Genomic DNA, 40,729 nt, shown 5'->3' with positions numbered 1-40,729 from the left:
TATTTAAATATTCCGGTCACCAAGGTCTGTGCCCTCACAGACCTTTAGTATAACGCCAGCTACCGGCTTTCTTTCGGTTTGTGAGGGCACAAACCGAGGAACAACTATTCTTAAACTATTCATTACCGAGTTATAATTCCCAATGCGAGCATCATGCACAAACCGAGGAACGGCTATTCTTAAACGACTATTATTTGGCACCAGGAATAGCTTCTCTTTACCAAGCAATATTTTAGCAGATAGCTTCATTATTTTAACCTTTTGGGTTTGGCAAAATCCTGGTCCATCTGGTAAGGCAGTTCCCATACTTTATCTCCTTTTTTATTCGTAAAATATAACTTCGATTCCGAGAATTTATCGGCGTCACCATCGGCCCAGAAAGCGTAAAAATCGGGATGGGCGTTTACCGGGCGGCGGGCATACGAGTGGTTACGGGGACTGTTTTGCGTAATTTGCTGTTGTTTTTGCCAGGTTTTGCCATTGTCTTTACTTACCCACAAAGCCATTTCGCCGCCAGTGCCGTACCGTTGTGGCCCTGGCTCGGTGGGGCCAATAATTTCCCAGTAATTATCTTTTATGTAAAGCGAGCCCATATCGTAATTATGCGTCGATTCGCAGACTTTCTGAAAGTTCCACTGGCCGTTTTCCCACCTTATAAGCTGCCATTCGCGCGGATCGCCTTGCGACCCCGGCTGAAAATGACGACTAACCACAGCCAATATTACGGGGTTGCCATTTTTATCAAAATTTAAATCGTTTAAATAAACCAACTTGCCTTCGGCTTCATAGTTTTTTACCAGGGCTTCGGACTGGGAGCTGCTTAGTGGAATGGTTAAGGACGCACCGCTCATCGTTCGCCAGGTTTTACCCATATCTTCGGATTGTACGGCGTAAATATTGGTGCGCTTATCTACGTTGCCGCCGGGGTGGTAATTAAACACTGATACCAGTTTGCCCTGGTGCATATTAGTGAGTTGGTAATGGCCGCCCATGCCAGCCAGTTTTTGCGCTTCAGTCCAAGTCCGGCCATCGGGGCTGGTAGCAAAATATAGTTCCCGGCCTTTGGTATACCGGGTAAACATATGTATAAAACCTTGCCCGGGTACCCACCAGGGCTGCGGGTAAGTCAGGTCGCCCTCGTACATTTTATCAAAAGCATCAATCTGGTAAGGCTGCCGGCTTTTAAATATTAGCCCTAAGCGGGAAGTATTCCGGCCGCTCACAAACACCCAGATATACCCTTTATCGTCGATGGACAAAGAAGCATTGTCGTGCGGATCGTCTACGCCCATTTTATCGTACACAATAACGGGTTTGGGTACCACGCCCTTTTGATGATCATAATATGACAGCATAATGAGCAGGTGCTTTTCGGTTTGCTGCGTGGTGCCGCCGTACACAAAAAAGGTTTTCTTTACGGCCGTGGCATAAATGGCTACCGGAATATGATTGGCCGTATAAGTACCCAAGCCACCGGAATATTTATCGCCGTGTTCCGAAAACTGCCCCAGCGTAAACCAGATGCCTTTGTAACCATTGGCTCGTTTGGTTTGCGCCGCCACCTCTCCCGAAGCCAATACCACGAAAAAACACACAACAATATAATAGTACCAGTTTTTAATCCTACCCATAATTAACTTTTACAATCTACTTCAGTATTTAACTTATTTACTTTTCTGTTCCAGCACGACACTCTCTCCGGCCATATCACCAATGGGCAACTTAACCTGAACCAAAGTACCTGCTTGCTTTCCTTTCCAGGTAGCCTGCCAGTTATTGCCAGTTCCCTCAAATCGGCCGGTAATATTTAATTCCAAGGTTTGCAGTTGGCGCGAAGGATCAGAAACCGTTAACTTTTCAATGCCGTTTTTACCCGTTTGGAGCATTACCATACAAGGGTTTTGGGCGGTAAGCGTCAGTTCTTTGGTTAACTTAATGCTGCCGGGTTGGTAAAATACTACCTGACTAATGTTAGCTTTTTTATGATGTACCGCTTGTACTGCAGGGGTATTCGCCAATATTTGTAAATTATTTTTTTTGCGGTAAGCTTCTACCTGTGCGGCCGCCAGATTTGGCACTACTATATAGGCGTAGCCCGCATTCTGGGGTTTGGCGCCGTGGTCGAGCCAGAGCTTAAATACCTCTTTTTTTACTTCGTCGGTAGTAGCCCAGGTATGGTGGTTAATTTCGTGCCAGTTGCCGGTAGCCGTATTATTTTTCAGATGCAGCGCGGTGGGTGCCAGGAAAATATAGGCAATATTATCGTGCGCCACCCAGGCAACTTTATCCAGGTTGTGCTCGCCTGATGGTAAAATTTCTTCTTTATCGCGTTTTATAATTACCTGCTGGTTAAGCAAACTTTGGTTCAGGGTGGTGGCTACGGGGTATTCGGTGTTGGCGGTAATGCCGGTTCCCAGGCAAACGTATGCATCCTGGAAGAAAAACCAGGCCTTGCGGGCTTTTAGCGGGTCGTGTACGCTGGTTAAATCAATAGCGGCGGTACCCAGGTGGCCATCGGTTACCCCACCCACAAAACTAGATTTGCCTTTTTTAGCGATTTGCTTCCAGGGCGGTAAGGTTGGTTTTTGTACCACGGTAGTGCCGGGTACTTTTTGCCAATCCCATACCGGAAAAATATTGAAATACTCCTGCCCCGTACAGTAAATAAAATTAGAACCATCGCCAAAGTGGTGGTTTTTCAGGCCTTCTTCGTTATGCGGTTCTTCCATGTTATTGCCGCGGCTGGAGTGCATCCGGACGGAAGCGAAATAATTAGGCCGCTGGTGGGTAAAATATTCAGAATGCCAGAAAAAATGGGTGCGCGCCAAATCTGGTTCTTTCTCGCCCTGCCGGATTTTAATAATATTATTTAATTCTTCGCGGCGGTAGTTTGACGCAAGAACTAAATTTTGCGCTAACTCAGCGCTGGCCGGACTAAGGGCATCTTTGCGGGAAAGCTCGCGGTTTTTGGCACCAGCATCCGGATACTTGCCGTACACCATCGACTGGCAAATGCCATCGAGAAAATAATCAACGAGCAGTTTCATGGCCGATTCGGGCAAGGTGAACTGAGTGCCGGCAATTTTAACTGCCCAATAAGCAAACGAACTGGCATAACCGGTGCCGTACGATAAGGTAGAAATAACATTATCGGTGCGGTGATGAAAGCTTAAATCGGGTTTTAGGCCGCGGCCGGTAGTAACTTTAATTTCGTCGGCCATTACCTGAACCACTCTGGCCAGCACCTGTTCATCGCGCGAAAACAAAGCTTGTTTCCCCAGCATGCCGGCTATCTGAATCAGGTCGCCGCCTGGCCGGGCCCCAAAAGCTTCCAGGCTAGCCCGGTTGGCAATTTTTAAACCTTTTTCTCGCTGCGCTAGGGTTAAATCGGTATCAAGTACCAGCAAAATATTAATCATGTGGTTGGGTGTACCCATCTCGTTCCACCACCAGTTATCGCAAATAAAATCGTGTTTTAGCCAGAAATCCAGCGCCGACGAAGCCGCTTTTTTTGCCTCCGGATTGCCATAAAACTTAGAACCCGTTTTTTTGTAAGCGCGGCTTAGCTCCAGCATGTTTTGTAAATGCTCGCTGTGCTGGAAACCCGTGCGCGATACATCCTGGTAATTAATATTAGGCCAACTACCATCCGGCTTTATGGATTTTATTAATTCGCTAATAACCGCTTCGTTTATAGCCGGTGCCATTAAGTCTGCTATAATCCGGGTACGGATCTTTTCCAGATCGGCATTGGCTTGGTAGCCAATAGTGCCGTAACTATTAGCCGTTGCAGAATTGTCTGGCAGTTGTTCTTTACCAGTAGCAGCTATTTTTATGCTGGCGGCATGGCTGTAAACCGGCAACAACAAGCCGGCACTCACCACAGCCAAAGCCAACTTTTTTCTTGCATACTTAAAATTCATGACAAATACGCATAAGGGAACTAGAACTAACTCTCCGGAAAAAACGCAGTAGTGCTTCGCCAAATTAAATGTTAGAAATTAAAAATTATGAATGTAGGATTAAAAGAGGTCTTTTTGCTGCTTTTACCCTTATTTAGTTCTAGTAATTAAATTAGACTAGCACGGGCCAAATATTACTTTTTATTATCATAAGTTAAAAGCGGCGGCATAAGCGTAGGGAAAGTCCAGGCAAAATGATGACCGGGATAATGAATTGGCCGGGCTGCTTTTACATACTCATTGTATTTGGGGTCTTTGTAAATTGGGTACATGGCTTCGAGCAAGTTACCTGGCCAAGAACCAGGTTTACCGGGGCTCGGGTTCTGAAACCACTTCCATTGGTCGGGGTGCTGGCTGTGGTAAAGCATATAATCCAGCGCGGTTTTAATAGACCGGCCATCTTCCTGGTAAGTAAACAGGTTCGTGCCATTGGCCTGATAGGCTACCCAACCTGCCGCCGTAATGGGCGCCAACGAAAAATACGTGTACCAAATGCCGTTAGCCTGCCGTTTTACTTCTTCGGGCATGTGGCCGTCGGGCGCAATTTTATGAAATAAATCGCTTTTTATTAACCGGATATTTTCGGCCACTTCGGCTTTATCGTCGAGTAAATAAGCGGTCAGAATAGAACCCATACGCCCCCAATCAGCCCAATTGTTTTTGCGGGTTCTGATTTCATCGGCCGATTTCCGATAGACATTTTTGGCCCAGGAAAAGAATATTTCCTTATCGGGTTGTTTCCACGTTTTGTAGTTGTAAAGCAGTTCGGCCGCTATAATCATAGCAGTACCGGAATAAGCCATTACCAGACTACCATCGTGGTTTGAATAAGATTTATTTTTGTGGGCCCAAGCCATTAGGAGTTCCAGCGCTTTATCGGCATACTTCTTTTTACCGCTCAACTGGTAAGCCAAAGCACAAGCGTAAGCATTAAAGGCATCGGTTTGCAAGCTTTTAGAGTTGCTTCGGTGCTTAGCTGCATCTATATAATAGCCCGGCACATTAAAATCGGCCAGGGCATGGGTTTCTGCCAACAAAGCCGAATCGGCTTCGGCCACTAATACCTGGTAGGCATTGTAAAATGGTTGTTGCTTCTGCTGAATCTTTTTCTTTACAAAATCGATTTGTTTTTGGGGATGCATGCCGCCGGGGTGCTCATACGCAAAGGCCGGTTGCATAAAACAGAGAAAAAGAAAAGCATAAAGAAAAATATGAGGCGTTCGCATACAAGCTTATTTTAAATTATTGCACCAAGGCACAAGTATTCTATTTGTTAATACCGGCATAATATCTGGAGTGGATATAGAAGAATCAACGTGATTTAAAATTATCTACCTCGATCTTTCAATAGTATTTCCCGTCATTATTTAACTGGCAACGGCGATTGCGGCCAGTGGGCCAGCGGATGAACTTTATTCGTTGCCTTCTTTTCGGCGTTTTCCGGGATTAAGTAAACGGTTAAAGCGCCTTTGGCCTGTGCGGGCATTTTGGCTTCAAAACCAACCAGGGTAGTATTGGGGTTAGGCGCATCGTAATCGCGGGGCGGCTCGGTAGACCAGGTTTTCAGGGTAATATTAGCGGGTTCCTGTACTTGTAATATCAGCTTTTTATCGTTTTGGGTTAGTTCTGCGCGGTTTTTACCGGTAATTTTCACTTGGGCCGGGGTGAGCAGGCTCCAACGTACGGTGCTTTCCTGCGGCAAGGTTTCCAGTTCGTCGCGCACCACTACGTACGCCTGGTCTACAATGGCAATGCCCCGGTTTGCCTGGCTCAGCGCACCTTTGTATACTTCGCTCATATTGGTAGTGGCACTCATAAACGCCGGTGCCTTAGAAACACCCGTAATGGGCGCTTTACCGTCTACGCGTTGCAGTTCGTTGTTAACCGTAAGGGTATTGTGCACCCGGTTGGTGTACCGGAATACTTCCCAGCGCTGCGCATTCTGGGTACGGCCAAATAATTGAACGCCTTTTGATTCGAGCGATTCGTAGTTCTGCATACCAAAATCCATGGCCCAGCGTACACCGTTGGCTTCCATTACAAAAGAACCAATATCCATGTGGGCGTGGTTTACCGAGGGCGAGCCGCCTTTAAAACCTACGTATATGGCATTTGGGTCGGTCCAGGAAGTGCGCATCAGGGCTACCGGCATGCTGCCGGCACCCGCCCAAACTTTTTCTTTTGGGGCCGGAATATTCTGGATGCTCATGCCGTTGCTCCAAATCATAATAGCCGGCAACAAGCGATCTTTTACGTGTTTGCTCGCCTCTTCTTTTTGTAAGCGGCTGCGCTCTACCCACAACACCGACGGGTCTTTCAATTTATTTGCAAACCAGAACATAGCGGGCTGTAAACCACCACCAGTACCAGCATCGGAATAGTTAAAAGAATTACCCGAAGGGCCGGTCATGTTTTGCAGGTAACCGGCGGTTTGCAGAAAACCAGGCTGGCTGTTTAAACCAAAATCCTGGCCAAAGGCTTTCTCGATGGCACTGTTAAACATTACATTAAAGCTGGTGCCGTAGCCCCAGTAACCATACCCTTCGGGGTAAGCGCCGCCCGGACTATAATCTTTCATGGGCAGTACAATGGTTTCGATGGCGCGGTTAATAATATTGCGGGCTAGTTCCGGCTGATCTTCGTAGATAGCCAGCGCTCCGTAAGCCATACCGGCATTACAAACCTGGTTCCAGTTGTGGGTAACTTTGAGCCAACTGTTGTGTTTGGGGTTGAGCGAAGGCTCTAAACCTTTTTTCAGGATAGCATCTTTTATAGCAGCTTTAGCGTTAGGTGATAAATCCTGGTGCAGCCAATCGTAACCAATGGCTACAGCCATGGTCATTTCGGCTACATCCAGAAAGTGCGAAGGATTCCAGTCGCTGAAAGCCGAGATGGCGAGCATTTCTTTTTCGGCGCGTTGTAAATATTTAGGCTGCTGGCTTAAGCGGTAAGCATACGACAGAAAGAATATGCGCCGCAAAGCTTCCCTGGATTTATCGAGTAAACGGCGGCCAATCTGAATTCTTTCTACGGGTGGCTTATCCAGTAAATTATCGCTTTCGGCCAGAATGGCCTGGTGCATTTTTTCCCAGGTTTTATCGGCTGAGATGGTTTTCCGGATGGCGGCTTCTTCGCCGGCCAACAATAACAAGCGCGGATGCGCAGGAAGTTTGGTGGTTGCTGTAACCGGACCGTTTTGAGCGGCTACCGACAAGTTGAGCAACAGCAATATGCCTAAAGTATTTAAAAAGTGGTGGTATAATTTCATTGCGTATTAATTAGTTGGTATCGTCATTCTGGTTAGAGAAGCAAGCATTTGATTACTGCGGTTGCGTAAAGCCAACACGTTTACCAGCCGCCCGCGTGGGTATTACCAGTCTGGTTTTAGCCTTGTACCCAAAGCCGCATGGGTAAAATATACCAGCTTTAAACGCTGCTTTTAAGGCATTAAAATAACTTTATCCGAACGTACCAGTTGTTGTTCGCGGTTATTGCCATTGCCAGTATATTTATTATTTTCAATTTTACCATTGCGCACGGCATAAGTTTCTACCCCGTAGCCATCGTTAAACTGCACCTGGTTGTTACTTACCGTAATATTTTCGGAGCCGCGAGATAAAAATTCGACCATTACGCCGCTTTGATCGTTCGCTTCAATTAAATTATCTTTTACCGTAATATTCTTAGATTCAGAAATAAATACGCCGTAATACGCATTGCGCGCTATTTCGCAGTTGCTAATCGTAGCGTTCTGACAATGGTCCAGGGCTAGGCCACTACCGTGCGGTGAGGTAACTAAGCGGCTATCTGTAATATTTATATCAGTACAGTGGGTTAACAACAGGTTGTGCTGCAGTTTAGGGCCCGGCACCACATTGCCGCCATTTTCATCGAAATTGCAACGGGTAATATTTACGCCTGTGGCGCCACTTATTAAAACGCCGTTGTACGTACTGTTCCGGACGGTAAGGTTAACCAGGTTAATTTTTTTCATTTGGCCTGCTCCTAAAGCCCGAAATAAGATACCACCGCGGTTGTAACCTCCCCGGTAAGAACGGGCACTGTTGGGATCGCTGGGTGGCTCCGGCTTTAACGCCGCTTCTATTACCAAATCCCGGATAGTTACTTCGTGCAGGTCGTTATTCAGGTTAACCAAAGATTCCCTTTCGCCGGAAGCTGGGTCCAGAAAAAGAATTGTACTTAATCCCTCGCCGGTCAAAGTAACTTTGCTGGGTATTTTAAGGGTAGTGGGTAAGGTATGCAATCCGGCTTTGGCCACAACCCAACGGCCGGTACCAGCCGCAGCGTTAAGCGCCTCCTGTAACGATTGCCCCGGCGAAACCAGCATAGCATTTGCCGGAATATTTAATTTATCTGTGGCACCAGCGCCGGCAATATAACCAATGGTGCTGGGCTTAGGTACGCCAATATTTACCGGCTTTGCTCCGGCAGGCTCCCGCACGGCGGTTAAAATACTCCGGTGTGCTTTAGGCCGAACCGCAACGAGCGCTTGCCGGGTGTAAGGCATCTCTACACCCTGCGCCGTATAGTGGGCATAAACGGCTTCGTAGTCGTCGCGGAGGGTTTTGGCCCGCTCCGATATCGTACCGTAACATTGGGGCTTTTGTCCGGCTAAAAAGCTGGCAGTATACTCGTAGCCCAAGGCTAACCGGTTATCGCCAACCGAGAAAAGATCAACGCCCTGTGTGTAGGCTATCTGAGCCGCGCCGGCAAATTCGCCTAAGCCTAATTGCACGTGCGCCTGGTCGCGGGTACTTTCCTGGCACTGGCCACTGGGGTAAATATATTTAAACAGGCTGCCGTTTACCGGTGCCCGCAAAAAATGGTTAACTGCATTCTGGAACATTTCACGGTTATCGGTAAAAACAGCTATGGCCATAATCGAGTGGATAATAGCTCCGTCCCAGTTGCCGTTGGCCTGCGGATAATAATATCGCATTAACGGATAATACACCGTCATCAGCATATTAGAGAAACTTTCTATCTCCCTGGGTTGCCAGCCGGCATTGGTGTAGCGCAATATTTCGGCCGCATTGCAAAGCACGTGGCCGGTCCAGGCGGCCAGGAGTTTGGCATCGTTATAATCAAAATCCCAGAGCACCGGCGACCAGGCATTAAGTATTTCGATGGCTTTACCCGCGTAAGCTTTATCCTGGGTAATGTACCAGATCAGGGCACAATTATAGGCCATATCGGCGCTCCGGGCTAAATCATCGCCGCCAATATTGGGTTTGCCGTAAGGCCCCCGCTGCACATGGGTAAAAGGTTTAGGCTTAAAACTTAAATCGGTGGCGGCTTTTAACCGCTCGAAAGCATCTTTATAGGGTTGTTGGCCCTGCTGTACCACTTTTTTCAGGTACGCCAAATCTTTACCGGTTTGGTTAATACCCGGATGAATAAATTTTTGGGCAAGTGCCCGGTTAGGTAAAAGAATAACAACGGCCAACAAGACTGCCAGTAAGGGGTATACCAAGTAGCGTTCGCGCATAGCGTCTGTTTTCTTTTTAAATAATGGATCTAAATAAAATAACATGGGTCTGCTTACCAGCAGACCCATGCCCCAAAAGTACCCGATTAAAGCGCGTATCGCTTAATACTAATTACAGCACTTCTATTGGTATTATTTACTGAGTTAACATAAATGTAAGCCCGGTACTTACCATCGGCCGTTTCCACCCAGACTCCTGATTCGGCTCTCATGTTAATCGCAAAATTAGGCGCATCGGCAAAATTTATTGCCTGGAAATCTAAATCATCAATAAATACCCCAAATTGAGCTCGTGCCAATTGCTGATCGCGCAGGGCCCAGGCTTTATTAATTTTGGTATTCCGGTTAACGCCGGCTGGCAGGGTTATACCGGGCAGATATTGCGGATCAGTAGCTGGTGCCACCAAAGCATGTGCAAACGAAGCAGGACTGGTCCGATAAAGATAAACCAGATCTATTTTACCAGCGTTGGCAGCGGCCGAGGTGGCATTATAAACGGCCATATCTTCAATAGAAATATAAGCGGCATTGTTATCACTTACAGTCAGGTCTAATTTCATATCCATTTTGGATATATTGTAAGGTCCCATAGAATACGAAACCGTTTCGCCGTTGCTGCTATTGGCGGTAAATTTAAAAGTTATGGTTTGTCCGCGAGCGGCTTCCGGAATCCGGTAAAAATAGCGCAAAGTAGCCGCCGTAGTGTCAGCGGTAAAAGAGACTTTGGTTATTTTACCTTCAGTAGTAGATGGTTCGCCTATCTTTACTGCCACATCAGCACCATTACCACCTGCGTAGTAAGAGTTATTCTCAAGATAAGTACCGGTAGCACCTTCTATAGAAGCCTCTACCTGGGCCGAAACCAGTTTACCCCTGGTTCTGGGTATAGCCATGGCATAAGCAAACTCTATATTCTGGCCTACCAGATTGGGACCTAAGCTCCGCTTGATTACATCATTCTGGAGGGCATCTTTGGTAGTAGGAATAGCATACTTTTCTTCCTCGCAGGCATTCAGGAGCAGGAGCAATGCCAGCAAAAAAGGTATATTTAAATAATATTTACGTTTCATTATTATTTCTTTTGGGTTCAATTAAGACTATTGTTGAACAGTAACATAAACCGTATAGGGCTTCCTAACTTTCCGGTTACCAGAAACTACCGTGTATACTTTAGGACTATTTAAGTCCGAGAAGTCTACTTTACCGGTAATTTTAGGGTCTAGTTTGGCATCGGTTACAAGCGAAAACTGTGGATAGAGATTTTTCAGATCGGTACCAAAAAAAACTTCTACCCTTATTGTTTGGGCAACTGTATCAATTACCGCATTCTTACTCCGAACTGTCTGAAAGTCGGAACCTAATAATTCAAAGTTACTTACATAGCATTGCCCCCGGTTAGTAATCAATAAACCATCTTCATCAATAGGGAAGTCTTCTTTACAGCCAATCCAAACAAACGGGACCAGTAAGCATATAAAAAGTGTTTTAAAATATTTTTTCATCTTAAATTCTTCTAATATTCAGATTAATTATTTACACAAACCACACCCTTACAACCATGGTGTATTCTGGGTTAAATTGGGGTTGCGGTCGCGTTCGCCAGGCGGAATTCTAAAGATATAGTTTTGCTGGTACGTCCGTTCGGGGGTATTTTGATAGTAGCGCGTCTGCTGGGCACCCCAGGTATCTATGCGCCACACACCGGCACTAGCTGGCTGTCCCCAAACTCTTTCAATGGCTCTCCATCGGCGCAGGTCAAAACCGCGATGCCCTTCGGCTACCAATTCAATAATACGCTCTTGCTCAATAGCACTGAAGAAAGCAGCTTTATCAGCTGTTTTATCAGCTTTTAAGGCCGGTAAATTACCCCGATAACGAATTTTATTTACCAAAGCAATGGCATCAGGTTGCGGACCATTTACTTCATTGGTGGCTTCGGCATACATCAGGTAAACATCGGCTAAGCGCATAACCGGGAAGGCGTAATCTCCGTCGCTGCGGCCCTGGCCGGCATAATTCCGCAGGAACTTCCGGAATACATAGCCGGAGTTACTACCATCGGTATTATAAGTGGTTAATCTTTCTCCGTTAATAGTAACGGGTTGCGCCCAGGTTCTGTAAATAAATGGTGTCCAGCCGGTAGATTTTAAAGCCGCCATGCCAATGCTCATTTCATAATCCCACATAATAGAGGCTTTCATGCGGTAATCGCGATTGGCATAACTTTGCGGATTTACGGCCGAGTTAGGAACCGTTCTAGCAGCCGCATTGGTTGATGGGTTCATGGGAACCATCGCCGGTGCAAAATCGCCGGTGGTTGTTAGCTGATAACGGTCGGCTAGTTCGTAACGCGGCGATACCCAGCACTGGGAGCCTTCGTGCGAACGGCCTGAGAAATCACGCATTAGTTCTTCGCCTTGATTAGTACCGGGTCCGCCGTGGGTAAAGTACATAATCATTTCGGGATCGCCGTTGGCCACTGGGGTAAACAGATAATAGTAGTTGGGCAGAACCTCGGCCTTACCCAAGACATCAATACTGCCGGGTTCACCATTGCGGAAGAGGTTTAAACCAAAACCTTCTATTACTTGCTTAAAATCGGCGGCTGCGGCCGTAAAGGCGGTCGTAGCAGCGGCAGCATTGGGAATAAAAGTATCTAACTCGGGCCAGCCATTTTTATTCCAGCTACCCCAATACAGTTGTAATTTACCCCGGAACGCTAAAGCAGCTGGTTTAGCCGCCCGGCCTAATTCCGTAGATTTTACTGGTAGTTTTTCGTAAGCATAGGTAAAATCGGCCATAATAGAGTCTTTTACCTGCGCCATGGGCATACGGGTAATATCTGCTACCTGGGCATTAGAAGTAATTACACTATTAATATAGGGTACATCGCCCCACATAGAAATAAGCCGGAAATAAACCATTCCGCGTAATAAACGGGCTTCGCCAACAATTCTTTCCAGGTTTGGCACAGAAGCCGGGCTGGCAGTAGCCATTAATTTCCGGGTATTTTGGATAACGTAATTGGCCCGGTGCACGCCACCATACAGGTGCCGGTAATATTTATCAAAATCATCACCGTAACCAGTTGGATCGTAATTAGCGCCTTGATAAGCGTCACCCAGGCGCAAGTTGCCATTGGTAGCGCTGGTTCCCCGCACCCGGGTATACTCGCCGTGGCCTTCGAAATAGTAATCACGGTCGAATAAAGGCCGAATACCGGCATAAGCGCCGTATAGAGCAAAAGTGGCATCATCTTCCGTTTTCCAGAAGGCAGCCGTACCTAATTCGGTAGTAGGCTGTTGATCAAGTAAGTCATCTTGACAAGCGCTTACGAAAACCATTAACCCCGCCAGAATTGGTATAAACAGTTTTTTTGAATTTATTCTTAAATTACTCATAAATAAAATGTTTTTATAAACTTAGGTTAACACCTAGTGAATAAGATTTTACAATTGGGTACATGTCGTTTCGGTCGGCACCTTTTTCGGGATCAAGGCCCCGGAAATTAGTAAAGGTTGCCAGATTCTCGGCCGAGCCAAAAATTCGCAGACTGGTTACACCAACTCTATTTAAGATTGTAGCTGGGATGGTGTAGCCTAATTGCAGGTTTTTAACCCGGATAAAACTCATATCATCTAACCAGAAGGTTGATTCTTCCCGGTTAGCATTCCCAGACAAACGGGGCCATTCTCCGGTCCGGTTTTCCAGGTTCCAGGGGTTATTCCAATGTTGCCAGGTAGAGGCATAACGTTGGGTACCAAAGTTTACGTTGTTGTAGTTATTCAACCAGAAATCTTTACGGCCAGCCGAACCCTGGAATAAAGCGAGTAAATCAAAGCCTTTATAAGAAGCATTGGCATTTAACGAGAAGTTAGTAGAAGGCCGCAACCGTTGTACATTGGGGTAAGCTTTTCTGTCGTTACCGTCAATCCGACCATCGCCGTTTAAGTCTTTGCGTAAAATATCGCCCGGCGAGGCGCCTTGGGGAGTGGCATTATAAATGTCTTGCCAGGTTTGAGCTATACCCATATCCTCGTAAGAGTAAATAAAGCCATAAGGCATGTTTACAAATACTTGGTTGTTATCATTGTTTGTGCCCCGCCCAACAAATTCATTCCATTTTTCCAGAACATTTCTATTGTAAGAAGCATTCAGGTTAAGACCATATCTTACTTGTCTGAAAGTATCGGACCAGTTTAAATTAGCTTCTACCCCCCGGTTACGGAGGTTACCAATATTTCTACGCGGTGGCGGAGAGTAAGCGCCGGATAGGTGAATGGAAAATTCAGAAGGCCGAATCATACCCGTAGTTAAACGGTCGTAATAGTCCAATTCGGCGCTTAACCGGTTGTCCAGGAAGCCTAAGTCCAGACCCACGTTAAACACATTGGTTGACTCCCAGGACAAATCCGGGTTGATCATTTTGCTGTACACAAACCCTTTTACAATATTACCCCCAATCATATAATTATTATTGGCAAGTACTTCTTTTTGTTGGTAGCGGCCTACGCCCGAATTATTACCCAACCCGCCGTACGACATGCGCAGCTTACCGTTACTTAAGAAACGACTGGTAAAAGTTTTTATAAAACTCTCTTCTACAAAACGCCAACCCAGGGCTACAGATGGGAAGAAACCAAATTGAGAACCAGCTACGAATTTAGAAGAACCATCGTACCGGAAGTTAGCTTCTAACAGGTATTTATCAAAAGCGGTATAATTTAACCGGCCAATATAAGAACGTAATCCTTCCGTATCAACCCCACCAGAGGCCGAAACCATGCCGGGTAAGGTAAGGGCAGCATCTACTTCATGCAAGGTAGGATATAACCGATCCGACCGGCCACTTCCTTGGTAACGTTCATTCCAGTACTCTTCGCTATAAACTGCCAGGAGGCCAAGCTCATGGTTGGTGCCAAACTTTTTATTGTATGTTAACCGCCCGGTAAACATGGTTTTGTAGTCCATCTCGGTTCGGTTACTAATACCGGCATTGGCCCCTACATAAACCCGGCTACCAAAAGCTCCCTGCTGAAAATTATAAGCCTGGTTAGGCATATTGGCATTGTACTGGAACTGATTGCGATAATTTAAGAAATAATCTACCCGGGCCGTTAACCCCTCAATCGGTGACCAATCGGCGAAAATATTACCATTGGCTTCATGTCGGTTCTGGCGGGTAAGGTTATTTACATATACCGTATAGGGGTTATAGGCCTGAGGGTCTTCGCCGTAGGCCATAACCCCACCAAAATATCCGGTAACAGGATCGTAAGGTAAAATACCGGCAATGGCATACTGCATATCGTAGCCGGCCGTGTTGGTACCTTCACTATCGGTAAAGCCTTGTTCTAAGGCATAAGCAAGTTTAGAGGTATTGCCGGTAAGTTTAATACCCACGTTTATATTATTCCGAACCTTGTAATCGTAATTTACCCGAGCGTTGTATTGCTTATAATCGTTGTTAATCTGTAAGCCTTTTTGATCTACTATGCCCACAGAAATGTAGAAATTAGATAAATCATTACCGCCGGAGGCCGATAAATTTTGCCGGCTAATAACGCCGTTCCGCATAATAACATCCCACCAATCGGTATTCGGGTATTTTACCGGGTCGATCATGCCCAAAGCCATCCACTGATCGATGGTGCCGTTCCGGAAGTTAAAATTGGCTGGAAGAGTACCAACCGCCTGGGCCCGTTGGTGCAGCGTTAAAGCCCGGGGATAATCCGACATAAAATCATAGGACCGGATAGGCGTTTCCATGGCATTGGTGCTGGTAAAGTTAATGGTGGCTTTTTTCTTGCCTTTACCGGATTTGGTAGTAATTAATATTACCCCGTTAGCCGCCCGGGAGCCGTAAACTGCGGCTGAAGCAGCATCCTTTAACACCGAAATCGTTTCCACATCGTTCATGTCAATGCGGTTGATATCAATATCGGGCATGCCGTCAACTACCACTAAGGGGGCGCTGTTACCATTAACAGAACCTATACCCCGGATAACCAAAGCCGCACCATTTCTACCGGCCATACCCGAAGACTGAACCGCCGCCAAACCGGGTACTAAACCCGACATGGCCGACGAAACGTTAGGCACCGCCCGGCTAGACACCTGGTTATCAATGGTTATAGAAGATACGGCTCCGGTTACGTTGGCTTTTTTCTGGGTACCATAACCTACTACCACTACTTCTTCCAGAGTTTTGGCATCAACCTGTAGAGTAATGTTAAAAGTGGTTTGACCGCCGGTTAAAGGCACCTCGCGGGTAACGTAACCAATATAAGAAAATACCAGGGTACCGGAAGCTTCGGGTATGCTTAAGGAATAGGTACCATCGGCGCCGGTAGCAGTACCATTGGTAGTACCTTTTACAACTACCGTAACCCCGGGCAGGGGGTCGCCTTTGTCGTCGGTAACTTTACCGCGAATATCAATTACCGGAAGTACAGAAGCTGCTACATGAGCCGACGGGGCACTTACCGTACTGGCGTAGTAGGCACCAGAGGTAACAGCCGTAGCCGGGCTTGTTGGGTTTTGGGCTGCTCCCGAGAGGTAAAGGCAAACCAAGGCTGTAGCCAGACCAAATTTGCCTAGTCGGGGCGTAATTGTTTTGTGCATAGATTAATCGGTTAGGGTGAATAATTTACTAATATAATTTTTGGCGTATACCCATTATATAGTTGGTCGATAATGTTCGCGTACGGAGTAGGTTCTAAGCAAAAAATCTTTATTCTGTATAAGAGATAAATAAAAACCAGCAGTAAGCCAGGAAGATTTTATTGCTATGTGGAGAAAATCAAAATCAGGTACTCAACTCATTTTAGTTTGTAAGCTTATTTAATCTAAAAATTAAGAAAATCTATTTTGTTTTATCTTAAAACTAAAGCCCGAAAAGACCCTAATTTAACTATACATGTATAGCAAAGCTTTAGCTTTACTTTTTATCAAATCTAAAAAACAGTTGTTCTTTAGCCCAGTACAAGTACTTAGTATTTAAAGCTACTTTCTTGGCAAGTTAAACTATTTACTTAAAAATAAAAATCTTGAATATAATTATTAAAAGAAAAACCAGTCAAATCAAGTATTAAATATTTAATAAAATCCTGAAAAATTTATTACATTTTTAGATAAGGCAACTTAACTCAAAATCAAATACAAAGTGGTAACGTTATTATATATAACATTTGTAATTTTTACATTTCCACAGGATAGTTGTTAAGGTACGGCGTAAAATCTGAAATAGGTTACTAAACTTATAAATAGCTAAAATCAAACAAGTAAAAGCAACACTTTAAATTCTGATGCTCTGTTTGCGCAAAAGCCAGTATATATTAAGCGTAAATCGTTCTGCTTTTTCTTTCCGAATAGCTAACACAAACAACTCATAAACAAATATTTATATAAAAAATCCTAGTTCCTGGCAAGTAAGCAACCAGATAAGGCAGGCGTATTATGCTATACCATATAAGAAAATACCCGACAACCTGCTATTTATTACTTATGGTATTGTTGCCGGTTATTTTGCAAATAATTGAAGAAATAACCGGCAGACACTTATTTGAAGGATTAATGACCAATTGGCAATTCATACAAAAGAAACTTACTTAGGTAAAGTTAAGCCAGTTTTGGCTCCCAGCCTGGTTCGTATTCCCGGCGCCAAAGTGCCATGGCCTCCTGGTCGTTCATGATATGCCCATTCTTTTGGTCACAATTTAAAACCCGGCCCGTACGTTGAGCAATATTGCCTAACTGGCAAAGCAATACACTTTTATGTCCGATTTCAATATCGCCATTCGGGCGCTTGCCAGTTCTGATACAATCCAGGAAATTATTAATATGAAAAGCATCTAACCGGTCGCCGGGGCCAGCCGGATCGATGGTGTTGGTTTTAACCTCGTCCTGCACCTGTTTTACTATTTTGTTATTCAGGTCATAAACCGCATACCCATTATCGCCGGTAGTTACCACTGTACCCTTTTCGCCGTAAAAAATGGCACCCCGGCCACTGCCTTCAATGGGATAATTGTTGCAACTGCGCCCCTCCCAGGTTATTGAAATATTACCCGGAAAATCAAGCGTAATTACCTGCGTATCGGGTGTTTCCCAATCGTCCTGGTAGGCATAGCGGCCACCGCCGGAAGTTACCCGGGTCGGATATTCTACGCCTAAGCCCCAACGCATAACGTCTATTTCGTGGGTTCCATTATTTAAAGCTTCGCCGGTACCCCAGTTCCAGAACCAATGCCAGTTGTAATGAATAATATTATCCTGGTATGGTCGGCGGGGAGCCGGGCCTTGCCACAATTCATAATCTAAATTGGCCGGTACGGGTACTTGTTTGCCTTTGCCAATGGGTTTGCGGTTATTGGTGTACCAACCTTTGGCAAAATACGCTCTGCCAATAACACCGGCCTTTAGCTCTTGCATGCACTCTATTATTTTGGGCCAGGAACGACGCTGATTGCCCATTTGCACCACCCGGTTGTACTTGCGGGCGGCCTCTACCAATAGCTCGCCTTCATACGGGTTATGGCTGCAAGGTTTTTCTACGTACACGTGCTTACCAGCCTGGCAAGCCAGAATAGCTGCCGGCGCGTGCCAGTGATCCGGCATGGCAATATAGACCCCATCAAGCGATTTGTCGTTCAGAATAGCTCGGAAATCTTTAACGCCTTTGGGTTTCTTTTTGGCAATATCGGCTATGCCGGTTACAGTTTTAGCCATGGCATTTGCATCTACATCGCACACGTAGGTTACTTCGCAATTGGTTTGTTTCGCAAAATTTTTAGCCATGCCGTTACCCCGGCCATTTACTCCTATGGCGGCCACTCTAACCCGATCGTTGGCGCCTATTATACTGGCGTAACTTTTGGCACTCCAACCCAAGGTTAAACCAACAGTACTTAAGCCGGCCTTTTTTATAAAGTCCCGCCGAGATTTTTCGTTTTCGTAGTTCATATTATTTTTAATATTTTGTGGTGGTTGATTATTTATTTGCTCGGAAATATCCTTAACCGGCACTTTATTTACATGTGTACGCAGACCTGCCGGGTTATTCTTTGTTATTGAGAACGTGTTTTGATTAAAGCCATTTTCCGGCTCCTGATTCTAATATACAAATTTTATAGCTTTTTATAACTACTCACTTAAGGCTGATTTGATAAAACTACTTATTAAGTAACTAATGCAGCAGTAAGTAACCAAACAAACTGCTGTTTAAAAGGCAACGTTGCCGTAGCGATATCAACCTAAGATCTCATTAAAGTAGTACCAGCCGTATTTATACCAAATAAAAAGCCCGGCCGGAAAGTTATTATAGACATAACAACTTTCCGGCCGGGCTTTTTACTTGAGCTAAAGGATGAAAACTCTTATTTGTTTACCGGGCCAATACTTTCATGGTGCCTTGCATTACGTAAAAATGACCCGGCACAGAGCATTCGTAAGTATATTCGCCGGGTTTATCAGGGGCTGTAAAGTAAATGGTCTCGGAGGTGTTGGATTGTAATAATTTGGTATGGTATAGCACTTTATCGGTGTTGGGTATATAATCTTTCTGCTGACCTTCCAGGCCAAGTTTCATGGCCAGTTCGCCCACCTGAATGGCTGTTCCCGGCAATACCACCACAAAATTGTGCAGCATGTCGTCGTCGTTAATAAATACTACTTTTACTTTGCTACCGGCTTTTACCTGAAATTGAGCGGGATCAAATTTTAAGCCCGGTTTGGTACCCATATTGATGGTATAATCGGCAGTACCGTTCCAGGCGGCTGGCATTTCGGTTATATGTTTGGCCGCATTGCGGGTAGTTGCCGCGCCAGCAGTAGTAGTTTTAGGCGCAGGGGTACGGGTAGCCGCTGAAGTAGCTTTTTTTGCTGTTGCCATCATGGCGGCATGGTCGTGACCAGCCGCCGAAGCGGTAATATTTAACTTTTCGCCGTCGGGCAAATTGTTCAGGGTGTAATAACCTACATGGTGTAATAAATTCTGGCCAGAAGCTGCTTTAACACCTTCGGCGGTAATTTCGTGGATATACCCCAGGCGCAACGCATCTACCACTAACCGAGCCTTTAACCCATCTTCCGAAACCACTACTGCCCGAATAGGACAAGGCGCATTGTTGATAACCGGGCTACCGTAATTGGCGTGGTACTTATAATTAAAGCCGGTTACTTTGTACGAAGCCGGATTTGCTGCTACCGTTTTATTTACCGGCATGGTAAATTCAATCTCGAAACCATCGGGCATGGCCCGTACCGTTTTCATTTCGAAAGGAGTTTGACCGGTCCAGACGAGGCGCTGCAAGCTAAACAATTCTTTACCCGTAGAAGACCAACCCCGGCTGGTCATGCCCACAAACATAGAGCCATCATTGCCCCACACCTGCCGCAAAATACCCGACGAAAAACCTTCGCGGAACGGAAATACCACACCCTGGTATTCGCCTTTTATTTTTTCTAAATCCACGCGCATTATTTTACTCTGACCCTGGTCGCCGACAAATAATTGGTTCTGGAACGGACCAAACTTGCCCTTGGTATTGTCGGTGAGTAAGCCGGAAGTAGAAATTCCCAAAATGCCGTGCGGCAACCAAACGGCCGGGGCTTTTAATTCCGGCACCCGCCTGGCTACATCGTACAAAGGCTCACCGGTGTTGGGTACGCCTTCGGGTTTTAGTTTTAATGGCGATCCGGGTAAATCGGTCCAGCGCAAGCTTTCGGCATTACCCACAAAGTCGCCTTTTTCTACGTGCGTAATGCGGCCGGAGCCCACCCAATCGCCCTGGTTTTCGGTGTAAAAAAAATCGCCGGTTGCATTAAAACCATAACCAGCTGGTGAGCGCATACCGGCCGCAAACGGCATCATTTGCCCATCGGGAGTAATTTCCAAAGCCCAGCCGCGCCAGGGCACCAAACTAACGCCGTGTCCCAAGCTATTGCTCCAGCCCACATTAAGCGTAACCAACATATTGCCGTTGGGCAAGAAAGTAGGTCCGTAAGAATATTCGTGGTAATTACCCGATAGAGGCCAGGAATATATTTTATCGTAAGAATCGGCCTGACCGTCGCCATCATTATCCCGTAACCGGGTAAGTTCGCTGCGCTGGGTTACGTAAATATCGCCGGCTTTGTAGGCCAGGCCCAGCGGCTCGTGCAAACCGTAAGCAAACCGTTTAAAACTGGGCTTGGCATTACCCGAAATATTGGGGTTGCTAACCAGCCAAACTTCGCCGCGCCGGGTACAAATAGCTAAACTGCCATCGGGCAATGTTGCCATCCCACCCACTTCCAGTATAATATTTTCGGGTACTGGTAAAGATATCAGCTTGTAAAAATCGTCTTCTTTGGCCGGCGCCGGTTCTATTTTGGCCAGGCCTTTAGGGGCCGGAGCCGCTTGCTTGCTGCCGGTTTCGGGATTTACTTTTTTTACCTGGGCCCACGCACCAAAACCAGCCAGGTTTAACAAGCCCGCTACTAAAACAGACCGGACTATGGTATTTATACAAATATTCTTTTTCATGTGATTGTACTTCCGCAACTTAAACCTTTACCAGATTATGGCATAATTAACCGCACCAACATTGCTCTTGGCCTCTACCGGTAAAAGCATTTCCTGGGTATTCTGACCGGCACTCCGGATAAGAGGCTTTATTTTAGGGGGTAACTCTATGTAATATTCTTTGTTATTTACCGCATATAACCCGTTGGGCAATTTGGTAATATTGCTGCCAGCGGCTACCCGGCACCATATCTCTTTATTTTCCTGGCCGGGTGTTACGGTAATGGTATGCGTTAACTTGCGGCCACCATCTTCGGTGGCAAAAGCTTCGCGTACCGAGACATTACCCAAAGTATACTTAAAAACCGGCCGGCCAGCTTTGGTAACATCGTAGCCGGTATACTGGTAAGCGGCATTAGAATCGGGCCAGGCGGCGTTTTTATCGGCTAAAAAAGCAAGCGCGGGCTTACCCGGCAACGAAATGATGCTGCCCAGCGGTACCGCCAATTGGGTTTCGCCGCGACCGTGCCACATGGGTGTGGCCTCGATAAAATTACCGCGCCAGATTTGTAAAAAATTGCCGGTCTGTAAATCATAAGTATAATTGGCACCGCCCGGTTCACCCACCGATATAACATGCGTTTTCTTTTTGCCCTGATGCTCTACAAAGCCGCGGAGCATAACCGGTTCGGTGCGGGCCATTACTGTAATTGCACCTACGGGTTCTTCGGCGCGTAAAGGCGTATTAAGGGCATTGTACGCCACACCCGGCCCACCTACCGATAAGGTAATATCGTTGCTACGGGCATACCAGTACGCCGAACTTTTAAAATAAATAAGCTCCACGGGATAGTCGCCTTTGGGCAGGTTTACTTTGCCGGAAGCAATACCCGTGCGGCCCGTTACGGTTAGCACTTTATTTCCGTTAATGGTAAGTTCGCCGGCACCGTTTATCCAGTTGGGGTTGGTATCCTGGGGTATCCAGGCCAGGTTCAGGTTAAATAAATATTCGCCGGTGGTTGGTATATGAATAGTACCCAATATTTTACCGGCAAATTTATCGCGGCTGGCAGGGGCCAGATGGGCCAGCACATCTACATTCATTTCGGCGCGGGGTGCCAGTTTAGCAAAATCGCTTAAGTTCCGGATTTCCCCTTCGTACGATTGTAGTTTTAAATTCGATAAGGTCACCTGCTCGGTGCCATAAGACCGGTAAGCCAGGTTCCGAAAAGCCATTGCCCCCTGACCCGCCTGCAACATTAAAGGACCGGTTGGCTTTTCGTCGGGAAATGCGGCACCTTGGGTTGGGCCGGTTACTTCTACGTTTTCCTGCACTATTACGCCGTTTAAAACAACTTTAATTAAGCGGGCATTTTCAGTTTTCTGACTTTGCTGGTTAAACCGCGGTGCCCGGAAAACAATACTTAAATGTTGCCAAAGGCCCGGGGCTTTACTTACGTTTTGGGCGGGCGCATGGCCTTCGTAATTTTTTTGTCCTTCGGGCCGTTTATCATCGAAGCGCTGACCAATACCGCCCGCGTCGGTGGCTTTGGGGTTTTGCTCGCCCCACGAATCGGTTAACTGCACCTCGTAGCGGCCCTGCAAAAATATACCGGAATTGGCGCCCCTTTCCAGCATAAAATCCAGTTCCAGTTCTAAATCGCCGTGCTCCAGGTTGGTAAATAAATGGGCTTGTTCGCTTTTAGCTCCGGAATTTAATAGTATGCCGGTTCCCACAGTAAGTTTAGTTTTACCGGATTTTAAAGCATTGAAATAAACATCACTTACCAGTTTCCAGTTGCCCGAAGCCGGTTTAAAAGCACTTAAATCGTTTAAAGAAATATTATTGGCCGGGAAATTAGTATCCTGGCCACGCACCGGTAGCAACTGCCCGGCACCCAAAAAAAGGGTTAATATTAAAGCTACTATTCTCTTCAAAATATTAAATTTTAACTAATTGATTTTTAAATCAGGAATGGTCGTGTGACGGCCAAAAAGCATTTTTACTTATAAATAATTGCCTGGCTTAAGCTGCGGCACCAGTACAACCATAATTATCTGTGCAGCACTGCAACAGAAACCAGCACCTCTCCGCTCTTTTAGCTTTAGCTTAGGGTAAATAGTATTATTTGTGTAGTTGTTTAATTAGATACTTGCAGATTAGGCCCATGTGGTACTGGAGCAACCCAGTAGATTGCCAAAGTGGTGCATCTGGTTTTGTTTAGCTGCCAAGCCGGTGTAGCAGATAAACGCTTATAAGTGATTTAATTGTAGACATGGGTGGATGGTTAATAAATTTATGAATACCTTATTGTTTGTTTTACAATCTTCAAAAGTACTATTTTTTCTTTACTTTAAAGTGTAACAACCACACGAAAAATTACCGGCAAATAAATTTTATTTTAAGGCTACCGATAACCCTACCCATGCCTTAAGTTATTAGACTAACTATAGACCCAGCATATTCTTATCTTGGCCGCAAATAGCCTGTAATGGCACTCTATGAAAGCGCCACCTTCTCCAAAAGAAATACGCTCCGGTTATAGCTTTTACTTAGACTTGTTCCAGTAAATTTTTAGATTTTTGGTGGCCCGGCCAGCGGCAATAATATCGGGCTTACCATCGCCATTCAGATCCTGCACCTGCAAATCTTCGGTAGCCATCCCGTTTTCGTCTATCCAGTGCGATTGCCATTGGGTACCCGCTTTATCGGTAGGAATGTAGAGTTTAATACCTACTTTATTCTCGGCATTCGGATTACGCCAGCCCGCTACTACCTGATCGCGGCCCAGACCCAATAAATCGGCAGTAGCCAGGGCATGACCTTCTTTTAAATTTTCGTCTAAAGCCTGCCGGGTAGTATTTTTCCCGAGTACGTAAACCGCAACAGCCGTACCGTGCATGGGCTCAATGGTGGCCAGAAATTTCTGATTCCCGCCCAAATTACCTACCCGTACCTCGCCGGCTCCCTGCTCTACGCCGACTATTGGTGCCGCCTGGTTATTATTTTTTTTATCGCTGAAGCCCGCCAGCAAACGTACGCCTTCTTTACTTGCAATATATAAGTCGGTGCGCTGCGGCGATTTGGTTTCTACTACGTCCAGGTTATGGGTCAGGTGCATGGTATTGTCGAGGGTAACGGTGGGCCAGGCACTACGGGGATTTGCCGGCAGTTTATACGCCAAAATATTCACGCCGGCCCCTGCCCCATCTTTGTTGCCGCGGCCATGCAGCGGCACTACCACCAGGTAAGCTGCGCCTTCTGCTGATTTAACCCAGCGCATCCGGTGCACGGTAGGTTCGTGGGGTAAGGTTACAACCTCCCAGCGTTGGGTAGGGTCTTGGGGTCGGATTAAATAATGCACCGAGCCAGATTTAGACAGATCGCTGGTTTCGCCCGGGTTCCATTGCGCTCCCACGGCTACTTCAACCTTGCCATCGCCATCCAGATCGCGGGCAGTTAGGCAAACGTTATCCCGTTCCGTCAGATTTTCTACCATTACAAACCGTTTCCAGTCGCCGTTGCGGTACCACACAAATTGCTTTTTATCGGCTAGTAAAATATCCGTTTTGCCATCGCTGTCCACATCGCCCAGGGCTAATCCGTAACCAATAGAAATATTTGCATCGAGCGTTTGGGCTTCGAACCGGGGAGTTGGCTCGGCAAAGAATAACCATTTGGCTAGCAGCGGGAATAAAATAAAAATATGAATCATGGCGCTCAATTTAGGTTGATCATCTTAATATATTCTTTGGGTAATGGTGTAACTTTCTGCTGAAAACACTTATTTCGACCAAATCTGGCGCAGAAAATATGATTAAGCCGCATTAGCCTTATTAGCCTTGTAAGCTTCCCTTTTATTTCTATATTTTAGGTTCAGACTTTAAAGTAAATTATTTCCGCAGAATTCACAAACGACCAGAATACTCTCCGGCCTTACCTTGGGGTTCAATCAGATTTTTATAAATCTAACTTAAATACTTGCTCTGCTATTAATTCTTGCCTTTTATTAAGGCCGGATAACTATAAATTAATTTATTTACAACATATTTTACTTTCACTGGCAGCGATAAAATTTACTGGCCCGCCAGATTATCAGCTCTAAACGTTACCTTGAGCATTAAAATATTACCTAACCTACCGCCTGAACTTAATCTAACCTAAAACCATGCAAAAGATCAAACCATTGTTCAGCTGTTTTCTAATGCTACTTATTTGCCTGCTGGCTACCACCACCGAAGCGCAAAAAAAGAAGGGCAAATGGTACAAAGGCAACACCCACAGCCACTCATACTGGAGCGACGGCGATGATTTTCCGGAGATGATCATGGATTGGTATAAAACACATGGTTACGATTTTATTTCTTTATCGGATCATAACATCATGGCTGCGGGCGAGTTATGGAAACCCATACCGGCGCATCCGTTCCGGCAGCAGCGTTTCCGGGAATATTTAACGAAATACGGCGAAAAATGGGTAAAATATAAAACCGATTCGGCAGGGAAGATTAGCGTTAAGCTAAAAACCTTGGCCGAATACGCGCCACTGTTCGAAGAAAAAGGCAAATTTTTAATTATTCCGGCCGAAGAAATTACTGATCGGTACCAGAGCAAACCCATTCATATAAATGCCATAAATGTAAAAGAAGTAATTAAGCCCCAGGGCGGCAGCAGCGTGGCCAACGTTATGCAAAATAATTTAGATGCCGTGTACGAACAACGCAAACGCACCGGCCAGCCCATGTTCCCGCACCTGAACCATCCTAACTTTGGCTGGGCTGTTAAAATAGAAGATATGCTGGAGATAAACGGCGAACGTTTTTTTGAAGTATACAACGGGCATCCGCACGTGCATAATTACGGCGATTCGGTTACCATGGGCATGGAAGAACTCTGGGACCGGCTACTGACCCACTACTTAAAACAAGGCAAGCCCTTGCTGTACGGCCTGGCTACCGACGACTCGCATAACTACCTGGAACACAAAGTAGGTTTAAGCAACACCGGCCGCGGCTGGATAATGGTACGGGCCACAGAACTAAGCCCCGCTGCTTTAATAAGCGCCATGGAAGCCGGCGATTTTTACGCTACTACCGGCGTAGAACTAAAGGCAATTGATTATAAAAATGGCAAATTAAACGTGCAGGTAAAACCCAAGCCGGGCGTGAATTATACCATCCAATTCTGGGGCACCAACTCCGATAAAACCGGCACTGTGTTAAAAGAAGTAAAAGGCACCCAGGCTACTTATACTTTAGGCGAGAAAGATCTGTTCGTGCGCGCCAAAATAATTTCGTCGCAACTCCAGCCCAATCCTTTTCAGGAAGGTGACTTGGAAACCGCCTGGACCCAACCGGTAACCCGCCAATCTATCCAAAAAGAATAAATAATATTTTGGCTTGAATTATTTAGCCCGACTGCAGAAATTGCCTTTATTTTTTTAATTAACTTCTTAAAACAAATTAATTTACCGCTATGAACATCCGGGAAGCTTATAATAGCTGGGCCACGCAGTACGATACCAACCACAACAAAACCCGCGATTTAGAGGGGCAGGCCCTGCGCATTAATCTCAAAAATATTCTTTTTGATAAGTGTTTAGAAATTGGTTGCGGCACCGGTAAAAACACCCAATGGCTGGTACAAAAAGCAAATCAGGTTACGGCAATAGACTTATCGGAGGAAATGCTGGCCCGGGCCCGGAGCAAAGTTTTATCGGAACGGGTTTTGTTTAAGCAAGCCGATATAAACCAGCCCTGGACTTTTGGTACTGCTGAATATAATCTGGTAAGTTTTAGTTTGGTGCTGGAACATATTTTGGATTTAAATCCTGTATTCCAGGAAGCAGCAGCGGCTTTGCTACCCGGCGGCTTTCTGTACGTAGGCGAATTGCACCCGTTTAAACAATATACCGGCACCAAAGCCCGGTTCGATACTGCCACTGGCCGGCAAGAAGTAACCTGTTATACCCACCACGTATCGGATTTTGTAGAGGCAGCCAAGTACAACGGATTGATTTTAAAAAATTTGCAGGAATATTTCGACGAGGACGACCGCACCACTATTCCCCGCATTTTAACTTTGCTTTTCCAGAAATCGAACGCATGAAGAATATCTTGCTGGTAGCTGCTGGGAATAAATATTTAAGCTAATATTTTACGGGCTACCGCGGTACCACTGGCCAAAGCGGCTTCTACGGTACCCATAGCTGGTCCCAGATAAAGGGCTTCGCCGGCCAGAAACAGGGTATCCTGGATGGGCTGGTTTAAAGTCCGGACAGCCGCCGCGCCCTGTACCGTAGCGTAAGCGTAAGCGCCGCGGGCAAACGGATCGGCAGCCCAGTTAAATACCTGGCTGGCGCGTAATTGCGTATTTAAAAAAGCAGGATTAGTTTTAAATATTTCGGCTAAATCATGTAAAGCTTCCGCCACGAGTTCTGCATCGGGTGTATTCTTTAAACTAGCGGCCGCCGGGCCACCTAGCCAGGCCGTAAGCAAAGGCACCGGTTCAGGTCGCTGCGACCACCAGGCAGTAAACAAACTGCTGTCGCTAAAAAGAAAAGCCATTTGGGGTGCCTGTTCTTTTACTGCCGGGTTTTTAAACTCTTCTTCCCAAAAAGCCTCTTTAAACTCCAAAGCAATTTTAATAACGGCACCAAAGCCCAGTAAAGCCACTGCTTCTTGTATTGAGGGCAAAGCCGGCGTAAAGCTAATGGCTCCCGGGCTGCCCGGTGCGGCCTGCAACACGCCCAGCGGCACCGTTATAATTACTTGCCGGGCCCGGTAAACGGTAGTAGCTGTTACCACTTCGGCCTGCCCCCGTTCCCACCGAATTTCCTGCACCACCGCATTTAAATTAATTTTGCAACCTGCTTTTTCGCTTTCGGTGGCCAGGAAACCGATAAGCTGCCCATAACCGCCCACGGGATGGTCGGAGCCGGTGGCCCCACCGCTTTGCCATTCTTCGCGCAAGGCAAATGTGCTTACTATATGGGTATCGGCGGCATCGTACCCCTCAGCAAACCGAATAATGGCCTGACGCAAGTATTTATATTCGTCGCCGGTTAAATATTCTTCTAAAAAGTCAGCCAAGGGCATATCCTGGGGCAAGGCTTCGAGCTTTTGCAACAACACCTCAAAATCATCGAAAAACGCTTCTGACGCTTGTAATTGACCATTTTTTACCTGGTAATTTTTGCCGTCCATCTCGTAAGAAGCTATACTGGCTTCTTGTAGCAGCGCCTGCGTGAGCGGCAGCTCGCCATGAATAAATTCGGCCCCGGCCTCTACGGACTTAGAAAAATCACCACTCTCGTAAGTAAAAATACGGCCACCCAGGCGATTACGGGCCTCCAGCACCTCTACTGTCTTGCCAGCTTGGGCCAGAATGCGGGCCGCTGTCAGGCCACAGGCACCCGCGCCAATAATAATTACATCGGCTAAATAATTCATGCTATGCCTCTACGGCTTTGGCGGTGTGGCGATGAATTTTGAATGAATATTTTTTGACTGCACCGGTAGAACCCGCTTAGATTTTTAAAAATGTTTTAAAGTCTGCCCTTGCCGTATTTTTTCACCGGCAAGAAGTTGCGCCTAGGCTCAAAGATGGGCGGTGATAACACCACCCATGGCGGCCAGAAGTACTTTTGAAGAAACGCGAAACAGATTTATAGAAATATTCCTTAATGTCGTTTGCCTACCGAAAAACCAAAAGTTAAGCGCGAATCGTTCTTTTTGCGGCCGGGCTCCACTACACTTTCAAAGGTATTTTCGAAGCTCGTCCGAATATTGACCCAGGTAGTTAAAGGCAACTCCAGGGTGAGCAAAGTATTCCAGCGCAGGTTAGAAAACTTATTGAGCGATGGTTGTAAAAAAGTAATATGGTTAAACCGGATTTTATCCTGCAACAAAGAATGTTTACCCTTCAGGCGGGTAGATAAGCGGTGCGTGGTTATGGTAGCCCGCTCCCGGAAATTTGTAGATTCGTCGATAACAGCGTTGGTTAAAGACAAATTATGGTGGTCGGATTTGTATAACCGCAAGCCAATACCCACCCCGGCCAAACGCCGTAAAGTTATTCCCCGCAAGTTGCTGGTTTCAATGGTACCCATGGCAAAACCATAAAGCCGGTTTTCGCGGTAAATATCCGCTGCTAAATCTACGTATACATCCTGTTCGGCGAGTACCCGGTTTTGCCGCCCGTAAGTAAACCGCGGGTTAGTAGTAAGTGAAACCACCGGCCCCAGCGAGGCAAACTCGGCCCGCATAATTACCAAGGTCCGGTTTATATTGCCCCGGGTAAAATTGCCGTCGCCGATAAAGCGGTAATTCAGGCTATCGAATAAAACAAACTTTTTCTTAGGCGGGGCTAAAGTATCGGTTAGAGTAGGTAAAACTATTACGGTATTGGCAGAACTTACAGTATCGGGTGCTGTAACCTGAGCTGCCACGGGCTGCCCACCCAAACCAAATAAGAGAAGAATTAAGCCGGTTAAAAAATTGAGCGTAAATCTGTTCATAGCTTAAAGGTAAGCCCGCCCCGGCTATAAATCAAAATTCACGAACTGCGGCCTGCTGCCCAGCCAATATTTATGGCTGCAAAGATATATTTATAAATATCTAAATATCAAATATTTGAACATCAATAGGCAATTATTTACTGGCCGGGTTAATTGCCGCAGAATTTTAACCTGACACATTACCCGCAACAGAAATTTTAAAAAATACCGCACATCTTTGCCCGAATGACGTTATCTTTCAGACTGGTTTAGGCTTACAACGTTAAAATATTATGAACATAGGCAAAGGCTACCATTTAACTTATTGTACCAATATTCATCCCGGCGAGACTTGGGCCACTACCTTCGAAACGTTAAAAACTTACGTTTTACCCATAAAGGCCAATATTTCGCCGAACAAGCCGTTTGGCATTGGTTTGCGCTTATCGGGGGCCGTGAGCTTGGAACTGGAGCAAAACCAGAATTTATCCGAATTTAAAAACTGGCTGTACGACAACGGCTTATATGTGCACATAATTAATGGGTTTCCGTACGGCAGTTTTCATGGCACGGCGGTAAAAGACCAGGTGCACCAACCCGACTGGACCACCACCGAGCGGCTGGAGTATACCAAACGGCTGGCCCGGATTTTATCGTTTTTGTTACCCGAAGAATTAGACGGCGGCATTTCTACGTCGCCGCTGTCGTATAAACCTTGGTTAAACAACGACCCTGAAAAAACCGCAACGGTGTTCCGGCAAAGCACCCAGCATCTGGCTTTACTCGTCGAGGATTTAATGCACCGCCGGGGCCATACCGGCAAACTTATTCATATTGATATTGAACCCGAACCCGATGGCTTACTCGAAACCTCAACCGAATTTTTAAGTTATTACGATAACTGGTTGCTGCCGCAAGTAAGTAATTATTTACAAAGCCGCCTGGGCATAAGCGAAGCCAATGCCATAGAAGCCGTAAAAACCCACATCAGGTTGTGTTTTGATGTTTGCCATTTTGCTTTGGCTTACGAAGATGCCGCCGAGGTTTTTGACCACCTGGAAAAGAAAAATATTAAAGTAGGCCGGGTACAAATTAGCGCGGCGCTTAAAGCCGATTTACCCGCTGATCCGGCGGCCCGCCAGGATTTGGCCGAACAGTTTAAACAGTTTGAGGAATCTACGTACCTGCACCAGGTAGTAGTGCGCAACACCAACGGCACCCTAACCCAGTACCCCGATTTACCGCAGGCCCTCGAAAATATTAATAACCCGGAGGCCGCCGAGTGGCGCTCGCATTTTCACGTTCCGGTTTTCCTGGACCGCTACCACCAATTGCAATCTACCCAGTCCGAAATAATAAAGGTGCTGCAAATACTCGAAACCAAACCAGTTACCAAATACCTGGAAGTAGAAACTTATACCTGGGAAGTATTACCGCCGGAAATTAAGCAAGATTTAGGGGCATCTATCCAGCGCGAACTGGAGTGGGTGCTGCAAAAACTGAAGTTAACCGAGTAATTTATTGCGTAAAAAATTCGTGGGCATAAATTTATTTATCCTGATAAGAAAAAAAATTATTTGTAGCCAGACAAAAGATATTTGCTCTTTGTTTTGTACATACACCGGCTTCCGCAATAAATATTTAATTACTGATGTGCTTACTTCTTAAGAAGTAGCTAAAAATAAGAATTACCCATGCGTAAAACCATAGTTATAGATGTTGTTGGCCTTACCCAGCGCCTGATTGGCGAACATACCCCTTTCCTGAAAAAATGGTCAGAGCAGGCGCAACTGGCCCAGGTGGGCCACGTGTTGCCGGCAGTTACCTGCTCGGTGCAAGCTACCTACATGACCGGCAAATGGCCCACCGAACATGGCATTGTGGGCAACGGCTGGTATTTCCGGGATGAGTGCGAAATAAAACTCTGGCGGCAATCAAATAAACTGGTACAGGCCCCTAAAATATGGGAAGTAGCTAAAGCCCAGGACCCTACTTTTACCTTTGCCAATATTTGCTGGTGGTATGCCATGTACAGCACCGCCGACTACACTGTAACGCCGCGCCCGCAATATTTAGCTGATGGCCGCAAAATGCCCGATTGTTATACTTACCCCATGGAACTGCGCGACCACTTGCAAGCCAAGTTAGGTACTTTTCCGTTGTTTGATTACTGGGGACCCAAAACCAATATTCGGTCGAGCCGCTACATTGCCAATGCCGCCATTGAGGTAGATAAACTGCACCACCCTACTCTTACCATGGTTTATTTACCGCACCTCGATTATAACCCGCAGCGGCACGGCCCCGGCCACCCCAGCATTAACCAAGACTTAAAAGAAATAGATGCCGTGCTCGAAGACCTGATTACCTACTTCGAAAGCCAGCAGGCCCAGGTTATTCTGCTCTCGGAATACGGTATTACGCCCGTAAACCAGCCCATCCATATTAACCGGGCTTTGCGGGAGCATGGGTATATTTCGGTGCGCGAAGAGCGGGGCACCGAGCTGCTGGATGCGGGTACCTGTAAAGCTTTTGCCCTGGCCGACCACCAGGTGGCGCACGTGTACGTGAATGATTTATCTAAACTGGAAGAAGTACGGCAATTGGTAAAAAGTTTGCCAGGCGTAGAAAAAGTAATTGGCCCCGAAGAAAAAGCCGCCTACCACATAGACCACGAGCGGGCCGGGGAATTAATAGCCATTGCCGATAAAAATTCCTGGTTTACTTACTACTACTGGCTCGACGACGACCGTGCCCCCGATTTTGCCCGCGTTGTAGACATTCACAAGAAACCCGGCTACGACCCCGTAGAAATGCACACCAACCCCGATATTAAGTTCTTGGTACCAAAAGTAGGCCTGAAAGTACTAAAGAAAAAACTCGGCTTCCGGATGCTGATGGATATTATTCCGTTAGATGCCACTTTAATTAAAGGTTCGCACGGCCGTAAACCCGAAGACCCGGCCGATGGAGCCATTATTTTAACCAAAAGCGCCCAATTATTACCCGATAAAAACATAGAAGCCACGGCTGTTTTCGATGTAATAATGGCACACCTGAAAAGCTAATGGCTTATTTGCTCAATCTAAACTTTCACTAAGTATAATCTATGCTTAAGCTATTACAATGCTTCTAGTTTGTAGCCTTATAAACTAGAAGCATTGTAATGAATAAAAATTATTTAAAATAAGTACTAAGACAAAATATAGATTAAACCATCCGCACTTGTCATACTGAAAGACATCTATTGAGTTACTTGCAGTTTAGTCAGAACATTCTTTACACCATAACCGAAGTGATAAACCAAAATATATCAAACTAATTTTGTTCAGATACTTACTGGTTATAGCTTATCCGGCAGATAGCTTTGGATTAAAAAATATTTAGAATTAAGTTTAAAAAGCCGCTGGAGTGCCATGGGTGGTGTTTTCACCGCCCAACTTTGAGCCTAGGCGCAACTTCTTACCGGTGAAAACGCCCGGCAGGGGCAAACTTTAGATGTATTTAAAATACGAATCAGGTTTACTGTTTAAACAGCTTAATGGTATAGTCTAGTAACGCTGTTCCGCCGGGTTGGCCGTGGCCCGGAATAACAAGTTTTGCCTCCGGATATTTTGCTTTTAGCTTTGCAACAGTTTGGGGCCAGGCCATTGTATCGGCATCGGCTAAATTACCTTTGCCCGCTCCTACTTCTTTAATTAAGCAGCCGCCAAACATAATTTTCTCTTCCGGGAAGTACCCAATTACATTATCCGGGGTATGGCCGGCGCCTACAAATTCGGTCAGTACTTTTTTATTGCTCACCTTTAGTTCCAGCAAATCTGTAAACGCATTTTCCGGAACTATTAACTGCTTGCTACGGGCAATATTTATAGTTAAATTATTAGCGTAAGAAGGTATTTTATGCTGATGAAAAGCCGCTAAACCACCCAAACAATCTTCGTGAAAATGGGTCGGGATAATGGCTATTATTTTACATTTGAGGTTACGCCGTACCCAGTTAATTAATTCTAAAGAAGTAGCATTATCGGTGGTGGTATTAAAAATGATGGCTTCGCGGTTTTTATAAACAATCATACCGTTGCAGGCCACCTTACCAAAACTTTTGGTTTCCAAAAAAGAGGTGTGCTGGTAAACCTGCTGCCCTACTTTTTTAAGTATCAGCTTATCCGATAAAGAAACAATTTGGTTCTGGGCTGTTTTGGCGGGGCTAAACCCTAAACTTAATAAACTAATAAATAATCAGTTAAACCACCCTATCATATTTTAAATATACGCTTATTTACCAACTGTTCCGCAAGTTTTCTATTCACGAATTGTTAAGAATTTATAGGTATAATCCGTGGTTTGTAAGTCGATTGTTCTTGTCAGGCACTGATAAGGTCTCACAATTTACAACCTCTCCAGCAAGAATATCTTTATCTTCTCCTCAACCCAAAACCAACAAGCATATTAATGCAACATAAAGCCGATTCATAAGCTCTGTTATATTACTAAAGAGCTATTTTACCTTAACAGGGTTGCATTAAGTAAAATATTAATTCCTTGGCAACCTACTTGGTTATTAGCTGTTTATTGCAGGGCATAGCCAATTTATAATGACTTTTGTTTGGGCTCGTAATGCAGCACTACAATGCCGCATTCGAAAGGGGTAGCTTTTACTAAAGTAAGGTTAAGAGTAGTAGTTAGTTCTTTAAAAACAGGCAAGCCGTTGCCAATGGCCGTTGGGTTAATAAACAAATGAAATTCATCAATAAGGTCTTGCTTTATAAGCGACGACACAAAAGTTGCCCCACCGTACGCAATCATATCACCTCCGGCTTGTTCCTTCAGTTTAGTTACTTCTTCGGCTAAATTGCTTTTGGCTATAACGGTGTTTTCCCAGGCAGACTGCTCCAGGGTTTTGGTAAAAACTACTTTGGGTGTATCGGTAAATTTTTGGCCGGCTGCTACTTCCGGGTTTTCCGGATCGGCGGCCACACTGGCCCAATACGGAATAAATCCTTCGGCTAGTTTGCGCCCTAACAAAATACAATCAACCGGTTCCGTTAAATTCTGTACATATTGCTTCAAGGCATCGTCCCAATTGTAAGTCATCCAATCCATTTCGCCATGTACCCCGCCAATATAACCATCGAGGGTCATTTGTACCTGCAGCTTTAATTTTCTCATTGTAATTTAGATTTATAATGCGATTTGTACTGCCTCAAAGATAGCAGCCCGGCCCATTTTACGAAGAGTGCGTTTACGCCATTTTAAGAGGCATTTGCGACACCTTTTTTGTAAATTTAAAGAAAAGCCTTTAGAAGAAATATCCTTCTGTAGTTTGTTGCGCGGTTACTTTGTTTTATCGCTTAAAATATCTCTTTTTAGATCAGCGCAAACCCTGATCAATTAAGTTTTAGCTACGGTGCAGGGTTCTCGGCTCTTTCGTTGTCGGCGGCTGGGCCAGTTAGCCCAATATTATCACAGGGGTTAGGTCGGCTAACCTCCTGTCCTTAACTATGACAGCTATATTCTAAAAGTCAGGTAATATTTTAATGGTGTAGCCATTGTTTTATACCACATCAATCTGTTTGCAGTAAGTCATACAGGAATAAATTAAAAATATAAAAAGCGTTTAATTTCTATATCCCTCCATACAACTTTTGCCCCATCCCAATAAAATAAACTTAACTTATTACCTGTTATTTCATAATTAATATCTTCCAATCTATATTTATAAAATAAAGGCTTTACAGCCATTAAGCCAGGCAATATAGTTTTCTCTTGTCTTACTACTATTCCAAACGCTGTGGTAGCGCCGCCATTTGTCCGGTAAATGGCAACGCCATTCTTTAGTTGATGTACCTTTTTAAAACTACCATCTAAGTTATTATGCAAAGGCGGTAAAGAGGCAATTTTAAAACAGAAAACAATAAAACACAACAAGCAAACCGGAGCAACTAACAAGTACCCTAAAAGAGCAATAAACTTAATTTTTACTTTACTTAATTTTATAAAAAGTACAACACAAAGTACAATAGGTATTGCACTTGCCAGAAGAGAGAAAAAATCGTTTGCAAAATTATTTGTGAATCGCAGCACAGGAAATCGCCAGTTAATAACTACCAGCGTAAATATAATTGCAAGAAGCAAAATGTATTTATTTTGCATTGGTTGTAGTGATTAAAAAGACCCAGATATACGCACGGTCTTTGCCCTATTACTGCTTTTATATTAACTGTTAGCTGCTACAATTCTTAACTTTTAGATTAATTGATTTACTCTCTTCTTGTTTAAACCAAACAATGTTGGTAGCCGGCCTTTTCCTGTACCAATATGTTTTATATTCAGGTAGATATAATTTCCACCAGAAATCACGGCTATCCTTTGTTTTTATTTAAAAGTATATTTAAGGCTTTCTACTAATTTATTTTGTTCAGCTATTAAATGTTCTTTTAACTCTTTCTTTTTCTCATTGTCAAGCGGCTTACCAAATGCCTGTGCAAGATAGGCGTCATGGCGGGCGTTATTTTCACTTTTTACAGTGTTAAAATATTTAATAAGTCTGGGAGTGGCTTCAAAATAAAATATATCAGAATTAGGAATGCCATTCAGCGATTTATAAACTATTTTATCACAATTTAAATCTTTTAAAAGCGCAAGAATTTCTTTGTCTTTGGGCGAATTATAAAGATGTATTTTGTAAAAATTATCTTGCAGAAAGGCACCATATCTAAGAAAAACACCCGTTAAAAAGGAATATTTCTTTTCTTCTGAGTCAAAAATATTATCTTTTAAATTCCCCTTTTCGTCATAATAGCTGTGTAGTTTGTTGGCCATTGTTTCGGAAAACATTGCGTTAGCATTATTCTTTTGATTAACCAACTCCACCTTCGTTTTATAATTATCTAAGATAACTTTAGACAAATAATTAACTAATGATCCTTCATAAGGATAATATCTGTCAATTTGTTTTTTCCGATCTATGGCATAAAACCTTCCCCCATAATCGGACAAAGTTCCCAAAATAAAAAATTCCGGATTTAGTTTAATCTCAAAGTTTGTACTGTCTTGGGGTTTGCCAAACCCAGTTGAGGGCGGTTGTTGACCGAAAGATTGAATATTGATAATTGTACTAAGAAGTAGAATAATTACAAATTCCTTTTTCATTTTGATTTTCTGTTAGATTTTCGATTACTTACAACAATTAGACATACTGGATTCCTACAGGTATTTGCACTATAAAAAGATAGCCCGTAGTTTTTTAATAATGGTATTTTAAATATTTGCTGCGACCACCGGTAAACAAATATCTACCTGCTAAATATATAGAATATTTTAAATTTATTCAGGATAAAACGCTAATTTAGTAAGCGTAATTTTTACTGTAGCTTAGGCACTTAAACGTACCACTAACCAGGTTTATAGCACAAAAAAGGCAGAACCAAATTTTTGTTAGTCCTGCCAAAGTTAAAAAAGGTTAAAGCCCTGAAAAAGTAATAATTTACTACCGGAGCTTTTGTCGTAATTCCTGCTGGCGCATGGGCATACCATCTACAATCTGAAATATTTTTGAAGGGTTTAAGACTTCCTGGGTGCGGTATTTTTCGCCGCCATCTTTGCCAATTAGTATAACCTCAAAGGCCGCAGGTTTAACATTGTAATGCTCGCGCAAAGCTTTAGCAGTGGGCAAATTGTCGGGTTGGGAATCAGAACTTCTTACCTGGGTTTCTAATACACCCAACGTAACCAAATCGCGGGAATTCATTTCGGAATGGGCTTGTTTTAATAAATTTTGTTGTTTCTGCCACTGGGCATCGGCGGCAGTAGGCGCAAAAACCAATACTACCCGTTTATCCCATTTATAAGGTTTTAACATGTGCAGCATTGGTTTAGATTGGGCCTGCGCTGTTTGCAGGTTAAGCCCTAACATAAAAATCAAAGCCAATATATATACGCTGTATTTCCCCACGCTTATCTTAATTTAATACAATCTTAATTTATTTTTGGTTTACTACCAATAAAGCCCTCTGCGCATTAACCCAAACCAAATCTGGCACAACCGTGCGTAATACGTAAGCAAAACCCATTTCCGTTACAACTTAGCGCTTTCTTTTATCCTAAAGCAAGCCTTGTGCCAACCCTGGCTGGCTTAGCTTAAAAAGCGTAAATTAACCTATTGGCCAGTTTCTGTTTATTACCGGCTAAATTTATTTACCGGCCTGGTAAAAAGCCCATTATTACGGAATAGCCAAATTGGTAATACGCATTTCCAGTAAAATTGCGGTTCTGGCATCGCGCCGCTGCCGTACTTCGTGCCGCACCAGGTAGGCCAGCCACAGCAGCATAATAAACAGGTAAGGTGTTAAAATATTCAGGTACAAAAATTTGCGGTGGGTGGTATGCCGGTGACCGCCCGAAATAAAATACCCCACCACACAGGCAAAAGAAAGCAACAGCAGCGGCAAAGTAAGCACCAACATAATGTACATTCCCCACCAGTTCTCGAAAGCAAACACAAAAGTAATGCAGGCCAACGCAATAGATAAGCTACTAAACGCCCCCAGAAAAGCCAGTTGCGGGCGTGCATACACGTAAACAAAGGCAATGCCGGTTTGGAGAAAAAACAAAAAAGAAAGCAAGAACAAGGCAAAAACAAATACCAGGTGCTCGCCGGGTAAATGCATAAAATTAAGCACCATACCTACCAGAACCAGCATTCCGGTCAGGTACAGGGCCGACGTGAAAGCACTTAAAAACAAACCCAGCTTATAATTTAGCGCCGCTTTAAAGGTTTGCTGATCGGGAGCAAGTACAAGTTGTTTCATGGCAAAACGTTGCCCACTCTGGGGTAGATTTTTTACATAGTTTAGAATTTATTTAATTATTCAGAATAATATACGCAATAATTAAAGATAATGATTTTAGCTTGCAATAACCATTAAGTAAAGTAATTAGTAAAGCACAAAAAGCATTATCTTTGCATTTTATTTAGACAAACCGATTACCCTTGAAAGTTAAAGATTTTCTGGAACTTTACCGCCGCGATGCCCTGGTAAATACCGTGGCCGAACAGCTAAAATCTGCACCGGCATTTCATGTGCAGCTAAAAGGTTTGGTAGGTAGCCTCGATGCCGTTTTAAGTGCGGCTGTAGCGGGTATCCTGGACGATGCCAACCACCTGATTATTTTGCACGACAAAGAAGAGGCGGCTTATTTTCACTCCGACCTTCAAAGTATATTCGACGGCGATAAAGAAACGTTGCTGTTTCCGTCGTCGTACAAACGGGCTTATTCTTTCGACGAAACCGAAAACGCCAATATTCTCATGCGGGCCGAAGTACTCAATTTGCTCAACAGCAAATCCGGCAAAGGCATGGTGGTGGTTACGTATCCCGAAGCGCTCGTCGAAAAAGTAATTAATAAAAAATCACTCGTCGAGAACACCTTTGGTGCCAAAGTAGGCGAAAAACTCGATACCAATTTCCTGAACGAAGTTTTAACCGAATACGATTTTGAACGCACCGATTTCGTGTACGAACCTGGCCAGTTTGCTATTAGGGGTGGTATTGTTGATATATTTTCGTATGCCAACGATTTGCCTTACCGCATTGAGTTATTCGGCGACGAAATAGAAAGCATCCGGACGTTTAACCCCAATACGCAGCTTTCCGTCGAGACCAAAACGCAAATCTCGATTGTGCCCAACGTACAAACCAAGCTGCTGCAGGAAACCCGCGAACCGTTTCTGCAATTTATTCCGGCCAATACCAAAATCTGGTTTAAAGATGCCCGGCATACTTTCGATATTATCGACGAATCGTACGATAAAGCGGTACAGGCTTTTGAATATTTAATGCTTACAAGCGGAGGCACCCAGATAGTGTCTAAACCCGAAGATTTGTTTGAGAGTGCTAAAACTTTTAAAAAGCACCTCTATAACTTTGTTACCGTGGAGTTTGGCAAGCGTTTCCATTTTAAAACGCCCGAAATTATTCGGTTTGAGGTAAAGCCGCAGCCCTCGTTTAACAAAGATTTTAAACTGCTGGTCAATAACCTCCACGAAAACCAATCGCATAACCTTGTAAATATTATTGCCGCCGACTCGCCGCGCCAGATCGATCGCTTAACCACTATTTTCGACGAACTCGACCACGACGTAAAATTCCAGCATTTGGGTATTTCGCTGCGCGAAGGGTTTATTGACGAAAACGCCAAAATTGCGCTGTATACCGACCACCAGTTATTTGAGCGGTACTACAAATACAAAACAAAAGAAAAGTTCTCGAAGAGCAAAGCCTTAACCCTGAAAGAACTGCGGGCGCTGCACCCCGGCGATTACGTTACGCACGTAGATTATGGCATTGGGCGCTTTGCCGGCCTGGAGAAAGTAGATGTGGGTGGCCGCATGCAGGAAGCCATCCGGTTGGTTTACCGCGACGACGATTTGTTGTATGTGAGCATCCATGCGCTGCATAAAATCAGCAAATATACCGGCAAAGAAGGCACGCCGCCCACCATGAGCAAACTGGGCTCGCCGGAGTGGGAAAACAAAAAATCGCGCGTAAAGAAAAAGGTTAAAGATATTGCCGAAGAGCTGATTAAACTTTACGCCAAGCGCAAGAGTGCGCCGGGTTACGCCTATAGCCGCGATGGCTTTTTGCAGGCCGAGTTGGAATCGTCGTTTATTTACGAAGACACCCCCGACCAGGGCAAAGCCACCGAGGATGTAAAAGCCGATATGGAGCAACCGCACCCCATGGACCGTTTGGTCTGCGGCGACGTGGGATTTGGTAAAACCGAAGTAGCTATTCGGGCGGCTTTTAAAGCGGCTTGCGACGGCAAACAGGTAGCCGTTTTAGTGCCCACTACCATTCTGGCGATGCAGCATTACAAAACCTTCCGCGACCGGCTCGAAAAATTTCCGATAAACGTGGAATTTATTAATCGGTTTAAAACGGCCAAAGACATAAAAGAAACCCTGAAACGCGTAGCCGAAGGCAAAACCGATATTTTAATTGGCACACACCGCATCGTAAGCAAAGACGTGAAGTTTAAGGATTTGGGGCTGATGATTATTGATGAGGAGCAGAAATTTGGCGTAAAAACCAAAGAGCGCCTGAAAGAAATGCGCGTCAACGTCGATTCGCTAACGCTTTCGGCTACACCTATTCCGCGTACGCTGCACTTTTCGATGATGGGTGCCCGCGACTTGTCGGTAATCGCCACGCCGCCGCCTAACCGGCAGCTCGTACAAACCGAGCTGCAC

26 protein-coding genes are annotated in these 40,729 nt (G+C 45.0%); 5 read left to right on the top strand and 21 right to left on the bottom strand.

What is annotated here, in order from left to right; translation table 11 throughout:
• Positions 1–248: 248 nt before the first annotated feature.
• From ACO1R6_RS17675 to ACO1R6_RS17615, 13 genes are all read right to left on the bottom strand, one after another.
• Entirely contained in the window at positions 249–1,631 is a 1,383-nt protein-coding gene (locus ACO1R6_RS17675) for a BNR-4 repeat-containing protein (RefSeq protein ID WP_486266352.1), read from the bottom strand.
• Between the two features lie 33 nt (positions 1,632–1,664).
• Positions 1,665–3,923, bottom strand: coding sequence for a polysaccharide lyase family 8 super-sandwich domain-containing protein (locus ACO1R6_RS17670; RefSeq protein WP_486266351.1), 2,259 nt, complete (start codon positions 3,921–3,923; stop codon positions 1,665–1,667).
• A 173-nt stretch (positions 3,924–4,096) separates the two neighbouring features.
• On the bottom strand, positions 4,097–5,188 hold the full coding sequence (locus ACO1R6_RS17665) for an alginate lyase family protein (RefSeq protein WP_486266350.1): 1,092 nt from the start codon (positions 5,186–5,188) through the stop codon (positions 4,097–4,099).
• Positions 5,189–5,325: 137 nt separating this feature from the next.
• Positions 5,326–7,230 (bottom strand): heparinase II/III domain-containing protein, encoded by a 1,905-nt coding sequence (locus tag ACO1R6_RS17660; RefSeq protein WP_486266349.1) that lies wholly within the window; start codon positions 7,228–7,230, stop codon positions 5,326–5,328.
• A 171-nt stretch (positions 7,231–7,401) separates the two neighbouring features.
• Positions 7,402–9,471 (bottom strand): right-handed parallel beta-helix repeat-containing protein, encoded by a 2,070-nt coding sequence (locus ACO1R6_RS17655; RefSeq protein WP_486266348.1) that lies wholly within the window; start codon positions 9,469–9,471, stop codon positions 7,402–7,404.
• A gap of 86 nt (positions 9,472–9,557) precedes the next feature.
• On the bottom strand, positions 9,558–10,541 hold the full coding sequence (locus ACO1R6_RS17650) for a DUF4466 family protein (RefSeq protein ID WP_486266346.1): 984 nt from the start codon (positions 10,539–10,541) through the stop codon (positions 9,558–9,560).
• 27 nt (positions 10,542–10,568) lie between these two features.
• A complete protein-coding gene (locus ACO1R6_RS17645; protein WP_486266345.1) occupies positions 10,569–10,973 on the bottom strand; it encodes a hypothetical protein in 405 nt (134 codons plus the stop codon).
• A gap of 48 nt (positions 10,974–11,021) precedes the next feature.
• A complete protein-coding gene (locus ACO1R6_RS17640; RefSeq protein WP_486266343.1) occupies positions 11,022–12,872 on the bottom strand; it encodes a RagB/SusD family nutrient uptake outer membrane protein in 1,851 nt (616 codons plus the stop codon).
• 13 nt (positions 12,873–12,885) lie between these two features.
• Positions 12,886–16,095, bottom strand: coding sequence for a SusC/RagA family TonB-linked outer membrane protein (locus ACO1R6_RS17635; protein WP_486266342.1), 3,210 nt, complete (start codon positions 16,093–16,095; stop codon positions 12,886–12,888).
• Positions 16,096–17,091: 996 nt separating this feature from the next.
• Positions 17,092–18,435 carry a Gfo/Idh/MocA family protein gene (locus tag ACO1R6_RS17630; protein ID WP_486266341.1) on the bottom strand — a complete coding sequence of 448 codons (1,344 nt, stop codon included), beginning with the start codon at positions 18,433–18,435 and terminating at the stop codon, positions 17,092–17,094.
• Between the two features lie 421 nt (positions 18,436–18,856).
• The gene (locus tag ACO1R6_RS17625) at positions 18,857–20,998 is read right to left on the bottom strand and encodes a plastocyanin/azurin family copper-binding protein (RefSeq protein WP_486266340.1); all 2,142 of its coding nucleotides are present in this window, start codon (positions 20,996–20,998) and stop codon (positions 18,857–18,859) included.
• 27 nt (positions 20,999–21,025) lie between these two features.
• Complete coding sequence (locus ACO1R6_RS17620; protein WP_486266339.1) at positions 21,026–22,915, bottom strand: 3-keto-alpha-glucoside-1,2-lyase-like domain-containing protein; 1,890 nt, start codon at positions 22,913–22,915, stop codon at positions 21,026–21,028.
• Positions 22,916–23,526: 611 nt separating this feature from the next.
• Complete coding sequence (locus tag ACO1R6_RS17615; RefSeq protein WP_486266338.1) at positions 23,527–24,693, bottom strand: FG-GAP repeat domain-containing protein; 1,167 nt, start codon at positions 24,691–24,693, stop codon at positions 23,527–23,529.
• A 453-nt stretch (positions 24,694–25,146) separates the two neighbouring features.
• Here ACO1R6_RS17615 and ACO1R6_RS17610 point away from each other — a divergent pair, with 453 nt between their 5' ends.
• Entirely contained in the window at positions 25,147–26,364 is a 1,218-nt protein-coding gene (locus tag ACO1R6_RS17610) for a CehA/McbA family metallohydrolase domain-containing protein (RefSeq protein ID WP_486266337.1), read from the top strand.
• An 89-nt stretch (positions 26,365–26,453) separates the two neighbouring features.
• Entirely contained in the window at positions 26,454–27,086 is a 633-nt protein-coding gene (locus ACO1R6_RS17605) for a class I SAM-dependent methyltransferase (RefSeq protein ID WP_486266336.1), read from the top strand.
• Between the two features lie 35 nt (positions 27,087–27,121).
• Here the strand turns inward: ACO1R6_RS17605 and ACO1R6_RS17600 are convergent, their stop codons facing one another.
• Entirely contained in the window at positions 27,122–28,429 is a 1,308-nt protein-coding gene (locus ACO1R6_RS17600; protein ID WP_486266335.1) for a flavin monoamine oxidase family protein, read from the bottom strand.
• Between the two features lie 230 nt (positions 28,430–28,659).
• Positions 28,660–29,496, bottom strand: coding sequence for a DUF481 domain-containing protein (locus tag ACO1R6_RS17595; protein ID WP_486266334.1), 837 nt, complete (start codon positions 29,494–29,496; stop codon positions 28,660–28,662).
• A 272-nt stretch (positions 29,497–29,768) separates the two neighbouring features.
• Here ACO1R6_RS17595 and eboE point away from each other — a divergent pair, with 272 nt between their 5' ends.
• Positions 29,769–30,992, top strand: coding sequence for a metabolite traffic protein EboE (gene eboE, locus ACO1R6_RS17590; protein WP_486266333.1), 1,224 nt, complete (start codon positions 29,769–29,771; stop codon positions 30,990–30,992).
• A gap of 177 nt (positions 30,993–31,169) precedes the next feature.
• The gene (locus ACO1R6_RS17585; protein WP_486266332.1) at positions 31,170–32,543 is read left to right on the top strand and encodes an alkaline phosphatase family protein; all 1,374 of its coding nucleotides are present in this window, start codon (positions 31,170–31,172) and stop codon (positions 32,541–32,543) included.
• A 454-nt stretch (positions 32,544–32,997) separates the two neighbouring features.
• On the opposite strand, the gene bla is transcribed toward ACO1R6_RS17585, so the two are convergent.
• From bla to ACO1R6_RS17555, 6 genes are all read right to left on the bottom strand, one after another.
• Positions 32,998–33,711 carry a subclass B1 metallo-beta-lactamase gene (gene bla, locus ACO1R6_RS17580; RefSeq protein WP_486266353.1) on the bottom strand — a complete coding sequence of 238 codons (714 nt, stop codon included), beginning with the start codon at positions 33,709–33,711 and terminating at the stop codon, positions 32,998–33,000.
• Between the two features lie 357 nt (positions 33,712–34,068).
• On the bottom strand, positions 34,069–34,647 hold the full coding sequence (locus ACO1R6_RS17575) for a dihydrofolate reductase family protein (RefSeq protein WP_486266331.1): 579 nt from the start codon (positions 34,645–34,647) through the stop codon (positions 34,069–34,071).
• 429 nt (positions 34,648–35,076) lie between these two features.
• A complete protein-coding gene (locus ACO1R6_RS17570) occupies positions 35,077–35,631 on the bottom strand; it encodes a hypothetical protein (protein ID WP_486266330.1) in 555 nt (184 codons plus the stop codon).
• A 222-nt stretch (positions 35,632–35,853) separates the two neighbouring features.
• The gene (locus ACO1R6_RS17565; RefSeq protein ID WP_486266328.1) at positions 35,854–36,630 is read right to left on the bottom strand and encodes a hypothetical protein; all 777 of its coding nucleotides are present in this window, start codon (positions 36,628–36,630) and stop codon (positions 35,854–35,856) included.
• A gap of 337 nt (positions 36,631–36,967) precedes the next feature.
• Positions 36,968–37,432 (bottom strand): DUF4174 domain-containing protein, encoded by a 465-nt coding sequence (locus tag ACO1R6_RS17560; protein ID WP_486266326.1) that lies wholly within the window; start codon positions 37,430–37,432, stop codon positions 36,968–36,970.
• A gap of 268 nt (positions 37,433–37,700) precedes the next feature.
• The gene (locus ACO1R6_RS17555) at positions 37,701–38,288 is read right to left on the bottom strand and encodes a hypothetical protein (protein ID WP_486266325.1); all 588 of its coding nucleotides are present in this window, start codon (positions 38,286–38,288) and stop codon (positions 37,701–37,703) included.
• A gap of 182 nt (positions 38,289–38,470) precedes the next feature.
• Here ACO1R6_RS17555 and ACO1R6_RS17550 point away from each other — a divergent pair.
• On the top strand, positions 38,471–40,729 hold a 2,259-nt coding region (locus ACO1R6_RS17550; RefSeq protein ID WP_486266324.1), incomplete at its 3' end, for a DEAD/DEAH box helicase.

The organism is Adhaeribacter sp. (genome assembly GCF_057359045.1).
Note: the sequence above shows the minus strand (reverse complement) of the source record. Positions and strands in the feature narration are given on the sequence as shown.

Excerpts from the sequence above, each read along its gene's own strand:
- ACO1R6_RS17675 (WP_486266352.1), bottom strand. The coding sequence starts at position 1,631 with ATGGGTAGGATTAAAAACTGGTACTATTATATTGTTGTGTGTTTTTTC.
- ACO1R6_RS17670 (WP_486266351.1), bottom strand. The coding sequence starts at position 3,923 with ATGAATTTTAAGTATGCAAGAAAAAAGTTGGCTTTGGCTGTGGTGAGT.
- ACO1R6_RS17665 (WP_486266350.1), bottom strand. The coding sequence starts at position 5,188 with ATGCGAACGCCTCATATTTTTCTTTATGCTTTTCTTTTTCTCTGTTTT.
- ACO1R6_RS17660 (WP_486266349.1), bottom strand. The coding sequence starts at position 7,230 with ATGAAATTATACCACCACTTTTTAAATACTTTAGGCATATTGCTGTTG.
- ACO1R6_RS17655 (WP_486266348.1), bottom strand. The coding sequence starts at position 9,471 with ATGCGCGAACGCTACTTGGTATACCCCTTACTGGCAGTCTTGTTGGCC.
- ACO1R6_RS17650 (WP_486266346.1), bottom strand. The coding sequence starts at position 10,541 with ATGAAACGTAAATATTATTTAAATATACCTTTTTTGCTGGCATTGCTC.
- ACO1R6_RS17645 (WP_486266345.1), bottom strand. The coding sequence starts at position 10,973 with ATGAAAAAATATTTTAAAACACTTTTTATATGCTTACTGGTCCCGTTT.
- ACO1R6_RS17640 (WP_486266343.1), bottom strand. The coding sequence starts at position 12,872 with ATGAGTAATTTAAGAATAAATTCAAAAAAACTGTTTATACCAATTCTG.
- ACO1R6_RS17635 (WP_486266342.1), bottom strand. The coding sequence starts at position 16,095 with ATGCACAAAACAATTACGCCCCGACTAGGCAAATTTGGTCTGGCTACA.
- ACO1R6_RS17630 (WP_486266341.1), bottom strand. The coding sequence starts at position 18,435 with ATGAACTACGAAAACGAAAAATCTCGGCGGGACTTTATAAAAAAGGCC.
- ACO1R6_RS17625 (WP_486266340.1), bottom strand. The coding sequence starts at position 20,998 with ATGAAAAAGAATATTTGTATAAATACCATAGTCCGGTCTGTTTTAGTA.
- ACO1R6_RS17615 (WP_486266338.1), bottom strand. The coding sequence starts at position 24,693 with ATGATTCATATTTTTATTTTATTCCCGCTGCTAGCCAAATGGTTATTC.
- ACO1R6_RS17610 (WP_486266337.1), top strand. The coding sequence starts at position 25,147 with ATGCAAAAGATCAAACCATTGTTCAGCTGTTTTCTAATGCTACTTATT.
- ACO1R6_RS17605 (WP_486266336.1), top strand. The coding sequence starts at position 26,454 with ATGAACATCCGGGAAGCTTATAATAGCTGGGCCACGCAGTACGATACC.
- ACO1R6_RS17600 (WP_486266335.1), bottom strand. The coding sequence starts at position 28,429 with ATGAATTATTTAGCCGATGTAATTATTATTGGCGCGGGTGCCTGTGGC.
- ACO1R6_RS17595 (WP_486266334.1), bottom strand. The coding sequence starts at position 29,496 with ATGAACAGATTTACGCTCAATTTTTTAACCGGCTTAATTCTTCTCTTA.
- eboE (WP_486266333.1), top strand. The coding sequence starts at position 29,769 with ATGAACATAGGCAAAGGCTACCATTTAACTTATTGTACCAATATTCAT.
- ACO1R6_RS17585 (WP_486266332.1), top strand. The coding sequence starts at position 31,170 with ATGCGTAAAACCATAGTTATAGATGTTGTTGGCCTTACCCAGCGCCTG.
- ACO1R6_RS17575 (WP_486266331.1), bottom strand. The coding sequence starts at position 34,647 with ATGAGAAAATTAAAGCTGCAGGTACAAATGACCCTCGATGGTTATATT.
- ACO1R6_RS17570 (WP_486266330.1), bottom strand. The coding sequence starts at position 35,631 with ATGCAAAATAAATACATTTTGCTTCTTGCAATTATATTTACGCTGGTA.
- ACO1R6_RS17565 (WP_486266328.1), bottom strand. The coding sequence starts at position 36,630 with ATGAAAAAGGAATTTGTAATTATTCTACTTCTTAGTACAATTATCAAT.
- ACO1R6_RS17555 (WP_486266325.1), bottom strand. The coding sequence starts at position 38,288 with ATGAAACAACTTGTACTTGCTCCCGATCAGCAAACCTTTAAAGCGGCG.